Here is a 57,671-nt window from a genome sequence, read left to right on the forward strand (position 1 = left end):
GAACGTTTAGTACCAATTGATACAGATAATGATGGTCAAGATGATTGGTATGCAAGCGTCCTACAAACAGATGCTCCGATAAATCCAGGAAATAGTGGAGGAGCACTGATTAATCTCGATGGTAAATTAGTGGGAATTAATTCTATGAAAATAGCGGAAAGCAATGTTGAAGGCATTGGATTTTCTATTCCTTCTAATTTAGTGAGCAGAGTGATATCAGAATTAGAGGTAAATGGTGTAGTCAATCGTCCCACTCGGTTACTTGGAATAACCATTCAAGGTATTAATTATGAGAACCAATTTGCCTTACAAATAGTTGAAGTAACACCAAACTCATTAGCTTCTACTATAGATTTAGAAGTAGATGATATAATTTTAGAAATAAACACACAAGAGATAATGCAATACTTTGATCTAAAATATTACTTATCAACCACAAAAGTTAATGAAAAAGTATCATTAACGATTATACGTGATAATAAGACAATTATAAAAGATATACCAATTACATAATAAAGAAATAATCCTAGTAATCTATAATTAAATAAGGAGTTTATTTAACTTGTGCAATATAAAAGAGCGAATAGATAAAAATTCATTCGTTCTTTTATTATATTTATTTTTATTATGAACATTTTTATTGCTATTGCATATATTATGTATTATAATGAACGTATGAACAGTCATTCATATGAGGTGATAAAAGATGAAAAAAGATAAGACAATTTGTGAATGTAATGTGATTCATTTAGATATTATTAAAAAAGTGAATAATGAACTTTCTAGTATAACTGAAATAGAAAAAATGTCTGTATTATTTAAAGTGTTAGGTGATCAAACACGTTTAAAAATAATAAGTACTTTATTAAAAGCAGAGATGTGTGTTTGTGATATTTCCTATTTATTAAATATGAGTCAATCACTAATTTCCCATCAATTACGAGTATTACGAGAAGCTCGTCTTGTGAAGTTTCGTAGAGAAGGAAAAGTTGTCTACTATTCTTTAGATGATGAGCATATTGAAATGATTGTTCAATATGGACTAGAACATATTAATGAAAGTGGTGAAATAAGTGAAAGAGATTAAGGATACAAAGAATACTTATAATATTAAAAATCTAAATTGTCCAGGTTGTGCACTTAAAATAGAGAAAAAGATTAAAGAATTAGATTGTGTTTCATTTGCGAGTATTGATTTGGTTAACAATAAATTGTCGATTACATCTTCAAGTGAAACTATTGATATTTTAAAAACCATAAATCAAATAGTTGATAGAATAGAACCTGGCACGAAAATAACTGAAGTTGTAGAAGAAACTGAAGAAGGTAGAAAGGTAAATTTGATTAGTATCATTAGTGGATTTATTTTATTTCTATTGGCCTATTTTAATCTTTTTACTGAAAATATAACAACTGTTTTGTTTATTGTTTCCTATGCCTTTGTAGGTTATAAAGTTATTTATAAGGCTTTTAAAAATATATCACGAGGTAACTTATTTGATGAAAACTTTTTAATGGTTATGGCAACATTTGCGGCAGTATATGTAAAATCATATCCAGAAGCAGTTGCAGTAATGTTATTTTATGAAATAGGAGAATTTTTTCAAGATTTAGCTCTAAATAGGAGTCGAAAATCAATTAAAGAATTAATTGATATACAGCCTAAATTTGCTCACTTAAAACAAGATAATCAACTAAGTAAAGTAGAACCCAGTGAAGTAAAAGTTAATGATATTATTATTGTAAAACCAGGTGAGAAAATACCTCTAGATGGAATAATTATCGAAGGACAGTCTTCTGTTGATTCATCTCAATTAACCGGGGAATCGATTCCTAAAAATGTGGAAGTAGATGATGAAGTTTTAGCTGGATTTATCAATTATAATGGTTTGTTGACAATTAAAGTCACTAAAAAATATGAAGATACAGCAGTTAATAAAATACTTGAACTTGTACAAAATGCTCAGAGTAAAAAAGCAAAAGTTGAAAAGTTTATTACCAAATTTGCTAAGATTTATACACCTATTGTAATTTTACTAGCAGTGCTTACAGTTTTATTACCGATGTTTTTTGTACCAACTTATCAATTTGACGAGTATTTATATCGTGGAGCAATCTTTTTAGTTGTTTCATGTCCGTGTGCCTTAGTAATTTCAATTCCTCTATCTATTTTTGGGGGTATTGGGGCATCTAGTAAACAAGGAATATTAATCAAAGGTGGTAATTATTTAGACGTCATTAGAAATGTAGGAATTGTTGTATTTGATAAGACAGGGACACTTACAAAAGGAAATTTTGTTGTGACTAAAGTCATACCTTTAAAAAATAATTTAGAAAAAATGGTCGAAAGAACAATATATGCTGAAAGTCTATCTAATCATGCAATCAGTAAAGCAATTGTTAAATACCAATCATTAACAATAGATCAATCTAAAATTAAATCATTTGAAGAAATTTTTGGACGAGGTGTCCATGCAGTTATTGAAAATGATGATGTGCTTGCTGGTAATGCTAAATTAATGATTGATAACCACATTTCTTTTTCAGAAGTTAATGAAGTTGGAACGATTGTCTATGTAGCGATTAACCACACTTATGTTGGTTATTTCGTTATTGAAGATGAAATAAAACAAGAAGCAAAAAATACTATTCATCAATTAAAAAAATTAGGGGTATCTAAAACCTTAATGCTAACAGGTGATAGTCAAAAGGTAGCAGAGCATGTTGGAAATGCTTTATCAATCGATAGAATACATGCAAATTTATTACCTGAAGATAAATTACAAATTCTTGAATCATTAAAAGCAGAAAATTCAAATACATGTGTTATGTTTGTTGGAGATGGTGTAAATGACACACCTGTTATGACTTTATCAGATGTAGGTGTTGCCATGGGAGCCTTAGGTAGCGATGCTGCGATTGAAACTAGTGATGTTGTGATTATGAATGATGATTTAAGTAAGCTTATTGACGCTAAAAAATTGGCTCATATCACACACAAAAAAGTTTGGCAAAATATAACGTTTGCCTTAGGCGTTAAATTCTTCGTTTTGGCCCTAAGTGCATTTGGACTTGCGAATATGTGGGAAGCGGTATTTGCTGATGTTGGCGTTACTTTATTAGCTGTATTAAATTCAATTTTGATTTTAAAATATAAAACAAAATAAATTTTATTAGTATAAAAAAACAAAGTAATATTTTGTATATTACTTTGTTTTTGTCATAAAACAGGTCCAATTTGCCTATTGACTCTAAAATTATTTCCTAAATTTTGTAATTTTTTCTCGTTTTTTGTTGACTAAGTTAGAAATTCATAATATATTTTATAATGTGGTATTATGTAATTTTATCACTTAAAATTTTTTCAATATAATAATAAATAAATTGATAAGTAAAGAATCATAATGAATATAAGAAATAAATAATTTGCTATATCAAATTGAAGTGGTATAATTAATAATATTAAAAAAAGAAAAAAATTGAAATTATTAATATAATTTTGGAATTTATGGTCAATTTCTAATGAGAGATGATCCTTAAAAATAAATAGTGAAGATATAGTCATTGATTAAATCAAGTTGTACTTGTAAAATAAACTTTATTAGAAAGATTAATTTTTGGTTTTTTCAATGCTGCTGTGTGGCTACGGATTGGAGTTAAATATGAGAGATTTTATTAAAAAATACAAAAAGAATTTTTTCATTGTCTTTTTAATTGGATTTGGAATTTATTTTTATATATTATCTAAACATAATGCTAAGGAAATTTTTATTAAAATAAAAAATATTCATATCAATTATATAATAATTGTATTTATTTTGTTGTTAGCTTATGTTGCTTTAGAATCGCTTGTTATTTTTTTATTCGCAAAGAAAAAAGTTAAAGGTATAGGTTTTTTTACTGCTTTTCGTTTAAATTTATCTACACAATTTTTTAATTCTATTACTCCTTTTGCAGCAGGTGGGCAACCTTTTCAGGTGTTTTATTTAAATGCTAGAGGAATTAAAACAAAAGATTCAACAAGTATTATTTTAATGAATTTTATTACTTATAATATCGCGTTTGTGATTGTAGGTTTTACTTGTTTACTATATCGATTTAATTATTTTAATAACCTTTTAAAAGGAGAAGGCTATAAATATATTTTATTAATTGGATTTGGCGTCAATTTGTCTGTTACCTTATTGACATTTGTATTAGCTTTTTCTAAAAAAATATATCATATTTTAATAGAAGTAATTTGGTTAAAAATTATTCATTGGCCAATTCTTAGAAAATTTAAATTAGAAACAAAGACAGAAAAAATTGAGAAAACAATTGATGATTTTAACCGTGAAATAAAAGAACTAAATCACCATAAATTATTATGGGTTCAAGCGGTGTTTTATCATATTCTTAGAATCGTTCTATTCTATGCCATTCCATTATTTATTTTTATGGCTCTAGGAGAAAGTGTCCATGGAAATGAAGCGAATTTAGTCGTTGGTGCTATCTTTGTTGCAATGGTAATGAGTTATATTCCATCACCTGGTGCTAGTGGTGGAGCTGAAGGATTATTTTATGTAATTTTTAGTTTCTTCTTTCAAAAAGGAGCCCTTGCCCCAGCTTTACTATTATGGCGTTTTATTACCTATTATTTTTATTTGTTATTAGGTTTTATCGCTTTGTTAACTTTAAACTATACCAAAAATTTGAGAGAGATAAATTATCCGGAAGAAACACTTGCCACAAAAGAAAGTATATAATTGAAAATGAACTCAAGTATGAGTTCATTTTTTCTTGTTTATGAATGATAGTTTTTAAAATCATATTCTAGTTGGTCTAATACATCATTAGCAGCAATGATACCATTGGACGTATAATAAATTTCTGGATTTACTGGATAGATTTTTTCTAATGTCGTCCCAGTTAAATTGGTAATAATAGGATTACTAAACCAGTTCATTTGTTGTGCTTTACTTTGTTCATCATAAGTGAAGTATAGTATGATAATTGAAGTTTCTGCAATTGTGAGAAAATCATCTTTTGTAATGGATACAAAATCTTGCATATTACTTTGCTTATTAATTTCTGTATGCTTTAAACCCAGTTCATCTAAAATATTACCAATGAAACTACTTTGCAGAAAAAGATAGGTTTCATCCGGGAAAAAGCCGATTACTGCTATTTTTTTATCTGTAAGTTTCTCCTCAATGGCGATATTTTTAACTCTAGTTAAACGACTATTGAAGTTTATAATTACTTCACTTCCTTGAGCCTCTTTATTTACACTTTCAGCATATTTACTAAAGTTACCACGTATATCACCACTTACATTTTCGGTAAAAATTGTCGGTGCTATATAAGATAATTTATCATAAATATCTTTATGTAAGCTTTTTGTACCGATAATTAAATCAGGTTTCAGTGAAGAGATTTTATCTATATCCACTTGGTTTTCATATCCTACTTCGGAAACACCAGACATTTGATTTTTAATATGTGTAAACCACCAAGGATCACCTGTCCATGATTTAACTGAGCCAACAGGTTGAATGTCTAAAACTAACATAGCTTCAGTTGCTTCATTTGTTAAGGTAACAATACGTGTAGGATTAATTGGCACGTTTGTTTTTCCCATAGCATGCATAATAATGCGTGGATTTGCTTCTACTAAGTTATTATTAATTCCTTCATTACAACTTGTTAAGATTACAAGTGATATAGCAATCATTATATATAATAGATAAGATTTTTCTCGCATGATTTACCTCCAATATTTAATAACTATTATTACTATTTGCATTTTTTAGTAGTTAATTCGGTAAGAAAATGATAGTTAAATTTTTACATAGTTATAATTATATTAACTACAATAGATCTTAATTTTTATCAGAAAATAAAACTGTTATATTCCATAATATAAGCATTGTATCTTATAATAATTTTTATTTAAAATTGATTGGATGTGTCAATTATTTGCATAAACATGATATAATAAAAGAAACAAAAATTAGAAGGAGAAATATATGAGAAGAGTAAGAAAAGCTGTTATACCTGCAGCTGGTTTTGGTACTCGTTTTTTACCAGCTACTAAAGCCCAACCAAAAGAAATGCTTCCAATTGTTGATAAACCAACTATTCAATATATAATTGAAGAAGCAGTGGCATCAGGTATAGAAGAAATATTAATTATTACAAGTGGTCAAAAACGGTCAATTGAGGACCATTTTGATAAATCTTATGAGTTAGAAGATACATTACGTAAAAAAGGTAAAGATGATTTACTTAAGATGGTAGAAAAAGTTTCAAATATGGTTAATATTCATTATATTCGTCAGAAAGAAGCAAAAGGGTTAGGACATGCTATTTTATGTGCGAAAGTTTTTATTAAAGATGAACCATTTGCTGTTTTATTAGGTGATGATGTTGTTGTTAATAAACAAGGAGAACCTGCTTTGAAACAACTGATAACTCAATATGGTAAAGTTGGATCTAGTGTTGTTGGTGTTCAAACAGTACCACAAGAAGATGTAAATAAATATGGGATTGTTGAAGTATCAAAATCTCATGAGCCTAAAGAAAGACTTTATCAATTAGCCAATATGGTAGAAAAACCAAAGGTTCAAGAAGCACCAAGTCAACTCGCTGTATTAGGGAGATATGTTTTAACACCTGAGATTTTTGAAATGCTTGAAACACAAACACCAGGAAGTGGCAATGAGATACAGTTAACTGATGCGATAAAACGATTAATGACTCGTCAAACGGTTTATGCTTATGATTTTATTGGTGATCGTTATGACGTGGGAGATAAATTTGGATTTATTAAAGCAACCATTGATTTTGCCTTAGATAGAGAAGATTTACATGAACAAGTATTAAATTATATTAAAGAAAAGGTAAATTAATAAGTGATACCCTATCAAACAACATTTGATAGGGTATTTTTTTTTAAAAATATATATTTATTTTTCAATAAATGTTATAATAATAATGACATTTTAGGAGGTAATAAAGTGACTGAGAAACTAAGAATACTTATTATTACTGCACCATATGGAAATGGTCATTTTGCTGTAGCAAATGGGTTAATTGATGAATTTAAAAAGTATGATAATATAGAATACAGCCTATATGACTTATATACAGAAGATTATCCAGCAACAACAAAATTTGTTAAGAAGTTTTATTTTAGTACCTATAAGAAAGGACTACAACAACAAGCGTATCGTTTCTTTTATTATGGTTCAGATAAATTATTAGATTTAAAAATTGCGAAACCTTATTTAAGATTTGGGATTAAGAAATTGGTTAAAAAAATTGAAGAAACTAAACCACATATTATTTTAAATACTTTTCCTGTTAACTGTACTTACAATTTAATAGATGAAGGAATTAATATTCCTGTCTATACAGTTATAACAGATTATTTTGCTAATTCAAATTGGATTAGTAAACATACACGTCTCCATTTTTTAGCGGTTAATAGTGTTTCAATGCAACTTAAGCAGCGAGGAATTAAGGATCATCAATATTCTGTTACAGGTATTCCAATAAAACCAATATTTTATAAAGAATACAGTGATGAAGAAATCCGAAATTTAAAAAAGAAGTTTAATATAGATGAAAACAAAAAGGTGATTTTATTAGTCGCAGGTGCTCACGGGGTTGTACCGAATGTTAATAAAATTGTTAATGACATTACTAGTGAAGATAATGTTCAATTAATCGTAGTGTGTGGTAAAAATCTTAGATTATATTATCGATTAAATCGTAGATTTTTTAAACACAAAAATTTAGTACTCTTTCAATTTGTTGATAACATGCATGAATTAATGCGAATTTCTGATCTTATGATTACTAAACCAGGTGGTATTACTATGACAGAAGCAGCTAATATCGGGATTCCTGTCATTTTATATCGCCCTGTATATGGACAAGAATTAGAAAATGCGATTTTCTTTAGTAGTAAACGCGCAGCAACAATTGCTTTACAAGAAGATGAATTGATATATAAAGCATTAACGATATTAAACGATGATGAATTACTAAATGATATGAAAAATAATATTAAAAAGATCGCAATTAAAAATTCAGCATTACTGATTATTGATCGTTTGATTAAAGATTATCAATTATTTTTAGAGGAAGAAAATGATAATTAGTCAAATAAAAAAAAACAAAAATAATTCATATGAACTAACGATTTCAGATGAGGACAAAGAACATCATATTCAATTATCTGAAGATTTAATTATTAAACATCATTTATATTTTAATAAAGAAATTAATAAAGAAGAATTTAAGTTTATTAAAACGTTAACTAATTATTCAAAAATATATGCTAAAACGTTGAACTATATTGCGTTTAAAATGCGTACAGAAGAAGAAGTTGTGACATATTTAAAAAAGCATGATTGCAGTGAACCGTATTTGACAGAAATTATTCAAAAATTAAAAAGATTAAATTATATTAATGATCAATTATTTAGTGACCTATATGTTAAAAATCAATTTGAGATGAATAAAAAAGGTCCACAATTAATTAAAAATGAATTATTAAAGAAACAAATTAAAGAAGAATTAATTAAAAAGAGTTTACAATACATTTCAAAGGATATGATTAATGATAATATTATCCATCTCATCTGTTCTTATGATAAATTAAATAAAAGTAAATCTATAAATAAATTAAAAGCCTCTATTTTACGTAGTTTGCTTTTAAAAGGATATGATTATGATATTGTTTCTTTTCAATTAAATAAATATCCATTTACGGATAATAATAATGATGAACTATTACTAAAAAAAGAAACGATAAAAATGTTTAAGAAATATCAAAAAAAGTATGAAGGTTATGAACTTAAAAATCGAGTCATTAAAACATTACTTAGTAAAGGCTTTTTATACGAAGATATTTTAAATGTACTTGCTTCAATTAATACGGAGGAATAGGTTTATGATAAATCAACCCACTGATTTTGTATCGTATTTGTTTCATAAAGGTGAATTAAAAGAAGCCTTTAAACATTTTGGTAGTCATTTAGTTTTTGATGAAGAAAAAAATGTCATTGGTGCATCTTTTTGTGTGTATGCACCACATGCGAAAGAGGTTAGTGTCATTGGTGATTTTAATAATTGGGATTATTCTGTAAATCCAATGAAAAAAATTTCTGAGGGTGGTATTTGGTATAGTTATATATCAGGTATCATGGAATATACGAGTTATAAATATGAGATAGTGACCTGGGAAAATAATCATTTACAAAAAGCAGATCCGTTTGCCTATCATCATGAAACAAGACCAAAAACAGCCAGTAAAGTATATCCTATTGATGGTTATAAGTGGAATGATGAAGACTATTTAGAAAAACAAAAAAGTATTAATTTGTATGAAAGTCCTATTTCAATCTATGAGTTTCATTTTGGTACATGGAAGAAAAAAGATAATAATATAAATTACTCTTATGTAGAAATGGTTGATGAAGTAATTCCTTATATCTTAGAACAAGGGTTTACTCATATTGAACTATTACCTTTGGTTGAGCATCCTTATGATGGTTCTTGGGGATATCAAGGAACAGGATATTATGCAGCTACTAGTCGATATGGTACGCCTAAAGATTTAATGTATTTTATTGACCGTTGCCATCAAGCAGGAATAGGTGTTATTTTAGATTTTGTTCCAGGACATTTTTGTCGAGATGCTCATGGTTTATATATGTTTGATGGTGAACCCACCTATGAGTATCCATTTGATGATGTCAGAGAAAATGTTGTATGGGGAACTGCTAATTTTGACTTAGGGAAAAACGAAGTAAGAAGTTTTTTGATTTCAAGTGTATTATTTTGGATGAAGTATTATCATTTAGATGGATTTAGAATGGATGCTATCGCTAATATCATTTATTGGTTAGGCGATAAAAGCCGAGGTTATAATTATAAAGCACTTGAATTTATTCGCTTAATGAATACAGCTGTATTTGAATATTATCCAAATGCTCTGATGATTGCTGAAGATTCAACTGATTTTCCGATGGTAACAAAACCTGTTTATATGGGTGGGTTAGGGTTTAATTATAAATGGAATATGGGTTGGATGAATGATGTATTAGAATATTTTGAAGAAGATTCATTGTTTAGAAAATATTTGCATAATAATATTACCTTTGGGCTTGTTTATGCATTTTCAGAGAATTTTATTTTACCATTTTCACATGATGAGGTTGTTCATGGAAAACGATCTCTCCTTAATAAAATGCCCGGTGATTACTGGCAAAAATTTGCTAATTTCAGGTTAATCATTGGATTTTTGATGACTCATCCTGGAAAAAAATTAATGTTCATGGGTGGAGAATTTGCTCATATGACTGAATGGAAAGATAAGGAACAACTTGATTGGAATTTATATCAATTCCCATCCCATGATTCTGCTAACTATTTCGTACGTGATATGATCAATTTATATAAATCTGAAAAAGCACTTTATGAAACAGATCATTTAGAACAAAGTTTTTTATGGATAGATGCTAATAATTCGGATCAAAGTATTTTTTCTTATGTAAGAAAAAGTAAGGATAATGAAGAAGTATTAATCATTATTATGAACTGTACACCACTTGTCTATCATGAGTATAAATTAGGGGTTCCTTATGAAGGGGTTTATCAAGAAATTGTTAATAGTGATAGAGATTATTACGGTGGTTCTAACCAATATAATGGAGAATTAATTCATACTACCGCAGAAAAAATGCATGGATTTGAACAACAGATTAAATTATTAATTCCTCCATTAGGGATATCAATATTAAAATTAGTCAATAAATAGATAATGAATAAAAGGTGGGAAAACTTTATGGTTTGACCCACTTTTTTTTATGAAAGGATGATCACTTTTGCATAAAGAGGTTGTTGCTATTTTACTTGCTGGAGGAAAAGGGTCTAGGTTAAAAGAATTAACCGATACCCATCCTAAACCAGCACTTCATTTTGGTGGTAAATATCGCATCATTGATTTTGCTTTAAGTAACTGTACAAATAGTGGTATTGATACAATTGGGATCATTACGCAATACGAACCAATTGAATTAACCTCTTATATTGGGAGTGGTAGTGCTTGGGATTTAGATGTTTTAAATGGTGGGGTTACTGTATTACCACCTTATACCTCTAAACAGCAGGGTTTTTATTGGCAAAAAGGAACAGCTCACGCGGTATATCAACATTTAAACTATTTAGATTTATATCAACCTAAGTATGTACTTATCTTATCAAGTGACCATGTTTATAAAATGGATTATAGTGAAATAATCGCATATCATATCGAAAAAAAAGCTGATCTAACCATCTCATCAGTGAAGGTTAATCATGAAGATGCGAAGCGTTTTGGTATTTTAACAATCAATGAAAACAACAAAGTCACTTCTTTTGAAGAAAAACCAGACAATCCCACATCTTTCCTTGCTTCTCAAGGAATATATGTGTTCAATTATCAAATATTAAAATCATTATTATATGATATGAGTTACCAATCAACTGCTGAGATAGATTTTGCCAAACATATTATTCCACATATGATAAAGCATTTTAATGTATATACATATTTATTCAATGGATATTGGCAAGATATTGGAACAATTTATTCCTTATGGAAAGCAAATATGGATTTGATTGATGATCCCCACTTGATTGAACTTGGCGATAATAAATGGCGAATTTTTTCTAATACAATTCATCTGCCAGGACATCATGTATATAAAAATGCAAAAATAAAAAACTCTCTTATAAGTGAAGGAAGTATTATTTATGGGAATGTTTATCATTCTGTACTATCTCACTCTGTAATAATAGGCGAAAATAGTACGATTGACAATACAGTAATTATGCCAAGGGTCAGAATAGGAGAAAATTGTTTAATTAAAAATGCGATTGTGAAAATGAATGTAAAAATCCCTAATAAAACGCACTTAGTTTATGATTCAGTTAAGATAATCTCTGAAGAGGTGATATCATGATTCCAAAAATGTTAGGAGTTATTGATGCTACTGTTTTTTATAAAGATTTACATAAACTCTTTATTCATCGATTACCAAGTGCCATTCAATTTGGTGGTCGTTACCGACTGATAGATTTTAGTTTATCTAATTTTAAAAACTCTGGAATCCGTAATGTAGCTATCTATCCAAATGGAAATTATCGTTCTTTGACTGACCATGTTTCATCAGGTAAAGTTTGGGATTTAGACCGGAAAAGAGATGGACTTTTTATCTTACCTCCTAAACGAATTATTGACCAAAGTGAAGAGATGATTTCATTTGCTCGTATGAAGGAACATATGGAATACTTTTTGCGAAGTAAACAAGATTATGTCGTTTTAACTAGTGGCGTTCTTGTTTGGAATATAAATTTTACAATCCCATTAAAAAATCATATTGATACCCAAGCAGATATTACTGAAATAAAAGTAAAAAATCAAAGAGTGAATACTTTTATATTAAAAAAAGCTTATTTAATTCAATTAATATTACAACATGAATATTTAGGATTTAAAAATTTAATTGAAGTTATTCAGTTTGCCCATAACATAAAGGTAAACGATTATGAACATCAAGGTTACACAAAGATGATTAAAAGTATACAAGACTTGTATGAGAGTCATATGGATATGCTAAATTTTGATATTGGAAAATCAATATTTAAAGAAGAAGAACCGATGTTATCCAAAACAAAAGATTCACCCCCTACTTTTTATAAAGATAAAGCAAAAGTTAAGAATACGATTGTTGCAAATGGGGCAAACATTAATGGTTATATAGAAAACAGCATTATTTCTCGTGATGTATTCATTGAAGAAGGCGTTAGTATTAATCACTCTATTATCATGCAGCAATCTAAGATATTAGCTAACGCGATTTTAGATTACTGTATAATAGATAAAAATACGATTATTGGCGAAAATGTTGTATTAAAGGGATCTAAGGAAAATCCTGTGATAGTTGAAAAAGAAGAAAAAATCATAACCAAATCAAAAATGAAGATATTTCATGTGGCAACAGAATGTGCACCATTTATAAAAACAGGTGGGTTGGCTGATGTTTTAGCAGCACTCCCTAAAAGTCAACGTGATTTAGGGATTGAAATCAGTGTATGTATTCCACTTTATCAACAAATTAAAAACAATTATCAAAAACAACTCCATCTTGAATATACTATTTTAATTGATGATCAAAACTGTTTAGTTTATTCTCTTAATCGTGAAGGGGTACGATATTATTTTATTAAAATAGAAGATTATTTTGAACAAAAAAAAATATACGGAAATGATAATGATCTTGTAAGGTATTATTATCTGAATAAATGTGTCCTTCAGTTAATAGAAAAATTTGAATATCCGCCTGATATTATTCATATTCATGACTATCATGTCTGTTTAATTCCTATTTTGATAAGGCACATATATAAGCAATATAATAGACCTAAGACATGTTTAACAATTCATAATATAAAGTATCAAGGAATCTATTATAATGAAAAATTTATAAATAAATACTTGAAAGATATCACAAGTGACGATTCAATTAATTTCTTAAAACTTGGATTATCATATACAGATATCATTACAACCGTCTCACCTACTTATAGTAAAGAATTACAATATGAATTCTTTAGTGAAAATTTACAGGATATAATAATCAAAAGGAAAAATGATTTATACGGTATATTAAATGGTTTAGATGATAATGTATTTCACCCAAAAACAGATATTTCTATTGCTTTAAATTATGACATAAACTCGATTGATAAGAAAAAAGAAAACAAACGATACTTACAACAACATTCAAATCTGACAGTTGACGAACACATTCCGATAATTGGGATGGTAACTAGACTTGTTGAACAAAAAGGGATAGATTTAGTTTTATCGATATTTGATAAATTAATGGAAACTGAGAAGGTACAATTCGTTTTACTTGGGACAGGTAATACGGTCTATGAAACAGAATTTAAATATTTTGAGAAAAAATATCCGAAACGTGTTAAAGCAAATATTGGTTATGATGCTTTTAATCCAAATCAAATTTATGCAGGTGCTGATCTTTTTTTAATGCCATCTAAGTTTGAACCATGTGGAATTTCACAAATGATTGCACTTAAGTATGGAACTATTCCAATTGTTAGGGAAACAGGTGGATTAAAAGACACGGTGTTTGCCTATAATGAGTTCACTAAAAACGGAAATGGTTTTACATTTACAAATTATAATGCGCAAGATATGTTACATACTATAAAAAGAGCAATCACTTTTTATAATCAGAAAAATGATTGGAATGAAATTGTAAAAAGTGCTATGAATTATGATTTTAATTATCATAAAACAGCCATGAAGTATTATCGTTTATATGAAATATTATTAAAATAAAATATAGAGGTGAACCTATGCCAACAGGAATTTTTAGAACTAAAAAAGTATTTACAGAAACTTATATAAAACGTATTGAAAATATGTATGGAAAAAGATATAATGAAACATCGATTCATCAAAAATATTATGCCTTAGCTACATTAGTACGTGAGCATGTAAGTAAAAATTGGATAGAATCAAAAGAAACGGTTATTAAAAACAAACAAAAACAAGTTTATTATTTCTCAATGGAATTTTTAATGGGGCGATTATTAACCAATAATTTAATTAATTTAGGCGTTCGCAATATTATTAACTCTTCATTTGCTGATATGAATTTAGATTTAAAGGAAATTGAAGATGTTGAAAGTGATGCTGGATTAGGAAATGGTGGTTTAGGTCGACTAGCTGCTTGTTTTTTAGATTCACTGGCTTCATTAAGTTATCCTGGTCATGGAAATTGTATACGATATCGTTATGGCTTTTTTAATCAAAAGATAATCAATGGTTATCAAGTTGAAATACCTGATCAGTGGTTACAAAGAGGGTATGTCTGGGAAGTTAGAAAATCTAATGAAAGTACAAATGTTCCTTTTTATGGATATATTAGAATGGAAAATGTGGATGGAAAACTACAATTCATTCATGAAAACTCGATTTGTGTAAAAGCAGTTCCCTATGATGTACCAATTGCTGGATTCGATACTAAAACAGTAAATAATTTAACTCTATGGTCAGCTGAACCTTGTGAACAATATCCAGAAGGAATTAATCCTGCTGATTATGAACGAGAAGTACGACAAATCTCTGAATTTTTATATCCAGATGATTCAACTGATGAAGGAAAAATATTACGATTAAAGCAACAATATTTCTTTGTCGCTGCTGGGTTAAGAAGAATTATCACTCAACATAAATCACTCTATCATACAATGGATAATTTCCATGAGAAAATTACACTACACATTAATGATACGCATCCTGCGCTTATCGTTCCAGAATTAATGCGTATTTTAATTGATGAAGAAGGATTTGATTGGGATAGTGCATGGGATATTACAACACATACTTGTGCGTATACAAATCATACTATTTTATCTGAAGCATTAGAAAAATGGCCCGTTCGATTATTTCAACCATTATTACCTAGAATTTATATGATTGTTGAAGAAATGAATCGTCGTTTATGTTTAACATTAATCAATAGATATGGTGATAATCATCCTAAAATAACTGATTTAGCAATTATCAGTCATGATTTAGTTCATATGGCGCATATTGCGATTGTTGGTTCATTTAGTGTGAATGGAGTTGCTGAATTACATACTAAAATTTTGAAGGATATTGAAATGAAAGACTTCAATGAATTATATCCACATAAATTTAATAATAAAACTAATGGTATTACACACAGAAGATGGGTCTATCAAGCTAATCCTGAATTAACCGCATTTTTAAATAAATATTGTGGAAAAGAATGGGTCAAAGAACCTGAATTGTTAAAAAATTTACTCCCCTTTGTAAATGATGAAAAAGTAAAAAAAGCGTTATATAAAATAAAACAAGCGCGTAAAAAAGCTTTAGCAAGTAAAATAGAAAAAACACAAAACATTAAATTAGATGTGAATTCTATCTTTGATATCCAAGTCAAACGTCTTCATGAATATAAAAGACAATTAATGAATGTTCTACATATTATGTATTTATATAACCGTCTCAAAAATGATCAGTCGTTTTATGACAATTTTTACCCACAATCATATATCTTTGGTGCTAAAGCTGCAAGTAGTTACTATTTAGCTAAAAAGGTAATTAAATTAATTAACTCTGTTAGTGAAATTGTCAATAATGATGAACTTGTTAATGAAAAAATGAAAGTAGTTTTTGTTGAAAATTATAATGTTTCTTACGCAGAGGATATTATGCCAGCAGCTAATTTATCTGAACAAATATCGACAGCTTCTAAAGAAGCATCGGGGACTGGAAATATGAAATTTATGATGAATGGTGCTTTAACAATAGGAACACTAGACGGGGCTAATATTGAGATATCTGAACTAACAGGAATAGATAATGAGTTTATATTTGGACTGACTGCTGATGAAGTTAACGAATTATATGAAGCAAAAACATATGACCCATGGGATATTTATCATCAAGATTTACATCTACAAGAAGTTCTAGATCAATTAGTTAATGGTTTCTTTAATGATGTTCAAGAAGATGAATTCAAAGATATTTATGACAATTTATTGTATCGTGGTGATCAATACTTTGTTTTGAAAGATTTTGATAGTTATAGAAGAGCACAAGAAAAAGCAAATCAAACCTATAAGAATCAAGATAAATGGTTAGAGATGGCTTTAATTAATATTGCTAAATCAGGTTATTTTTCAAGTGACCGAACAATAGAACAGTACGTTAATGAGATTTGGCATCTTGAAAAAAATATGTTTGATCAATAATATAATAAAAACGGGGTTTCCCCGTTTTTTAAAGTGATGACTCGGAGGTTTACATGAATCATTTATTTAATGCATACTTAGACGATTTTAATAAAGTTACGATTATACTTCCTAAAAATTATTTTCAAGGTAGAAGTCGATCTTTTATATTAATACATGAGAATGAAGAAATTGATTTATTTATTGAACAAGTTATTGATATAGGTGATTATAATAAGTATATATGTTTATTACCTACATTTGTAGAATTAGGAGTTTTATACTTTGTTAAAGATGAGTATGGTAATCAAACTGTGTTACAATCTGGTGCAATTGTTAGAAGTAGTCGTTTTGATACTTTATACTATTATGAGAAGAAAGATTTGGGGGTTACCTATCGAAAAGAAGCATCTACTTTTAAATTATGGGCTCCTACTGCGACAAAAGTATCTTTAATTATAAAAAGTGATGAACAAGAATACTTATATCCAATGAGAAGATGTAAAAAAGGAATATATGAAGTAATCATTAAAGGTGATTTAGATGGAAAGTTATATCGTTATTTGGTTACGAATAATAATAGAGAAAGAGAAATTATTGATGTATATGGAATTAGCTCTAATGCGAATTTACAATATAGTGCCATCATAAATCCTGAAAAATTGATTGATATAAAACCACTCAGTCAACCAATTAAAGAACCAACCGATGCCATCATTTATGAAATGAATATTCGTGATTTTTCAATTGATAAAAATAACGGAGTTAAATATAAGGGTAAATATTTAGGGTTAACTGAAAAAAATACAAAATCAACTAATAATAATCCAACGGGATTAGATTATTTAATTAATTTAGGGATTACTCATGTTCAAATTCTTCCATTTTTTGATTTCGGTGGCGTTGATGAACTAGATCCTGATAAAATGTATAACTGGGGATATAATCCAGAACAGTATAATACACCTGAGGGAAGTTATAGTTTATATCCAAATGATGTTTATTCTCGGTTAAATGAATTACGACAGATGATTAACGTTTTACATGAATATAATATTGGCGTTATTATGGATGTTGTCTATAATCATGTACATAATATGAACACTTTTCCATTTGATCATATGATACCAGGGTACTTTTTTCGTTATAACCAATATGGCATGCCAACTAATGGATCAGGCTGTGGCAATGATTTAGCGACTGAACGAGAGATGGTAAGAAAATTTATTATTGATTCAGTTAAATATTGGGCAAAAACTTATCAATTAGATGGATTTCGCTTTGATTTAATGGGCTTAATTGATATTGAGACAATGAATCGAATAAGACGAGAATTGAATGATATTAATCCTGGTTTTTTACTTTATGGTGAAGGTTGGAATTTGAATACCGCTCTTCCAAATGAGCTTAAATCGACTTTAACCAATGCTTATAAACTCCCAGGAATTTATTTCTTTAATGATCAATATCGTGATTTCATTAAAGGAAATACATTTGTGATTAATGATTTAGGTTATCCATTTGGTCATTTCGAATACTTAGAATCTGTTAAACAAATGTTAGCTGGAAGTGTTGGTTATGAGAAACAAAAAACACATATGTTTTTTGAACCCTATCAAACCATTAACTATATAGAATGCCATGATAATTTCACAATGTATGATAAAATCAAACTAGCTAAAGCATTTGAACCAAAAGAAAAGAGAATCAAAAGACAAAGGTTAGCCACTAGTATGTTATTACTATCACAAGGTATTCCCATGATTCATAGTGGTCAAGAATTTTACCGTACAAAGTATGGAGTAGAAAATAGTTATAACTCGCCTGATAAAATAAATATGATTAATTGGAAACGAATGGATGACCATATTCAGGACGTACATTATATCCAAGAATTGATTAAGGTTAGAAAAAGTCATCAGGCTTTTCATTTTAATTCAGCAGCAAAAATAAAAAAGCATCTCACTTTTCTTGAAAGTGATCAAGGCGTTATTATTATATTACTTCATAATGTAAAACAATATGGTTGTTTTAATGATATTCAAATTATCTTTAATTGTACAGAAGAGGATTTTGCTTATAGATTTGATGATGATTATAAACTACTTTTTGATGAAAAAGCTTATCTATTAGGTAAAGATATTCCTAACTATTTAATTATAAAAGCATTAAGTGTTATGATAATAGGAAAATAAAAAAAATCTTTCGAACATTTTCGAAAGATTTTTTTATATTAATTAATATCCCAAGAAACTGTAAAAGTTCCTCCATGATTATCAGCATATACTTTTACTTTATAAGATCCTTTTTTATCGATTGTCACTTCTGAATCATCTTCTATCATAGTAATTACTTTATCATTTAAAAGAAGTTTTGCTTTAATCGTCCCTTTCTTAGTTGTTTCTCTAAAATGAAAATGAATGACATCTCCTTCTTCTAATTTAACCGTTTTAAAGTAATTACCATCAAATGTTTTATAAGAACCTTGAATAGAATTTGAAGTAGTATCAAGGTTTCCAACAGTTATTTTATAGCTCCCACCAGAACAACCACTAATAATAAGTAATGAGATCATTAACATAAATGTCATTACCAATTTTTTCATATGCATACCTCCAGTATTTATTGTTATTGTTTTTAGTTCAAACTCATGTTTAAATATTAAAAATTATTTAATTTCCCAAGATACCTTAAAACTTCCACTATGATTATCTGCGATTACTGTTACTTCATAAGTTCCTGTTGTGTCAATTGTTACTTCACATTTATCTTGAATAGTTGAAATCAATTGGTCTTGAAAATATATTTCAGAAAGTATTGTTCCTTTATTTGTAGTTGATTCAAAATGAAATTGAACAATATCTCCTTCTTCTAATTTAATATTTTTATGGTAATCACCATCAAATGTTTTATAAGACCCTTCAATGTAATGTGAAGTTGCGCTAACATTTCCTCTTTCTATATAGTAACTATTATTAGAGCAACCACTAATAAACAGTAAAAAGAAGATCATGATAAATGATAAAAATACTTTTTTCATATATACCTCCTAATCTATATAGTAATTATAAATTTTTTTGAAACAAATGTCTATAAAATAAAAAAAATAATGGAAAAATATGGATTATTTGATAACTAATATAAGAAAGAAAGATAAAAACATCATCTAATAGAGATTAGGTGATGTTTTTTTAAATGATTATTAATTATCTTCAGGATTATATGTTTTTTGAAGTGTATTGATATTTTCATAGATTGATTGAATTTCAGGATCATTAAAATGGATGTTATTTAAATCACGTAATTCAGCAAGTATTTTATTTTCATAATCAGCCTGTTGCTTCTCTTTTTTTATACTTTGTTTGAAAGTCTCTCTATATGTTTTATAACTTTCAAAATTAGTGATTTTTGATTGAGTATATCTTTCATTAATATTAATATCAACATCATCTAAATCAGCGATATATTGTTTATAAGTTGCTAGTTCAAATACTTTAGCATTACTACTAGTTACATAAATAACACGGAACCCATGCTTTATTCCACTATATCGTTTTATGCATGATTCGATAGGAACTAATGTGAAGGGGGTACCCCCTCAAGGGTACGATCAGCGATTTCTTTAGCTGCATTTTCAAATTCATCCATGATATGATTAGGACTAAAGAATCCTAAATCACCACTATTTTTTTCAGCACTTGGGTCTTGACTATACATTTTTGCTAATGCTTCGAAAGCACTCTTATATTGAGAAGCTTTAATTTCATCTAACCCTGCAAAAGGTAACTCATCGTTTGTAGGATCTTCAGGATCATAATAGATATAACAAGTATCCTCAGTTATTCCATCTCTGAATTCTCCATTATCTGTACAACCATTAATAACTTGTTTACCTTTTTCAAGCGCTAACGCTTTTGAGGCTTCATCCTCTGGTTCAAATGTGAATAAGATATGATTTGCTTTAACACTAAACCATTCTTGATAAGCTTCGTAGATTTCTTCTTCTGTTATAACGCTAACACCTTTATAATCGTTATACCCAAACATATAACGTTCGATTAATTCTGGTGCTGCCAAGATATCAGCTAATTGTTGATCACTGAATGCACCAAACTGAAGGGCAATAAAGTCAGACCAACTATAAGGTGATGGTTGTTGTAAAAATTGTGTTTTATAAACTTTAATTTGGCTCATAAACTCATCTTTTTCAGATTCAGATAACCGAATATCTTTAATTGATTTTAATGCTTCAGTATTAATGTTATCTAATAATAATTGTATCGCATATTTTGTTTTCATTAAATCATATATATCATCAGTATAAACATATTTAGTTTTACCATCAATAATATGTGATGCTAAGATATGTTCACCATTTTTGATTTTTAATAATTTTTCTTCTATTTTAAATTTATCATCAAAATTTTCTTTATATTGTTTAGCTAAATCTTTATCAAAAATTCTTAAACTAATTGTGTTATGTAAGTCTTCAATTTCATTTGTAATATAACTACTTGTTAATTTATTTTCAACCAATTTATCTAAAATGTATTGATTAAATTCTTCAGATTGTCTAAAGTTTTCAATATATTTTGGTTGACTTACTTTATATACAAAATAGTAAGTTCTGTCATTGTGAATATATTTTGGTGCTTTATTATAATCTCCAATACCAAACGATTCACCACTTATTGTATCATTAAAGATGAAATCCTGTAAGTCTGAAGTTTCTAAATAATCTGTATAAACCACTCGATCATATTCACAGATAAATGGTTCTGTGATAAATGGAGGTTCTTCTACAGTTGTCACTTTATCATTTTTGTGTTGTTTTGCATTTTCATCTTTAAAAAATTGTAGAATATTGTTTTCTTGAGTCAACTTGTCTTTAATCTCATCAGCTTCATAGATACTATCATATTTTAAGGTAATAATACATAAATCTTCATGATAAGCATCTTTAGTTTTTTGTATAGCGTGGGTCTTTGATTCTTCATCAATTATTTCATTTCTTGCTACTTCTTTTGCATAAGCTTTTTGTAAGAAACTGAGTAAATAGAAATCTTTTATTTTTTCTTCAGCATCAGGGTCATCTTTTGATGAAATAACACCTTGGTATACCATACCTTGATAGAAAGTTTCTTCACCTTTTATTTTTTTGTCTTCTGAAATTTTATCCTCAAGTGCTTCTGTATCTACTTTATCTTTATAATCAGCGAGTAGATCTCTATCAACCTTGTCCATTAAAACAAGTAAACCATAATTTTTTTTCATCATTTCATATAAATCACCTTTAGTAATATCCAGTTTATTAAAATCTAATACTGTATCACTAGAATGTGTTACTTTAGGTTGTGACTTAATGGAAAAAGAGATTTTTGGAAAACAGCCACTTATAAACAGTAGAAAGATGATCATGATGAATGGTAAAAATATTTTTTTCATAAATATACCTCCTAATTTGACTATAGGTTTATTATAATTCTTTTGTTATATTTTGTCTACAAAGTAATTTTTTTTGATTTAATTTATTTTTAAAAGTAATGAGATTTAGTATTTGATAATTTGTTTAGATTATACTATACTATATAGAGGTATTAGTAATCGGAGGTTTAAAATGGATAATAAAAAAAATATATTACATCGTTTAAGTATTATAGAAGGGCAAATCAGAGGTATAAAAAAGATGATTGAAGAAGATCAACAATGCAAAGCAATTGTGACACAAGTCACTGCTGCTAAGTCAGCCTTTGAAAATACTTTAGCGTTAATTTTGACACAAAATCTAGAATCTTGTTTAGCAGAACGATTGAAAAATAATAAGAATGTAGATTCAGCCATTAAAGAAGCAATCGTCATGATTACAAAAACAATTTAAGATGTGATTACATGAAATTTCATATTATTGGTGTTCCAGAAAAAAATATACGGATTGCTTTACTAAAATTACTGAAAGCTTTTGAACCTCATCATGAAATTGTGTCTGATAAGTTTGATTATATGGTATATATCGCTACAATTATTTATGAAAAAGAAGTGAAGGTTTTTCTAAAATGTGATAATGTAATTATAGAACGTACAACAGAAATCATAAGTAATGTAGCTTATGATAAGAAATATTTAATTTTGGTTGTATTTTATCAACTACTTGTTAAATTGACTAATAAAAAGTTAAGTTATGGTGTATTAACGGGAATTAGACCAACAAAACTAGTTCATCATTATAAAAAAAGTTTCTCTGATGAAATTGTTCTTTCGATTTTACAAAATAAATATCTTATATCTCATGAAAAGGCAAAATTACTTCTTACTGTTGTCAATAACCAATATCATATGATTAAAGATTTTGAGGCTTTAACTAAGGATGTTAGTGTTTATATTAATATTCCTTTTTGTTTATCAAGATGTAGCTATTGTTCTTTTACATCCTATCCAAGTGATTACAAAAAGGTAACACGACAAGAATATTTAAAAACATTATTTAAAGAAATTGAAGAAATTGGTCATTTTTTACGGATGAAGAAGATCAATATTACTACGATATATATTGGTGGAGGAACACCAACCGTTCTAAATGACGAGGAATTATATGATTTACTTTACAAAATAGAGTCATCTTTAGTAGATGATTTAGTTTTGGAATATACTTTAGAATGTGGTAGACCTGATACGATAACGAAGTCTAAATTAGAAATAATAAATCAATTTTCTGTTTCAAGGATTAGTATTAATCCACAAACATTTAATGAAAATACTTTATTTGCGATTAATAGAAAACATACTATAAAAGATATACTAGATAATTATAAACAAGCAAGAGCATTAGGAATGGAAAATATCAACATGGATTTAATTATTGGACTCCCAAATGAGAATTTAGATGATTATATAAATTCAATTGATCAAACCATTCAATTATTACCTGAATCAATTACCATTCATTATTTAGCAAGAAAAAAAGGGTCTAAATTATATAATGAAGAAATAAATAATCATACAGACGATTATTTTAAATTGTTTGCATATGCGTATGAGATACTTAAAAGAGAAAATTATAATCCATATTATTTATATCGTCAAAAAAATATTTCTGGTAATTTAGAAAATATAGGGTATTGTCAAAAAGGATATGAAAGTTTATATAATATTTTAATGATTGAAGAAGCCCAGACTATTATTGGCTTAGGATGTGCCTCATCAAGTAAATTTTTAAATCATAAAATAATATTAAATCCTAAAGATTTAATTAGTTATATAAAAAGTCATGAAATATACTTAAATAAAAAGATTAAAGGCTTAGAAGAAACATTATTGAAAGTGGAGGAAAATAATTATGAGTGATTTGTTTAATTTGGATGATAAAAAAAAGATATGTGACGTTAAGAATAATGAAAAGATTTCAATATATGCGAAAATTGAAAATCTTAACGTTCAACAAGCAGTTAATCAAACCCATTTCTTAAGTTTGATGTTAATAGATGAAACTGGATATATATACGCTAAAAAATGGAATATCAAAGAAGAAGAAAAGAAGCTATTTAAAACTGGACAACTTGTTTTTATTACAGGTATTGGCAATGAATACAATAACAAAACACAATTAATCATTGATGAAATGCGTTTAATTGATGAAAATGATAAGATTAATATAAATGAGTTTTATCTATCATCGCCTATTTCAAAAGAGAAATTAAGAATTAACATCACTTCCTATATTGAAATGATTAATAATAAAAATTTAAAGCCGATAACTTCAACGCTTTATTATAAATATGAAAACCAATATTTAGTTTTTCCTGCTGCTTCAAAAAACCATCATGCTTATATTTCGGGACTTGCTCATCATGTTTCAACCATGCTAGATCTCGCAAAATCAATTGCAATGTCCTATCCTAACATTAATTTAGATTTACTTTATTCAGGGATTATACTACATGATATTGGGAAAGTGATAGAATTATCTGACTACTTAGCACCAGAGTATACAACCGTAGGAAAATTGATTGGGCATATTAATATTTGTTTTGAAGAGATTCGAGTAATCGCAAATGATTTAAATATTAAGGGTGAGGAAGTTATGCTTTTACAACATATGATCTTATCCCATCATGGTTTATTAGAGTATGGTTCTCCTAAACGTCCACTAATTTTAGAAGCAGAAGTACTTCATCTAATTGATATGATTGATTCAAGAATGAACATGATAGATTCTGAATTAGAAGAGATAAACAATAGTGATTTTACTAAAAGAATTTATGCCCTTGATGGACGTTCATTTTATAAACATAATTTATCATAAAAACAATTAACGCAAGATAAATCATAATGATTTTCTTGCGTTTTTATGTAAAAAAACATCTTCCAAGTTAAATTGGGAGATGTTTTTAAAAGTATTTAATTATTGTTCATCTTCAGGATCAAAAGCTTTTTGAAGTGTATTGATATTTTCATAGATTGCTTGAATTTCAGGATCGTTAAATTGAATATTTTTTAAATCACGTAATTCAGCAAGGATTCTATTTTCATTCTCAGGCTTTTGCTTTTCTTCTTTTATTGATTGTTCTAAAGTCTCTCTAAATGCTTTATAAGCATTAAATTTAGTAATTTGTGATTGAGTATATTCCTCATTAATATTAACATCAACATCATCTAAATCAGCGATATATTTTTCATATGTTGCTTGTTCATCTTCATCTATAGAAGCTTTATCTTTACTTCCAGTTACATAAATAACATGGAATCCATGAGTATCTCCATCAGGTCGTTCAATGGTAGACTCAACAGGAATTAATGTGAATGGTACGCCACCCTCTTCGATGCGGTTAGCGATTTCTTTAGCAGCATTTTCAAACTCCTCAACCATTTGGCCTGGACCAAAGTATCCTAATTCACCACTGTTTTTTTCAGCACTTGGGTCTTGACTATATTCTTTCGCTAATGCTTTAAATGCACTCTTATATTGAGAAGCTTTAATTTCATCTAACCCTGCAAATGGTAACTCTTCGTTTGTAGGATCTTCAGGATCATAAAAGATATAACAAGTATCTTCAGTTATTCCATCTCTATATTCCCCATTATCTGTACAACCATTAATAACTTGTTTACCTTTTTCAAGCGCTAATGCTTTTGACTCTTCATCTTCTGGGTCAAATGTGAATAAGATATGACTTGCTTCAATACTAAACCATTCTTTGTAAGCTTCGTTAATTTCTTCTTCTGTTATAACGCTAACACCTTTATGATCTTTATATCCAAACATATAACGTTCGATTAATTCTGGTGCTGCCAAGATATCAGCTAATTGTTGTTCACTGAATGCACCAAACTGAAGGGCAATGAAGTCAGACCAACTATAAGGTGATGGTTGGCTTAAATATTTTGTTTTATAATCTTTAATTTGACTCATAAACTCATCTTTTTCAGATTTAGATAACCGAATATCTTTAATTGATTTTAATGCTTCATTATTAATTTTATCTAATAATAACTGTATTGAATATTTTGTTTTCATTAAATTATATAAATCATCAGCTTTAACATATTTAGTTTCACCATCTATTTTATAAGATGCTAAGATCTGTTCACCATTTTTGATTTTTAATAATTTTAAATCCGTTTTAAATTTATCATCAAAATTTGCTTTATATTGTTTAGCTATCTCTGTATCATAAATTTTTAAATTAATTGTATCACGTAAGTCTTTAATTTCATTTGAAATATAAGTACCAGTTAATTTATTTTCAACTAATTTATCTAAAATATATTGTTTAAATTCTTCAGATTCTCTAAAGTTTTCAATATATTTTGGTTGACTTACTTTATATACAAAATAGTAAGTTTTGTCATTAGGAATATATTTTGGTGCTCTATTATAATCTCCAATACCAAACGATTCACCGCTTATTGTATCATTAAAGACGAAATTACGGAAGGCTGAAGTATTAGAATAATTTGTATAAACAACACGATCATATTCACAGTTAAATGGTTCTGTGATAAATGGAGGTTCTTCTACAGTTGTTTCATCATCAGTATCTATATCATTTTCATGTTGTTTTGCATATTCATCTTTAAAAAATTGTAGTATATTGCTTTCTTGAGTCAATTTGTCTTTAATCGCATCTGCTTCATTTTTACTATCATATTTTAAGGTAATAATACATAAATCTTCATGATAAGCATCTTTAGCTTCTTTTATAGCGTGGGTCTTTGATTCTTCATCAATTATTTCATTTTCTGCTAATTCTTTTGCATAAGCTTTTTGTAAGAAACTAAGTATATAGAAATCTTTTATTTTTTCCTCAGCATCAGGGTCTTCTTTAGATGAAATAACACCTTGGTATACCATACCTTGATAAAAGTCTTCTTCACCTTTTGCTTTGTCTTCTGAAATTTTATCCTCAAGTGCTTCTGTATCTACTTTATCTTTATAATCAGCGAGTAGATCTCTATCAACCTTGTCCATTAAAACAAGTAAACCATAATTTTTTTTCATCATATCATATAATTCACCTTTAGTAATATCCAGTTTATTAAAATCTAATACTGTATCCTCTGAATCTGTTACTTTAGGTTGTGGTTTAGGTCTACTAACAATTGCGGCTACTATTACAACCACAGCTGCAATTAAAAATACAGGTAAACCTTTATAAAGAATTTGTTTCCAATTCATTTTTGACACTCCTTTTTCGTTTTGTATAACGTTTTTATAATATCATTTTTAGACAATTTAAACAATAGTTTTATAAAAAATATCATGACTTAATAAGCTATTATAACATAATTTTTAATAAATTATTCTTGAATAGTTGCTAGGAGGAGGAATTATTTTGGACTATTGTACTAGCTTATTAGAATAAAATAATATTGTTAGTCATAATTTGTTTCAGTTTTAACTAAAGATGATACTTTTAAAGCTTATACCTTATAGTGATGCTACAGGTGATGAAAGGTATTTTGACTCAACCTACAAATTATAGACGAATGAAATGAATCTTTTATTGCATTATTTTGTAAAAAAAATGTTTGTTTTATTCAATTAATTGCTTAAAATAATAAAAATCTTTAATATAGATATGTTTTCTGTCATAAAATAAACGATTATTTTTTTGTAAATTATTTAATTCTCTAATTAATGATTGTCTCTCAACACCAATTAATTCAGCTAAATGGGTTTTAGTGTCAATTTCATACGTGAAATTATTTTCTGTTATATGAGCATAATAGATAAGGTAATAAGCCAATTTACAAACAATTGTTTTTTTCGTGATTAATTTTATATACTTATTTAAATTCATATAACTGTTTGATATATGATATAAAAATTTTTCTAATATATTTATATCCTCTTTAAATATTTTAAGCAAAATTGGTTTTGTTATAAATAAAACTTCACAATTGCTTACTGCAATTATCTCATAAGGATATGTAGGTTCATTTGCAAATAGTAATATTTCTCCAAAGATATCATATTCATTTAAAGTGTTAATAATATTTCTTTTTCCATTTGCGTGTAATTGTTCTATTTTAATTTGACCTTTCAAGACAATACCAATAGAAGAACAACAATCATCACTAAATGCAATGACCTGTTGTTTGCTAAAGTTTCTTACTGAATAAGGATATTTTTTTTGAAGAATAATGGATAATAGGTCTTGATAGAAAAGTGCATGGAAGTTTTTTAAGTATTCTTTGTTCATTTTTTCACCTCTTTTATAAAAGTGTAACATATGTGACATTTGAAATAAAGATAAAATTGTAAAATATAGATACAATAATTAGGAGGAAATGTATTGATGAAAAAAAATATTTTTGTGTTAAGTTTTATTTTTGTTTTAGTAATCTTATCTGGTTGTGCAAAAGAATCAAATGAAAAAGTAAAAGTGTTGATTCCTGCAGGGGCACCTACGTTAGGATTTGTACAAATGATTCATGATGATAAAGAAATTTTAGATTATGATATGACTTATGAGTCAGTTAGTGGACCAGACCTATTAGTGAGTGCAATTACAAGTAAATCACATCAAATAGTCGTTGCACCAACCAATATTGGTGCAAAATTATATGGGAAAAGTCCAGATTATGTTTACGCTGGAACGTTAACTTTTGGAAACTTATATTTAGTTAGTAGTGAAGAGATGACAATAGATGATTTAGAAAATGAAACAATTTATGCATTTGGTCAAGGCGGAACACCTGAGATTTTATTAAGAAAAGTATTAGGTGATAAAAATGTGGATATTCAATTTTTAAGTAGTGTCAATGATGTGAATGGTGGATTTAATGCTGGAAACTATAAAGTCGTTTTATTAGCTGAACCTATATTATCCGTTGTAAAAGCAAAGAAAGATGTTTATACAGTACTTGATTTACAAGAGGAGTATCAAAAATTAAGTGGTTCATCTTCTTACCCACAATCAGGTGTTTTTATCAACAAGGATTTTGCTTCTAAAAATGAAAAATTTGTTGAGAAATTTTTAGAAAAGTTACAAAGTAGCGTACAATATGTTAATTCTGAAAAAGAAAGCGCAAGTGATTATTATATTGAAGAAGAATTATTACCTCAACTACCAAAACAAGTACTTATTAATTCTATCCCAGGGTCTCATATTGAATTTTTAAATAGTGATGATTCTAAACCACTACTTGAGGACTATTTCAACATGATATTAACTTTCAAGAAAGAATTGATCGGTGGAAAATTACCAAATGATGATTTTTATTTAGGATAATAAAATGAAAAAATTAAATTGGTATTATGGATTAGCAATAGTAATATTAACAGTGGTTTATGTTATTTTAAGTGAAAAAGTCGATAATGAAATGATTTTACCAAAATTAGGATTAATCTTTAACTATTTTAAAAACCTTGATTTTACAGTTTTCGTTACACATACAGGTGCTACGGTATTAAAAGTAGTTATTAGTTATCTTTTGAGTTTGACGTTAGCCTTGCTATTAGCGATTATCGCCTATTACCGAAAATTCTTTCGAATGATTAATCCCTACATAAGTATATTAAAGACATTACCCACGATATCAATTATATTAATCGCATTAATTTGGTTAGGAAATGAAAAATCAATCTATCTAATCGCTAATTTAGTAATTCTTCCCATCTTATATGAAACATTTTTTTATCATTTGAAAAATATAGATCCTAAATTAGTAGATGTGAGTAAAATATATCAATTTAATTTTAGAAAGAAACTAAGGTTTCTCTATTATTATCCTTTATTAGAAGGACTAATGGTATCGTTAAAACAAACTTTTGGATTATGTTTTAAAGTCATTGTGATGGCTGAAGTTATTGGACAATCTCAGAGTGGAATTGGTGCCCAAATTCAAAATGAAAAAGTGAATTTAGAAATGGTAGGGGTGTTTTCTTGGACCATTATATTGATAATATTTGTTTTAATGATAGATTTTGCTTTAGATTATATTGCGAAAAAAATCATAAGATGGAAGTGTTATAATGAAAATTAATATCTCAAAATCATACAAAGATATAATAATCTTCAAAAACTTTGAAATCGAATTAAAAGACAATTTAATAAATGTTATAATAGGTCCATCCGGAAGTGGTAAAACAACTTTATTACGTTGTATTGCTCGCTTATGTGAGTATGAGGGAAGGATTGAATCAAAGGTCCAATCAATTGGTTATGTGTTTCAAGAAGACAGGTTATTCCCATATCTTAAAGTAATAACAAATTTATTAATTGTTGATAAAGACATTGATAAAGTGGAAACATTATTGAAACAATTTAATGTCTATGATTTAAAAGATAAGTATCCTCATCAATTAAGTGGTGGTGAAAAGCAAAGAATTTCTATTATTAGAGCATTCTTAGGTGAGAAAGAACTCATATTGATGGATGAACCGTTTAAATCACTTGATTACCATTTGAAAATGAATTTAGTTGAGATGATATATAAGATCCAAAAATTAACGAATAAAACAATCGTTTTAGTGACACATGACTTAGATATCGCTCTTTATTTAGGAGATTATATTCATGTGCTATCTAAAAAAGTCACTCGTTTAAAAGAGACCATTTTTAACCCCTATGTACATCAAGAATTAGATTCCCAAAGTGTAGTATTACGTAATAAATTAAAACATTTGATACCATTTTCTAATAATGAACTCCAAGAATGAAAATTTAGGAGTTCTTTTTTTGTGTGCGAGCAAAAGTCACGATTTTTTAAAAAATTTATCGAAAATTGTTGAAATTTTCTTTAAATATAATATAATAAGGTAGTATAGATTAAGAAATTGTTATTTTTTTCACAAATTGTTGAGAAAATAGTTATTTTTAATCATAATCTACATATTATAAAGCGAAATTATGAAATTTTTCACAAGAAGTGATGGGATGAAAATAATAGATATTGTTCAATTAATAGAAGGAAAGTTACTTACCTTTCCTAATCAAAATATTAACGAAAAAGAATACTTAAAGGCTTTTGCTTGTGATTTAATGAGTGATTGTTTGGCCTATGTAAATGTTGACAATTGTTTGTTAATAACAGGCCTCGCAAATCAACAAGCATTAAGAACAGCTGAGATGTTAGATATTGATTGTATTATATTTGCACGAGGGAAGAAATTAAGTAAAGAGATGCTTGAATTAGCAAAAGAAAATAATATGACGTTAATTGCAACTCAATATACCTTATTTGAAGTGAGTGGTTTATTATATCAAGCAGGGATTCTTGCTTTAAAAATATAGGTGATATTATGAATATTAAGTTTGAATTTGATATTTATCATGATGATTATCAAAGAGCAGGAAGTGCTTCTAGTGAAATTAAGAAGTATTTAGCACAGATAGGACTTTCTCCTAAATTAATACGAAAAATTGTGATTAGTTCCTATGAAGCTGAAATGAATGTGGTTATTCACTCTTTTGGAGGGAAATTGAAAATAGAAATTGAGGATAATCATATTAGTTTAACATCAGTAGATACAGGTCCAGGAATTGAGAATATAGATTTAGCTTTAACAGAAGGTTATTCAACAGCTTCTCAAAAAGTGAGAGAAATGGGATTTGGGGCTGGAATGGGATTACCTAATATGAAAAAAAACAGTGATACTTTTGAGATTGAGTCAAGTCCCAAAGGATCAATTGTTAAATTATCTTGGGTGATAGTATGAAACATATTGTTGATATTCATGTTGATAGATGTATTGGATGTACTAGATGCATGAGAGCATGTCCAACAGAAGCGATACGAATTAAAAATGGAAAAGCACATCTTTTAAATGAAAGGTGCATTTTTTGTGGAAATTGTATTATAAATTGCCACAAAAGCGCTTACAAGGTATCCGGTGATAGTTTTGCGAATTTAAATAAACATAAGATAAGTATTGTAATTCTTCCAATATCAATTTTTGGTATGGTGACATCTATGGAAGAATTAGGTGGGATATATCAGATTTTATATAATTATGGATTTGATGAAGTATATGATTTATCACTTGTAACAGCACTTTTAAAAGAAAAAATTAACGAATTTCTAAAGCGAGATGATAAAACTTATATCTTGTCTCAGTGTCCATCCGTTATTAGATTAATCCAATTAAAATATCCATCGTTATTACCTAATCTATTGCCTTTTGATTTTCCATTTGAAATTGGTGCCAAATTGGTTCGGAAAATTGCGAGTGAAAAGTATCAAGTGAAAGAAGAAGATATTGGTATTAGTTATGTCAGTGAATGTTTATCTAATTTTATAGCGATTAAAGAACAATTAGGAAAAAGTCAATCAAGTATAGATAATGTTTTCTTGTTAAATGATTTATTTAGAAACAGTATTGAATCAAAAGATATGGAGATTCAAGTGGCTAAAAAAGGGGTTCAATTTGCTAAAGTAGGAACCTTTGATTGTATGACAAGTCTTCATAAAGTAATATCAGTTGATGGAATCAAACAGGTTGATGAAGTATTGGAAAAAGTCTATTTAAATAAACTAACGAATATTAAGTTGATTGAGGCTTATTCTTGTATTGGAGGCTGTGTTGGTGGTAACTTCACTTTAGAAAATACTTATGTCTCTAAATGGAAAATTAATCAATTTTGTGACAAGATTGATGATGGTTCAAGTGATAAATTGGTAAAGAGATATCGAGGATTATTAAAAGATCAAGAATGGTTTTTCGAAAATGCATTAAAACCTCAAGCACCATATAAATTAAGTGATGATTTAAATCAATCAATAATAAAAATGAATAAAATTAATGAAATATTAAAACAGTTACCAAATATTGATTGTTGCGCATGTGGTTCTCCATCTTGTCGTGCTTTGGCAGAAGATGTGGTGAATCAAGTGAAAACAATTAATGATTGTTGCATGTTAAAAAAGGAGGAATAATATGAAGGTTCTTCATTTACTTCAAGATAAGTCATTTCAACTTGTTACAGGAAAAGATTTGGATAACGAAATTAATGGGATTTATAGTGGAGATTTACTAAGTTGGGTGATGAGTCATGCAAAAGCACAAGATGCTTGGTGTACTGTATTGACACATGTTAATATTGTTGCTATCGCCTCATTAGTCCAATTATCATGCATTATCATTTGTGAAAATGCACAAATCGACGTGGATACAATTGAAAAAGCAAAACAAGAAAATATTATAATAATTAAAACAAAGTTAAATAGTGTTGAAGTGATGAAAAAGTTGATGACAACTCATGCATAATTGTTATTATGATTTACATATTCACTCAGCGCTATCTCCTTGTTCAAGCAATGATATGACATTAAATAATATTATTAATATGTCCTATTTAAAAGGTTTAGACATAATTGCGATCACTGACCATAATAGTGCTAAGAATATTGAAGTAGCAATTAATATTTCACAAAATAAAGATTTGATTATCATTCCTGGGATTGAAGTAGAAACTTATGAAGGGATTCATATGGTATGTTATTTCAAAACATTAGAAGATATAAAACTGTTTGATGAACTTCTCTATCAAAATATCCCAGAAATTCCTAACAAGGAAGACTTATGGGGACAACAACTTATTTTAGATATAAATGATAATACGATTGATAAAGAAGCTAAAATGCTCATTAATTCAACAAGACTTAAATTAAATGAATTAATTGATTTGGTACGATCATTTAATGGTCTTATTTTCACAGCTCATATTAATCGATATTCAAATAGTATATTAACTGTTTTAGGTTTTATTCCTGAAAATATTGATATAGATGGTATTGAAATTAACGCAAATGATAGTATAGATAATTTCAAAAATAAAGACCTCTTTAGTAAGTTTCGAGTGATTCAAAACTCTGATGCGCATTATTTAGGTGATATTTCTGAAAAAACAAATAGCATAAATTTACGAGAAAAGTCTATTGATGCTTTTTTCGATTATTTTCGAGGTGAAAAATGAGAGATATCTCGATGCATGTTTTAGATATTGTGATGAATTCCATTCATGCAAAAGCGTCGTTAATTGAGATAACAATTACAGAAAAAAAAGAAACACTAACATTAGTAATTAAAGACAATGGTTCTGGTATGACAAAAGGAATGTTAGAAAATGTTAAAGACCCGTTTTGTACGACTAGAAAAACAAGACATGTTGGGTTAGGGATTCCCTTATTATATCAAAATGTTAAAAATACAGGTGGTGTATTTAATATAACATCAAATATAAACGAGGGGACAATTATTGAAGCTATTTTTAATAAAAATCATATTGATTGTATACCACTAGGTAATATGAACGAAACGATTTTATCTTTAATAGCACTTGAACCCGATATTGATTTTATTTATACTCGTATAAAAAATCAGAATCAATATGTACTTAATACACAAGAGATTAAAGGTGTATTGAGAGGGGTTTCTATTAATGAACCCGAAGTAATTAATTGGTTAAAAGAGGACTTATTACAACAATAATAAGAACTTTTTAATAAGAACAACTCAAGGGAGGTTAAAATGTCTATGTTAGAATTAACTCAAGAAAAGTATGCAAAACTTAAAAAATTCATTGATGAAAATCAAAATGAGACAAGTGGATTAATGCCTATTTTACATGAAGCACAAGATATCTTTGGTTGTATTCCATTAGAGGTTCAAAAATTTATTTCCAAAGAAACAAACATTTCTGTGGCTGAAATATATGGGGTTGTCACATTTTATTCCCGTTTCTCAACAGAGCCTGTTGGAGATCATGTCATCAGTGTATGTTTAGGAACTGCATGTTATGTGAAAGGTGCACAAAATATTTTAGATGAATTGGTAAAAAAATTATCAATTCAACCAGAAAGTACGACAAAAGATGGAAGATATACTTTAACTGCAACACGTTGTGTAGGGGCTTGTGGATTAGCACCAGTTATGATGATTGATGATGAAGTGTATGGTCGAGTAACTCCAGACAATATTCCAGAAATCTTATCGAAATATGATGAGAAGGAGGGTAAATAATGAAAAAATCAATTGCTGATTTAGCTAGAATTCGTCAAGAAGCATTAAAGAATATTCAGTTAAGAGATCAAAATGAAGCAAGTTGCCGAATTGTTGTTGGAATGGGAACTTGTGGAATTTCAGCAGGTGCTAGACCTTGTTTAACAGCTATAGTAGATGAGGTACATAAAAGAGGTTTAACAAATGTTCAAATCGTTCAAACAGGATGTGTTGGAATGTGCCGTTTAGAACCTATGTTTGATGTTTATTTAGGAAATGAAAAAGTAACCTATGTAGATATGACACCAGAAAAATCAAGACAAGTTGTTGTTGAACATGTTGTGAATAAGAGAGTTATTCATGAATATACAATTGGTGCAGTTGAAAATAAGTAAGGAGGGATAATTATGCAATTTTATCGTGCACATGTGCTGATTTGTGGAGGTACAGGATGTACATCTAGTAAATCAGTTGAAATAAAAGCTGAAATGGAGAAAGAGCTAAAAGCATTAGGGATTGACAACGAAGTTCAAGTCGTTATGACAGGTTGTTTCGGTCTATGTGAAGCAGGACCTATAATGATTGTCTATCCTGAAGGAACATTTTACTCACATATTAAAATATCAGATGTGAAGAGAATAGCTTCCGAACATTTATTAAAAGGTCGAGTTGTTAAAGATTTATTATATTATGAAGCAATACAACAAGATAAAATAAAATCTGTTAATGATGTAGATTTTTATGCAAAACAAAAACGTATTGCACTTGCAAATTGTGGTTTAATTGACCCAGAAAATATTGATGAATACATCGCTTTAGATGGATATCAAGCCTTAGTTAAAGTATTAACACAAATGAAGCCTGAAGATGTTATAGAAGAAGTCAAAATATCAGGACTTCGTGGAAGAGGTGGGGCTGGTTTCCCTACTGGATTAAAATGGCAATTTGCAGCTAATTATGAAGATGATATGAAATACGTTTGCTGTAATGCTGATGAAGGTGACCCTGGAGCATTTATGGACCGTTCTATTTTAGAAGGAACACCTCATTCATTGTTAGAAGCAATGACAATTGCAGGATATGCAACAAACGCTAAAAAAGGTTATATTTATGTAAGAGCTGAATATCCTATTGCGGTAAAAAGATTAGAAATTGCGATTAAACAAGCAAAAGAATATGGCTTATTAGGTGAAAGTATATTTGATACTAATTTTAGTTTTGATATAGAAATAAGATTAGGTGCAGGAGCATTTGTTTGTGGTGAAGAGACAGCACTTATTGAATCTATTGAAGGTAAAAGAGGAATGCCAAGAACAAAACCTCCTTTCCCAGCTGAAAAAGGGATTTGGGGAAAACCAACATTGATTAATAATGTTGAAACATTTGCGAATATTCCTGCAATTATTTTAAAAGGCGGGGAATGGTTCTCAAAAATTGGTACAGAGGATTCAAAAGGAACAAAAGTATTTGCCTTAGGAGGAAAAATTACTAATACAGGACTAGTTGAAATCCCAATGGGAACAACACTCCGTGAAGTAATTTACGATATCGGAGGCGGATGTCCTAATGGTAAGAAATTTAAAGCAGTTCAAACCGGTGGACCTTCAGGTGGTTGTTTAACAAGCGAACATCTTGATACGCCAATTGGCTATGATAATTTAGTTAAACTAGGTTCTATGATGGGATCAGGTGGTATGATTGTCATGGATGAAGATAATTGTATGGTTGATATAGCCCGATACTTCTTAGATTTTACTTGTGATGAATCATGTGGTAAATGTACCCCATGTAGAGAAGGGACAAAACGTCTGAAAGAATTATTAGATAAAATTTGTACAGGTAAGGGATCATTAGAAGATTTAGATCGCTTAGAAGCATTGGCTTATTATATTCAAGATAATTCATTATGTAATTTAGGTCAATCAGCTCCAAACCCTGTCATTTCAACTTTAGTACATTTCCGTGATGAGTACTTAGCACATGTTATCGATAAAAAATGTCCTACTGGTGTATGTAAAGATTTACTTCACTATACGATTACTGATAAATGTATAGGATGCGGAAGTTGTTCAAAAGTATGTCCTCAAGGGTGCATTGAACCTGTTGGAAAAGTAATAAATGAAAAAACAAATAGACGAGCTTATGTAATAGATAGTTCAAAATGCATTAAATGTGGTGCTTGTATGGACGCATGTCCACCTAAAGTTAGTGCAATTATAAGACAATAGGGAGGTTACAAATGAAGGTTAAAATCAAAATTGACGGGATAAATTATGAAGTACCTAGCCATTATACCGTTTTAGATGCTTGTAAAGAAGCTAATTTACAAATACCTACATTATGTTTTTTGAAAGATTTAAATGAAACTGGCGCTTGTAGAATGTGTGTTGTGGAAGTAGATGGTGCTAGAAGTTTACAAGCTTCATGCGTGTTAAAAGTTCGAGATGGAATGAATATTAAAACAAATACTAAAAGAGTTCAAAAATCTCGCGTACAAACTTTAGAATTGTTACTAGCTAATCATAATAAAGATTGTTTGAAATGTAACCGAAATGGAAAGTGTGAATTACAAGATTTAGCAGAGCGTTTCCATATTAAAGATATTTATTTTGATTCATTTGAAAAAAGAACACCACACTTTGATGATTCTTCTGTTTCTATTGTTCGAGATCAATCTAAATGTATATTATGTGGACGCTGTATTGCAGCTTGTCAAAAAACGGCAGGTATGTCTGTTTTAACTTATATTAATCGTGGATTTGAGGCAGTTGTTGGAACTGGATTTAATTATGAATTAGAAGATGCAGGATGTATTTACTGTGGTCAATGTATAAATGTTTGTCCAGTAGGTGCTCTAAAAGAAAAAACACATATTGAGCGAGTTTGGGATGCGATTAATAATCCAGCAAAACACGTGGTTGTTCAAACTGCACCAGCAGTTCGTGCTGCAATTGGAGAAGAATTTGGTTTTGAAATTGGAACACGCTGTACTGGAAAGATGGTTTCTGCAATAAGAAGATTAGGTGTTGATAAAGTCTTTGATACTAACTTTGCCGCTGATTTAACTATTATGGAAGAAGGAACTGAATTATTAGATCGTATTCAAAACGGAGGCGTTCTACCAATGTTAACTTCATGTTCACCTGGTTGGATTCGTTTAGTTGAACAATATTATCCAGAATTCATTCCAAACTTATCAACATGTAAATCACCTCAACAAATGTTTGGGGCAATTATTAAATCATATTATGCTGAAAAAATGAACTTAGATCCTGCAGATATTTTTGTAGTATCAGCAATGCCATGTTCAGCGAAAAAATATGAAATGAATCGTGAAGAAATGCAAAGAAATGGTATTAAAGATGTTGATGCTATCTTGACGACAAGAGAATTAGGAAACATGATAAGAGAAGTTGGTATTGATTTCAAAGCATTACCTGATGAAGATTTTGATCATCCGTTAGGTGAATATACCGGTGCTGGTGTTATTTTCGGTGCTACTGGTGGTGTTATGGAAGCTGCTTTAAGAACTGTTGCGGATATTTTAGAAAAGAAAGATTTAGATGAAATTGAATATAAAGCTGTTCGTGGCGTTGAAGGAATTAAAGAAGCAGTAGTAGAAATTGCTGGTAAAACAATTAAGGTTGCTGTAGCACATGGTGGAGAAAATGCCAAAAAGATTATGGATTTAATTAAGAGTGGTAAAAAAGAATATCACTTTGTTGAAGTAATGGGATGTAATGGTGGATGTGTAAATGGTGGTGGACAGCCATATGTTGATGCAAATGTACGTAATACTGGTATTGATGTAAGAAAATTACGTGCACAAGTATTATATGAAGAAGATGAGTCAAAAGCAGTACGTAAAAGTCATCTAAATAAAGAAATTCAAACATTATATAAAGAATATTTAGAAAAACCAAATAGTCATAAGTCTCATGAATTACTCCATACACATTATAAAAAACATGATTTATTCCCAAAAAGATAATGATTAAAATGGGGTGAGGGAAACCTTACCCTTTTTTAACGCATTACTATATACTAAAATTTATATGATAAAATCTCATAATTTACTTTAACTAGTATAAAATAAATATATGAATATACCTAATTTTAATGATATTAGTATTATTTATAAACATAATTAGGTTAGGAAAATTTAAAACAATTCCAAGTACTAAATAATCTTATAATTATATTATGAAAAATGAATATGTCTTATTGTAAGTTATTGTCATTTGATGTATAATAAACTTTGGTAAAAATTATAATTTACAAGGAGGAAGCTAAATGACTAAAAAATTCCAATCTATGGATGGAAACCAAGCGGCAGCTTATGCAGCTTATGCGTTTACGGAAGTAGCAGGTATATACCCAATTACACCTTCATCTCCAATGGCAGAATATGTAGACTTATGGGCTTCTCAAGGTAAGAAAAATATATTTGGTATACCCGTAAAAGTCGTTGAAATGCAATCAGAAGCAGGTGCAGCTGGTACAGTTCACGGGTCATTGCAAGCAGGAGCATTAACAACTACATTTACAGCATCACAAGGACTTTTATTAAAAGTCCCAAATATGTATAAAATTGCAGGGGAATTATTACCTGGTGTTATTCATGTTGCAGCTAGAAGTCTTGCAACTCAAGCTTTATCAATTTATGGTGACCATCAAGATGTTATGGCAGCTCGTCAAACAGGATTTGCTTTCTTAGCAACATCATCTGTTCAACAAGTTATGGACTTAGCTGGAGTTGCTCATTTATCAGCTATTAAATCAAAAATTCCATTCTTACATTTCTTTGATGGATTCCGTACTTCACATGAAATTCAAAAAGTTGAAGTAATGGATTACAGTGTATATGATCGTTTAATTGATCGAGAAGCTGTACAAGCTTTCAGAGATAATGCATTAAATTCAAGCCATCCTGTAACACGTGGTTCTGCACAAAATGATGATGTTTACTTCCAAGGTCGTGAAGTTCAAAACAAATATTATGATGCAGTTCCAGATATCGTAGCAGAATATATGAAAGAAATATCTCAAGCTTGCGGTCGTGAGTATAAACCATTTGTATATTATGGTGCAAAAGATGCGACAAATATCATTGTTGCAATGGGTTCTGTCAATGAAACTATTGAAGAAACGGTTGATTATTTAAATGCGAAAGATGAAAAAGTAGGTTTAATTCGTGTTCATTTATATCGCCCATTCTCTACTAAATATTTCTTTGAAGTATTACCAAAAACAGTTCAAAATATCGCTGTTTTAGATAGAACAAAAGAACCTGGTTCAACAGGAGAACCATTATATCTAGATGTTAAATCTATCTTCTATGGAAGAGAAAATGCCCCTCGTATTATTGGTGGACGTTATGGTTTATCTTCTAAAGATACAACACCAGCACAAATTGTTGCTGTGTATAATCACTTAGCACAAAATGGGCATGATAACTTCACAGTCGGTATTAATGATGATGTGACTCATTTATCATTACCATTAGATAACACAATTAGTGTTGCAGATAAAGCTACAACTGAAGCTTTATTCTTCGGATTAGGATCTGATGGTACTGTTGGTGCTAATAAAAATACAATTAAAATTATTGGTGACAACACAGACCATTATGCACAAGCTTATTTTGCGTATGATTCTAAAAAATCTGGTGGTGTAACACGTTCTCATTTACGTTTTGGTAAAAACCCTATTCGTTCAACTTATTTAGTAACAAAACCTTCTTTTGTTTCTTGTTCATTAGATTCATATTTAGATAAATATGATATGTTATCTGGTCTTAAACAAAAAGGTACATTCTTACTAAATACGATTTATAGTACTGAACAAATTGTTGAGAGAATGCCAAATAATGTTAAGCGTATGTTAGCTGAAAAAGAAGCTAAATTCTATATTATAGATGCAATTACTTTAGCTCGTGAAATTGGTTTAGGAAATCGTACAAATACAATTTTACAATCTGCTTTCTTTAAATTAAATGAACAAATCTTACCATTCGCTAAAGCAGAAGAGTTAATGAAAAAATATGTTGAAAAAGCTTATTCACGTAAAGGTGAAGCAATTGTAAAAATGAACTGGCGTGCAGTTGAATTAGGATATGAAGGATTAACTGAAGTAAAAGTAGATCCAGCATGGAAAGATTTAAAAGACGAAGAAAAAGTTATCGAAAAAGATCGTCCTGATTTTGTTAAAGATATTGCTGACCCTATCAATCATATACATGGTAATGATTTACCTGTTTCAGCATTCTTAAACTATGATGATGGAACAATGGAAAATGGTTCTACTCAATATGAAAAACGTGCTGTAGCTAATTTTGTACCTAGATGGATTGAAGAAAATTGTATTCAATGTAACCAATGTTCATTTGTTTGTCCACATGCAGTCATTCGTCCATTCTTAATGACAGAAGAGGAAATGAATGATGCGCCTGAGGGATTAATTACTTTAAAACCAGTTGGAAAAGGATTAGATGGATTACGATATCGTATCCAAGTATCTGTGCTTGACTGTACTGGATGTGAAGTATGTGTTAATGCTTGTCCAGGTAAAAAAGGCGTTAAAGCACTTGAAATGGTACCAATTGGTGAAGAAATCGAAAGAAATGAAGCAGAAAATACTGATTATTTATTCAACAACGTAACTTATAAAGATAACTTGATGTCTAAAAGTAATGTAAAAGGTTCACAATTTGCACAACCATTATTTGAATTCCATGGTGCATGTGCGGGTTGTGGTGAAACTGCATACATTAAATTAGTAACACAATTATTTGGAGACAGAATGATGATCGCTAATGCGACTGGATGTTCATCAATCTATGGTGGAACATATACTGCTACTCCTTATACAAAAAATGCTGATGGACGCGGTCCTGCTTGGTCAAATTCATTATTTGAAGATAACGCTGAGTATGGTTTTGGTATGAGAATCGCATCTGAAACAATTCGTGATCGTATTCAAAATATTATGGCATTAAATATTGACAAAGTAGAAGACAACCTAAAAGCATTATTTACAAAATGGATGGAAAATAGAAGTTCAGGTGTTGTTACGCATGAGATTGAAAAAGATTTAATCAAAGCTATCGAAGCAAGTAACAATGAAGAGGTTAAAGCCATCTTAGATTTAAAAGATAATATTGTAAAACAATCTCAATGGATCTTTGGTGGAGATGGATGGGCTTATGACATCGGTTATGGTGGATTAGACCATGTTATCGCTAATAATGAAGATGTTAACATTTTAGTTGTCGATACTGAAGTATATTCAAATACTGGTGGACAATCTTCAAAATCTTCTCAAACAGGTTCAATTGCGAAATTTACAGCTGCAGGAAAACCTGGTAAGAAGAAAGATCTTGCTGCAATAGCAATGAGTTATGGTCATGTTTATGTCGCTACAATTTCTTCAGGATATTCAAAAGCACAAATGATAAAAGCAATCGCTGAAGCAGAGGCTTATCCTGGTCCATCACTAATTATTGCTTATGCACCATGTATTGCTCATGGTATTAAAGGTGGATTATCTAATTCTCAATTCCAATCAGCTCTAGCAACTGAATGTGGATATTGGCCAACATTTAGATTTAATCCAGTATTAGCTAATGATGGAAAAAATCCATTTGCTATAGATTGTAAAGAACCTAATTGGGATAAATATCATCAATTCTTAATGAATGAAGCACGATATGCTCAATTAAACCAAATTAATCCAGAATTAGCACAAGATTTACTTGCTGCTAACATAAAAGAAGCTAAACGTCGTTATGCAATGTACAGACGATATGAAGCAATGGATTATTCAGTTGAAGAATAATAAAAAATATATAGTGGGTTGTAACTAAAGTTAACGAGTTATTACCTCATAAAAACAAGAGTTTTCCAAAAAGGATAACTCTTGTTTTTTTTATTATAATTTAATTGAAAAACAATGAAAAATACTTGTATTCTAACTCTCCTATTTGATGTATTTTATTGCTTTATCCCACTATTATTTAATAAAGAATAAATTTTATTGAAATTTTGTCGAATAATATAATTATTTGTATAAATACGATGTATTTTATATTTTTTTAGATTAGTAAAATAAACTAAATTAATTTAAATGAATAATTCGATAATTTCCTACAGTTTTTGCACTATGGTTTAGTTATTATTTAACTAACTTTATATATTGAATAAGACACAGCCTATTTATATTAGTCATTATAAAACTACTTCTTTTTGTGGTTTTATTTTTATTTTATAGGAGGGTAGAATTACATGCTTAAATTTACGATTAGAAGATTCCTATCAGTTATAATTACATTACTTGTAATATCATTTCTAACATTTGTCTTAATGCATCTTGCCCCAGGTAATCCTTTTTTAAGTGAAAAAGGACTTGATCCAGATGTTTTAGAAGCATTAAATAAACGTTATGGTTTAGATGATCATCTTATAGTACAATATTTTAATTATTTAAAAGGTTTAGTTCAATGGGATTTTGGAGTCTCTTTTAAGCTAAAAGGTATGACGGTAGAACGTATGATAAAAGATGGTTTTAAGCCAACTGCTTTAGTTGGATTCTACGGTTGTATATTAATCGTGCTGTTAGGTATACCATTAGGGATAATATCAGCATTAAAACACAATAAATTTATTGACAGATTTTCGATGTTTATTTCTGTTATTGGTGTTACAATACCAGGGTTTGTATTTGCGACATTATATCTATATGTTTTTAGTGCTAAGTTAGGATGGGCACCTCCTTTTGGTGTAGGTACATTCAAGCACTATATTGGTCCAGCTTTATGTATATCATTCTTTTCTCTAGCATTTGTTACTAGACTCACAAGAACTAGTATGTTAGAAGTGTTACAGCAAGATTACATAAGAACAGCTAGAGCAAAAGGGCTTAGTAATTTTAAAGTTCTGTACAAACATGCTTTAAGAAATGCTGTTATTCCGGTGGTAACTTATATAGGACCGATGATTGCAGCTATTTTAACAGGATCGTTTGTAATAGAAAAAGTATTTGCGATTCCTGGAATTGGTAGTTATTATACTGAAAGTGTTAGTAACAGGGATTATACATTAATCATGGGAATGACTATGTTTTATGCAGTATTTTTAGTAATCGCAGTTTTTATAGTAGATATATTATATGCTGTTATTGACCCAAGAATCAAATATGAAAAGTAGGTGAGGAAATGGATCACGAGAGAATAGAAGATATTAATTTTCAAGATAAATGGGCAAAACTAGACAAAGATATTATCAAGTCAGAAGAAATAAAACGACCAAGTTTAACCTATTGGAGAGATGCTTTCAGAAGATTAAAACAAAATAAATTGTCAATGATATCATTAATTTTCTTAATAATATTAATAATTGTGGTAATCGTTTTACCTATGAGATGGAAGTATACTTATGAGGAACAACATTTGGACTATAAAATGATTAAGCCTTATATTGATGTTTATGATATTGGTGATGGTGATTATGTACATGTTACAAATGACCATAAAGTAATTTCAGTTTCAAAAGATGGTAAATTGCTTGGAGCACCAGATCTTATTAGGAATAATATGATGGGCAGAGAAGCAATCTATGAAGATATAAATGGTAAATCAATTGTAGTTGATTATGGAGTCCTTATTAGAGCAAAGAAAGCTTTAAGAATTGAAGCAAGGAATGATCCTACAATTGATTACGAAGCAGAAGAGAAAAAATTAGAAGAAACGATAAATCCTGTTAGATTACTTGTTAATGATGTCGAAATGAAAGATTATAAAACTGTAAAAAATACTTCTTACTTACTTGGAACCGATTCTTTAGGACGAGATTTATTTATTCGTACAATATATGGAGGAAGAATTTCACTACTAATCGCATTTTTTGCCGCAACCATTAATTTCGTAATTGGTGTGACTTATGGTGGTATATCAGGATTTTTTGGTGGAAAAGTTGATAATGTGATGATGAGAATTGTTGATACGATTAGTACAATACCATTAATCTTATATGTTATTGTCTTAATGGTTGTTTTAACACCAAGTTTATCAACAATTATCATTGCTTTGAGTTTGACCTATTGGGTTGGAATGGCCAGAATTGTTAGAGGGCAGGTTCTTAGTTTAAAAGAACAAGAATTTGTTCTTGCTGCCAAGACAATTGGGGCAAAAACACCTAGAGTTTTATTTAGACATATCATCCCAAATACAATGGGACCAATTATGGTGGCACTAACGATGCAAATTCCAGCAGCTATTTTTACTGAAGCATTTTTAAGTTTTATTGGGTTAGGAGTTCCTGAACCAATTCCTTCATGGGGAACTTTAGCTAATAATGCTTTAAGAGGATTTACTATCTATCCATACCTTCTACTATGGCCAGCTCTATTGTTAAGTGTGACATTATTAGCATTTAATCTTCTAGGTGATGGATTAAGAGATGCTCTAGATCCAAGACTTAGAAAATAGAGGAGGAGATAAGATGAAGAAAACGATATTGAAAGTAGAAAATTTAAAAACTTCTTTTTATACACACTTAGGAGAAGTTCAAGCGATAAGAGGCATCTCTTTCTCATTAGATGAAGGAGAAATATTAGGAATAGTAGGTGAATCTGGTTCTGGTAAAAGCGTAACGGCTTTATCAATAATGAAATTAGTACAATATCCAGGAAAAGTAAAAGAAGGAAATATCTATTTTAACATTGGACATTTTAATGAAAATGAATTAGAGGATTTAACAGGTCTTAGTGATTCAGCTATGCGACATATAAGAGGAAATGATATATCAATGATATTTCAAGACCCCATGACTTCATTAAATCCTGTGTATACAATTGGAAATCAAATAATTGAAGTATTAAAAATACATACTGATTTATCGCATAAAAAAGCAAAAAAACGAGCTGTAGGATTACTTAAGATGGTTGGGATTCCATCACCTGTTCAAAGATTAAAGAATTACCCCCATGAGTTTTCAGGTGGGATGAGACAGAGGGTAATGATTGCTATGGCTTTAGCTTGTGAACCAAAATTATTGATAGCTGATGAACCAACTACAGCTTTAGACGTTACCATACAAGCTCAGATTTTACGTATTATTAAAAAATTAAATAAAGAAAAAACACTAAATAAAGAAAATGCAGTTATCCTTATAACCCATGATTTGGGGGTGGTTGCTGAAACATGTGATAAAGTTATTGTTATGTATGGTGGATTAATAATGGAAAAAGGGACGGTTCAGCATATATTTACCAACCCATCCCATCCGTATACGATTGGTTTAATGAGATCACTTCCTAAGATAGATAGCTCAACAAAGCAAAAATTAAAACCAATTAAAGGAACACCACCAGATTTATTATATCCTCCTAAAGGTTGTCCATTTGCAGCAAGATGTGAAAGTGCAATGAATATTTGTGCAAATGAAGCACCAGAGATGTATGAAATAGAAGAAGGACATAGTGCTTTCTGTTGGCTTCATCATCCTGATTGTCATAATCATATGGAAGAGGTGTAATGAATGGAGAATATTGATAATAATAATATACTAGAAGTCAAAAATTTAAAGAAATATTTTGTCAAGAATAAGGGGTTGTTTGGACAAAGAAAACAATATGTTCAAGCAGTCGATGATATTAGTTTCTATATAAAAAAAGGTGAAACATTTGGGCTAGTTGGTGAATCAGGATGTGGAAAAACAACCGTCGGTCGGTCACTAATTAAACTTTATGAATCAACTGGTGGTGAAGTTTATTATAAAGGGGAACGAATATCAGTTGGTAAGTTAGATATCTTTAAAATGAAAAAAGAAAAATGGAATAAGTGTAAAGAATATAAAATTAAAAAAGTCAAAATTAAAAAGAAGTTTGTATTAGATATACAAAAAATAAAAGGTATAAATCAAGATAAAATTGAAATCAAAAAGAAAATTAAATTAGCTAAGCAAGATTATAAAGTTGAAGTTAAATTACTTAAAGAAGATAAAACTAAAAAATTAAACATAATCAGAGAGAAAATTAAAGAAGCTAAACAAGATAATAAAGTAAAACCACAATTACGTAAATCAATGCAAATGATTTTTCAGGATCCTTATGCTTCTTTGAATTCAAGAATGACAGTTGCTGATATTATAAGTGAACCCATGAAAATTCATCAATTAATGCCATATCATATGCAAAAGCAAAAAATATATGAATTGTTAAATATGGTTGGTTTAAGTAAAGAACATGCTAGTCGTTATCCTCATGAATTCTCAGGAGGACAAAGACAAAGAATTGGAATTGCAAGGTCTCTTGCAGTTAATCCAGAATTTATTATTTGTGATGAGCCGATTTCAGCATTAGATGTTTCAATTCAAGCACAAATTATTAATTTACTTGAAGAATTACAAGAAAAATTAGGTTTAACCTATATGTTTGTCGCTCATGATTTGTCTATGGTAAAGCATATTTCAAATAGAATTGCCGTAATGTATTTAGGAAAGATAGTAGAAGTGACTACAAGCAACGAATTGTTTAAAAATCCATTGCATCCTTATACAAAAGCATTACTATCAGCGGTTCCGATTCCAAACGTAAATAACGATTTAAAGAGTGAGAAAATTGAACTTGAGGGAGATATCCCAAGTCCAATAAATCCTCCTTCTGGTTGTCGTTTTAGAACTAGATGTGAATTTGCTTCTGAACGCTGTAAGAAAGAAGAACCTGTTTTACAACAAATAGATGATGGGCATATTGTCGCTTGTCATTTAGTTGATTAAGCCCCCACTTACCTAAGTGGTAATTTAAATAAAAAAGAATAGGAGAGTGTTAAGATGAAAAAAATCTTATTTCTTGCATTACTGATTGTTGGGTTAACATTAGTAACTGGTTGTAAAGAAAAAGAAACGACAACAACCGAATCTGAAACAACAACAACTGAACAAACAACAACAACTACAGAAGAAACAACAACAACAACTACAGAAGCTATAGGTGACCCAAATAAGCAATATTTGGCTTATAACCTAGGAACAGATTCAGAAACTTGGGACCCTGGATTTAATTCCGCAAGTGATGGTGGACATATTGTAAATCATCTGTTTGAAGGTTTGTATAGAGCAACACCAACTGGTCAAGAACTAGCAGGAGCGGAATCAGTAACGATTAGTCCTGATAATCTTACCTATACTTATACATTACATGATGATCACTATTGGTCAAATGGTGAGCCAGTTACAGCTCATGATTATGTGTATGGTTGGTTAAGAGTAATAGACCATGATAATCCTTCAGATTATGCATATATTATGTATCCATTCATAGTAGGGGGAACAGAATATTTTGAAGGAACTGGAAGTGCTGAAGATGTTGGTATCAAAGCAATCGATGATACTACTCTACAAATTACGTTAGCTCAACCGATACCATTCTTTGAAGAATTATTATCATTCTATACATATATGCCAATTTATGACACTGGCTCAGAATTAGAAGATGGTTGGGAAAAAGATGGTTCAGCGATTTCTAATGGTCCATTCAAAATGGTTGAATATGTGATTGGTTCTCATGTATTAGTAGAGAAGAATGAACATTATTGGAACAAAGATAATATTAATATTGATGGAATTAAATTCTTAATCATTGATGATGCAACAACTGCATTAAATGCTTATGATGCTGGTGAAGTTCAAGTATTAGATGCAGTACCTATGGACAGAATTGCTGATTTATTAGAAAATGATTTAAACTATGAAATACAACCAGACATCGCAACTTATTTTTATGTAATTAATATGGATGATTTATATATTGGTACGCCTGCTGGAGAGAATGGGCATAAAATTCGTCTAGCTTTATCAAAGGCGATTGACCGTCAATCAATTGTTGAAAACGTAACAAGAGGTGGTCAAATACCAGCTGTTTCATTCGTTCCACCAACCTTAAGTTATTCTGATGGTAGCCCATGTGGAGAAGATATTTATGGAATCGAAGCAACTGCTACACAAGCATTAATTGATGAAGCTAATCAATTACTAGATGAGGCTGGCTATGATACTCCTGAAAAAAGAGCTATATTGGGTTCACGCATTACTTTAGGATTTAACCAAACAGCAACTGATGGCCATAGAGATGTTGCTTCTGCTGTCCAACAAATGTGGAAAGAAAATCTTGGAATTGAAGTTAAGTTAGAACAACAAGAGTGGGCTGTATTCCAAGAATCAAGAAGATTAGGTCAATTTCAAATGGCTAGACATGGTTGGGGAGGAGATTATCCAGATCCTAATACAATGTTAGACCTATTCACTTCATATTCAGGAACTAATGACGCACAATGGCGTCATGAAAATGGTAGTGCTTGGGATTTTGATACTGTATTAAACCCTGGTCAAGAAGCATATGATATTGCCATTCAAAATGCGATGAATTCTACAGGTGCACAACGTGATGAATATCTAAGAGAAGCTGAAAGAATCTTATTAGTAGATGAAACAGCAATTATTCCAGTTTATCACTACACTAGAGAATTATACATTAATGCTGACGTAGTTTCAGGTGTTGAAAGAACACTTATGGGTACTTGGTACTTTGGTAATGCAGAATTTTTAGACTAACAAATTTAAAAGTTCCTAGGAGCAATCTTAGGAACTTTTTTTATGGTTTGGAATGACTATCTCTAATTAGTTTTGATGTTTTTTGTATTAAAATAAATTAAGAATTATTTATTCATCAATAGGATTGATATTTAATAAAAGTATATTAGTTGTATTTTCATTTAGAATATGAAAAAATATAAATGTCTTTAATTTCGTTAATTTAAAATATTAACGCTTTTTTTGATTAAAATAATAATAATTAAAAAAATTATAATTTATTATTATATTATTGGAAATAAGTCACAATTTTTTGTATAATTAATATTAGTGAAATTTATGTAGTAGGAGGAAAAAATGAAACCTGTATTAAATATAAAAAATCTACATGTTAACGTTGAGGATAAAGAAATATTAAAGGGTGTTGATTTAAAAATGCAAGGTGGAGAAATCCACGTAATTATGGGTCCTAATGGAACGGGAAAATCAACCTTATCTTCTGCGATTATGGGGAACCCAAAGTATCATGTAACTGAAGGAGAAATTAGTTTAAATAATGAAAATGTAGTGGATATGCCAGTTGATGAACGAGCACGAAAAGGCTTGTTTTTAGCGATGCAATATCCATCAGAAGTCCCTGGTGTGACAAACTCTGATTTTATTAGAACAGCAATGCAATCAAAAACGGGAAAATCTATTCCATTATATAAATTTATTATGGATTATGATAAGGCAATTGAAAAACTTCAAATGCGTAGTGATTTACCACATCGTTATTTAAATGATGGTTTTTCCGGTGGAGAAAAGAAACGTAATGAAATCCTACAAATGTTAATGCTTAAGCCAAACTTTGCCATATTAGATGAAATAGATTCTGGTCTAGATGTAGATGCCTTAAGAATTGTTGGTGAAGCAGTTAATTCAATGCGTAGTGATTCATTTGGCTGTTTATTAATAACGCATTATCAAAGAATTCTTGATTACATTAAACCAGATATTATCCATGTTATGATGAAAGGTAAAATCGTTAAAACTGGTGGATTAGAGTTAATGGAAAGAATTGATAAAGAGGGTTATGACTGGATTAAAGAAGAACTTGGAATTGTTGATGAAAAAGTCATCCCTGAAGAAACGAATCAAAGACCAGTAATGATTGGGGAATGCGCAACTAAAAAATCATTGGATTTATAAACATCATAACAGATTGGAGGTATAATTATGTCAGAAGAAGTAATGCGTGAAGATTTAAAAATGCATTTCGATTATGATGATGATCAAATTATTGAGTTAAGACATAAAATAATTGAAGATATTGCTCATAAAAGTTACCCTAAAATAGGGAAAATAAAACTTGAAAATTTTCATTTTGATCAATTAAATGTTAAGTATATTAAAGAAGAAAAAGTTTCGGTATTACCAGATGAAATTAAACTTAAAATAGATGAAGAAGAAAATACCTTAGTTTTAAAAGACGGAAACATAATTTTTTCTAATTTAGATGATGAGTTTAAAAAAGTTAAAATTGTTAGTTATTATGATGCAGTTAACAATAATGATGAGGAAGCTTTAAGGATATTTAAGGAAAATTTTATTAAAGTAGATGATGATAAATTAAAGAGACTTAATAGTGCTTACCAAAATAGTGCTTTACTTATTCATATTCCTAAAAATGTTGTGGTAAATGAAGCACTTAAATTACACATTATTGGACAATATAGTGATTTAGTACATCATACAACCATAATAAGTGAAGCAAGTAGTGAATTTACTATTGTAGAAAAAATACATAATTTTAATTCAATTAAGGTAAATTATGTTAGTGAAGTTAGAGTTGATGAAAATGCTAAGTTAAATTATATCGGAATCGACCGATTAACAGAAGATACAGTTGCTTTTATTGATAGAAGTGGACTTGTAAAAGATGATGGGTCTTTAATTTATGCGTTGGGTCAATTAAATGATGGAAATACTGTATCAAATAATGTAATTAAATTAATTGGAAAAAATGCTTATTGTGAATCACGTAATGTATTATTTACTGATAAAGAAAGTATTCATGCAATTACCGTTAATGTTGAACACTTATCTCCATATAGTGTTGGGACAATTACTAATCATGGAATTGTAAAAGATAACGGTGTTTTACATGTTGATGGAATTGGAAAAATCCATCAAGGAATGAATAATTCTAATTCTCAACAGCAGACAAGTATTATTACTTTATCTGATAGCGCCAAAGTAAATGCAAATCCTTATTTATTGATTGATGAATATGATGTGCAAGCAGGACATGGTGCTGGGATTGGTAAAGTAGATGAGGAACAATTATATTACTTAATGAGTCGAGGGTTATCAAAGAAAGAAGCTGAAAAACTTATTATATTAGGTTTCTTATACCCAATCATTGAAATGATTTCATCAGATAAAATTAAAACAAATTTTATTCAAACAATAGAAAAAAAACTATCAATATAAATTGAAAGTGACTGATATTATGGATGTGAATAAGATAAGACAAGACTTTTATGTTCTTGCCAATAGTAATTTATCCTATTTAGATAATGCTGCTTCTACACTTAAGCCTAAATCAGTGATAGATATGTTAAACTATTATAATGAAAGATTAGGTGTTAATATTCACCGTGGAGTATATCGTATTAGTTATGAAGCAACAGAATTATATGAGAAATCTCGAAAAAAGACTGCCGATTTGCTAAACTGTCAATTTGAAGAGGTTGTTTTTACACGTGGTACTTCAAGTGCATTAAATTTAGTCGCATCTAGTTATGGAATGAATATGATTCAAGAAGGTGATGAAATCATTACCTCTGAACTAGAACATCATTCATCAATGTTACCATGGCAAAATGTCGCTAAAATCAAAAAAGCTAAATTAGTTTATGTCCCATTAGATGATGATAAGAGAATAACAATTGAAAATTTCAAAAAAGTCTTAAGTGATAAAACAAAGATTGTCGCATTAAACTATGTTTCAAATGCGATGGGATATATGACACCAATTGAAGAAATTATTGAACTCACCCATCAGAAAAACGCCTTAGTGATTGTTGATGCAGCGCAAGCTGTTCCACATATGAAAGTAGATGTAAAAGCACTTGATTGTGATTTTTTAGCTTTCTCAGGACATAAAATGTGTGGACCTACAGGAATTGGTGTCCTCTATGGAAAGTATCATTTACTTCAAGAAATGGAACCAATTGAATTTGGTGGCGATATGATTGATCACGTAGGACTTAACGAAGTAACTTATAAAGATGCACCTTATAAGTTTGAGACAGGAACACCATTAATTGCCTCTGCGATTGGATTAGGTGCAGCGATTGATTATATTCAATCAATTGGTTTTGATTTTATTGTTAAGCATGAACAAATGTTAAGAGATTATATGCTTAGTCAAATGAATAAATTAGATGGTGTTACAATTTATAATTTAAAAACAGATACTGGTATTGTTTCATTTAATATTGATGGTGTCCATCCTCATGACGCTGCAAGTGTTTTTGATGAAGAGAATGTGGCGATTCGTGCAGGACATCATTGTGCTCAGCCACTAATGCATTGTTTGAATCAAATCGCAACCGTCCGTGCATCTGTTTATTTTTACAATACAAAGGAAGATATTGATCAATTAATTGAAGTAATCAAAAAAGCTAAAGCCTTTTTTGATAACTTTATGTAGAGGGGAAAAAAAGATGTCAAATGGTAATTTAGAAACCTTATATCGTCAAGTAATTATGGATCATTATAAAAATCCACGAAATAAAGGATTAAAAGAGAATGAGTTATATTATACTGTCCATTTAAAAAATCCAACTTGTGGTGATGATTTAACTATTCAAATTAAAGTTGAAGATAATATAATAACGGAAGTTTTCCATGATGGGTCGGGTTGTTCTATATCGATGTCAGCTGCTTCTGTCATGAGCGAAACGATTAAAGGATTAAGTTTAGATGAAGCCCAAAAAATCATTGAAAATTATGTTCATATGGTTAAAGGTGAAACTTTCGATAGCGAAATGTTTATGGGTGATGCAATTGTTTATCAGGGTGTGTCTAAGTTTCCAGCTCGATTTAAATGTGCTACAATTGCATGGAAGGCTTTAGATAAAGCCATAAATAATCACAAAGATGGTACCCATGAAAAAAAATAGTATAAAGTAGGTGAAAAAAGTGGCAGAAAAAAAACATAACCAAGATTTAGAAAACATTGTTGGTGATTATAAATATGGTTTTAAGACAGAAACAAAAAATGTTTTTAATACAGGTAAAGGGTTGAATGAAAATGTCGTTCGACTCATTTCAGAAAGAAAACAAGAGCCAGAATGGATGTTAAATATACGTTTAAAAGCTTATAAACATTTTATTAAAACCCCTAATCCTGAATTTGGACCTGATTTATCTGACATTGATTTTGATGAATATACTTATTATATTAAATCAACAGAAAAATCAGAGAACAAATGGGAAGATGTCCCATCAGAAATTAAGGAAACTTTTGAGAAATTAGGGATACCAGAGGCTGAACAAAAATTTCTTGCAGGTGTATCAACCCAATTTGAATCAGAAGTTGTTTATCATAATACAATAAAAGAATTAGAAGACCAAGGGGTTATTTTCCTTGATACAGATAGCGCTTTACGTGAATATCCTGATATATTTAAAGAATACTTTGCAAAATGTGTACCAGCTACAGATAATAAGTTTGCCGCATTAAATACAGCAGTTTGGAGTGGCGGTTCTTTTATTTATATTCCTAAAGGGGTTAAAGTTGATAAACCACTTCAATCTTACTTCCGAATTAATTCAGAACAAATGGGTCAATTTGAAAGAACGTTGATTATTGTTGATGAAGGGGCATCTGTTCATTATGTGGAAGGGTGTACAGCACCTATTTATTCTAAAGAATCACTTCATGCAGCAGTCGTTGAGATATTTGTTCGTGAGGGTGGTTATTGTCGTTATTCAACTGTGCAAAATTGGGCGAACAATATCATTAACTTAGTTACTAAACGTACGATGGTTGATAAAAACGGTCATATGGAATGGATTGATGGTAATATTGGTTCAGGTATTAATATGAAATATCCGGCTTGTGTTCTTCGAGGAGAAGGGGCAAAGGGAACAACTGTATCAATTGCTTTTGCTGGAAGTGAACAATTTCAAGATACAGGAGCAAAGATGATTCATCTAGCACCTAACACCTCTTCGACAATCATTTCTAAATCGATTTCTCGAGGTGGTGGACGTGTGAATTATCGTGGACTAGTAAACATTGGTAAAAACGCTGAACATGCCAAATCACATGTTGAATGTGATACAATTATTTTAGATGGATTATCAAAATCAGATACTATTCCAACTAATATTATGAATAATGATAGTGCCTCACTTGAACATGAAGCTACTGTTTCTAAAGTATCTGAAGATCAATTATTTTATTTAATGAGTCGTGGACTCACAGTAGAACAAGCAACAGAAATGATTATTATGGGATTTATTGAACCATTCGCTAAAGAATTACCAATGGAATATGCAGTTGAACTAAATCAATTACTTAAATTAAACATGGAAGGTTCGATTGGCTAATAACTTATTCGCACATTGTAAAATGTGCGATTTAATCTATAAATGATTTGGAGAACTATCATGAATAATAAAGTTATAACGATTATCCTTCTCATGACAATGACAGTGTTTATCAATAATTTTGCTCATCCTGTTACGCCAGAATTAGTTAGTAATATTGGATATAATTCGGTTTTACTTGGAACTCTATTTGCTGCAATGGCATTATCAAATTTTTTGATGTCACCCGTTTGGGGTAGATTATCTGATAAATATGGACGTAAACCTTTTATGGTTATGGCACCAATCGGATATGGTTTAGCACAATTAGGTTTTGGTTATTCAACTAATCCTAATAGTATCATTATGTTTAGACTATTGGCTGGTGGGGTTACTTGTGCCTCGTTTGTTGCTGGTATGGCTTATTTAATTGATGTATCCGACATAAATAAGCGAACTAAAATTATGGCCTTATATACAGCGGTAATAGGATTTGCAGGGAAATTTGGAAATTTATTGGGTGGTTACATTGGTGATTCAGATTATCATCAAGCCTTTCTAGCACAAGGAGAGTTAAGTATTTTATCTAGTTTTGTGATTTTTATTTTTCTTAAAGAAAGTCATCAACAAAAGCAGCTTGTTTTGAAGAGTAATATCATGAAGGATTTTTATAAATATCGAAATACAATTGTTCCCTTTTTATTGATTATTACAGTAATTACAAGTTTTTTTGCGATTGGATTTAATAGTAGTTTTAATTCTTATATGAAATTTGAGATGGATTTAAGCCCTAAAGAAATTGGGCAAATCATGGCATTAACTGGTTTGATAGGAATCGTTATGAATATAATTATCTTACCAATTATTAAAAGAAAATTTAACGATTATTTTTTATTAATTCTTAGTCTTTTCTTTATGTTTACCACTTTGCCACTCGCTATGTTTTTTGAATCGATTAATTTTAATCTATTTATCGTGATGTTAATTCTCTTTTTTGCCTTTTTAGCTTTATATCGACCATTACTACAAAGTATATTATCTAAAGTGGGAAATGCTAATGGTGAAATTATGGGCTTAAATAACGCCTCTAATGCTTTGGGGATGATGGGAGGTTCATTTTATGCTGGTGTAATATTCATGCTAAATGTAAACCTTACATTTTATTCATTATCAGTAATTGGAATGTTAACTTTTGGATTATTAGTCTCAATGAGAAAGAAATTTGAACAATTTAGGTGATATTATGAAAGAATATTTAAGAAAAAAAGGATTGGCTTTAAGAAAACAAATGCATCAAGATGAAGTAAATGATTTATCAAAAAAAATTATAAAACAAATTAAAAAACAAATAGACCTTATGCCTTATCAAGTATTTGGGTTTTATATGCCATTAGGAAATGAAGTGGATTTAAGACCCTTAATGAGAGAATTAATCGATTTAAGGAAAACAATTGTAATTCCTAAAGTACATGATCAATATACAATGGATTTTTATCCTATTGAAACAATTAATGATGTTCATAAAGGTCATTTTGGTGTATTAGAACCAAATTGTAATAGAAAAATGCCAAAAAATAAGATTGATATTATCTTTATTCCTGGCATTTACTTTTCTTTTCAAAATTATCGTTTAGGATTTGGTGCAGGATATTATGATCGTTATTTAAAAGACTATTATCAAGAGAAAGTTGGAATTTGCTATTCCTTTCAGCATATTAATAATATCCCTTCACAAGATTATGATATCCCAATGGATTTTATTATAACGGAAAATCCATCACATCAACCCCATAATTAGGGTTAGATTTTATATCGGTTGATTTTAATGATATTTTTGATAATGCAACCCCTGCTTTTGTATCGTTTTCGGCAGTTGTTGAAATATCAGCCATTGCTAAAAAGCCAACTAATTTATCAAATTCATCTACAACCAGTAAACGACGGATTTGACGCTGACCCATAATATGAGTCGCTATACCCACTTCATCCTCTGGATTTACAGTAATTAAATTGGTTGTCATGATATCTTCTAAACGTGTATTCCCATCATTATTTTGAGCTAATCCTCGAATAATCATATCTCTATCTGTGATAATACCAACAGGATGATTATCATCATCGATGATAGGTATACAACCGATATTATGCTCTAACATTAAGATAGATGCATCTTTCATTGAATTATAAGGTTTTAAACTTATAACGCTTTTAGTCATTATTTCTTTTATTTT

At 29.4% G+C, this 57,671-nt stretch carries 48 protein-coding genes (2 of these 48 running past the window's edge); 41 read left to right on the forward strand and 7 right to left on the reverse strand.

Going from position 1 to position 57,671, the window contains the following annotated elements:
* The 4 genes from KHQ81_03040 to KHQ81_03055 all read left to right on the forward strand — a co-directional run.
* On the forward strand, positions 1–513 hold the 3' end of the coding sequence (locus tag KHQ81_03040) for a trypsin-like peptidase domain-containing protein (protein QVK18702.1). Its footprint begins 540 nt before the window's first position; the window shows 513 of its 1,053 coding nt (coding positions 541–1,053); its start codon lies off the left edge, out of view; it ends in the stop codon at positions 511–513.
* A gap of 193 nt (positions 514–706) precedes the next feature.
* Positions 707–1,087, forward strand: a complete 381-nt coding sequence (locus KHQ81_03045) for a winged helix-turn-helix transcriptional regulator (protein ID QVK18703.1) — start codon at positions 707–709, stop codon at positions 1,085–1,087.
* A complete protein-coding gene (gene cadA, locus KHQ81_03050) occupies positions 1,083–3,167 on the forward strand; it encodes a cadmium-translocating P-type ATPase (protein ID QVK19536.1) in 2,085 nt (694 codons plus the stop codon). Before KHQ81_03045 ends, cadA begins: the two co-directional genes overlap by 5 nt.
* 495 nt (positions 3,168–3,662) lie before the next feature.
* A complete protein-coding gene (locus KHQ81_03055; GenBank protein QVK18704.1) occupies positions 3,663–4,745 on the forward strand; it encodes a flippase-like domain-containing protein in 1,083 nt (360 codons plus the stop codon).
* Positions 4,746–4,783: 38 nt separating this feature from the next.
* On the opposite strand, the gene KHQ81_03060 is transcribed toward KHQ81_03055, so the two are convergent.
* Positions 4,784–5,743 (reverse strand): iron-siderophore ABC transporter substrate-binding protein, encoded by a 960-nt coding sequence (locus KHQ81_03060; protein QVK18705.1) that lies wholly within the window; start codon positions 5,741–5,743, stop codon positions 4,784–4,786.
* 265 nt (positions 5,744–6,008) lie between these two features.
* On the opposite strand from KHQ81_03060, the gene galU reads away from it, so the two are divergent.
* The 8 genes from galU (at position 6,009) to pulA (ending at position 19,022) form a co-directional block, all read left to right on the forward strand.
* Positions 6,009–6,890, forward strand: a complete 882-nt coding sequence (galU, locus tag KHQ81_03065; protein ID QVK18706.1) for a UTP--glucose-1-phosphate uridylyltransferase GalU — start codon at positions 6,009–6,011, stop codon at positions 6,888–6,890.
* A gap of 108 nt (positions 6,891–6,998) precedes the next feature.
* Positions 6,999–8,147 carry a UDP-N-acetylglucosamine 2-epimerase gene (locus tag KHQ81_03070; GenBank protein ID QVK18707.1) on the forward strand — a complete coding sequence of 383 codons (1,149 nt, stop codon included), beginning with the start codon at positions 6,999–7,001 and terminating at the stop codon, positions 8,145–8,147.
* Positions 8,137–8,937: a RecX family transcriptional regulator gene (locus KHQ81_03075; protein ID QVK18708.1), complete on the forward strand. Its 801-nt coding sequence runs from the start codon at positions 8,137–8,139 to the stop codon at positions 8,935–8,937. Before KHQ81_03070 ends, KHQ81_03075 begins: the two co-directional genes overlap by 11 nt.
* 4 nt (positions 8,938–8,941) lie before the next feature.
* Positions 8,942–10,810, forward strand: coding sequence for a 1,4-alpha-glucan branching protein GlgB (glgB, locus tag KHQ81_03080; protein QVK18709.1), 1,869 nt, complete (start codon positions 8,942–8,944; stop codon positions 10,808–10,810).
* Positions 10,811–10,877: 67 nt separating this feature from the next.
* Complete coding sequence (locus tag KHQ81_03085; GenBank protein ID QVK18710.1) at positions 10,878–11,996, forward strand: glucose-1-phosphate adenylyltransferase; 1,119 nt, start codon at positions 10,878–10,880, stop codon at positions 11,994–11,996.
* Entirely contained in the window at positions 11,993–14,401 is a 2,409-nt protein-coding gene (locus KHQ81_03090) for a glycogen/starch synthase (protein QVK18711.1), read from the forward strand. The genes KHQ81_03085 and KHQ81_03090 overlap by 4 nt, the downstream gene beginning before the upstream one ends.
* A gap of 17 nt (positions 14,402–14,418) precedes the next feature.
* Entirely contained in the window at positions 14,419–16,848 is a 2,430-nt protein-coding gene (locus KHQ81_03095) for a glycogen/starch/alpha-glucan phosphorylase (protein ID QVK18712.1), read from the forward strand.
* 53 nt (positions 16,849–16,901) lie between these two features.
* The gene (gene pulA / locus KHQ81_03100) at positions 16,902–19,022 is read left to right on the forward strand and encodes a type I pullulanase (protein ID QVK18713.1); all 2,121 of its coding nucleotides are present in this window, start codon (positions 16,902–16,904) and stop codon (positions 19,020–19,022) included.
* Positions 19,023–19,060: 38 nt separating this feature from the next.
* Here pulA and KHQ81_03105 read toward each other — a convergent pair whose 3' ends face one another.
* From KHQ81_03105 to KHQ81_03115, 3 genes are all read right to left on the reverse strand, one after another.
* Entirely contained in the window at positions 19,061–19,432 is a 372-nt protein-coding gene (locus KHQ81_03105) for a hypothetical protein (protein QVK18714.1), read from the reverse strand.
* Positions 19,433–19,495: 63 nt separating this feature from the next.
* Positions 19,496–19,867 carry a hypothetical protein gene (locus KHQ81_03110; GenBank protein QVK18715.1) on the reverse strand — a complete coding sequence of 124 codons (372 nt, stop codon included), beginning with the start codon at positions 19,865–19,867 and terminating at the stop codon, positions 19,496–19,498.
* Positions 19,868–20,403: 536 nt separating this feature from the next.
* Positions 20,404–22,272, reverse strand: coding sequence for a peptidylprolyl isomerase (locus tag KHQ81_03115; GenBank protein QVK18716.1), 1,869 nt, complete (start codon positions 22,270–22,272; stop codon positions 20,404–20,406).
* Positions 22,273–22,444: 172 nt separating this feature from the next.
* On the opposite strand from KHQ81_03115, the gene KHQ81_03120 reads away from it, so the two are divergent.
* The 3 genes from KHQ81_03120 to KHQ81_03130 are packed head-to-tail and all read left to right on the forward strand — an operon-like array spanning position 22,445 to position 25,126.
* A complete protein-coding gene (locus KHQ81_03120; GenBank protein ID QVK18717.1) occupies positions 22,445–22,705 on the forward strand; it encodes a metal-sensitive transcriptional regulator in 261 nt (86 codons plus the stop codon).
* 11 nt (positions 22,706–22,716) lie between these two features.
* Positions 22,717–24,168, forward strand: a complete 1,452-nt coding sequence (gene hemZ, locus KHQ81_03125) for a coproporphyrinogen dehydrogenase HemZ (protein QVK18718.1) — start codon at positions 22,717–22,719, stop codon at positions 24,166–24,168.
* Complete coding sequence (locus KHQ81_03130) at positions 24,161–25,126, forward strand: HD domain-containing protein (protein ID QVK18719.1); 966 nt, start codon at positions 24,161–24,163, stop codon at positions 25,124–25,126. The genes hemZ and KHQ81_03130 overlap by 8 nt, the downstream gene beginning before the upstream one ends.
* 99 nt (positions 25,127–25,225) lie before the next feature.
* Here the strand turns inward: KHQ81_03130 and KHQ81_03135 are convergent, their stop codons facing one another.
* Together KHQ81_03135 and KHQ81_03140 are read right to left on the reverse strand one after the other, a co-directional pair.
* Positions 25,226–27,499, reverse strand: coding sequence for a peptidylprolyl isomerase (locus KHQ81_03135; GenBank protein QVK18720.1), 2,274 nt, complete (start codon positions 27,497–27,499; stop codon positions 25,226–25,228).
* Positions 27,500–27,857: 358 nt separating this feature from the next.
* Positions 27,858–28,526 (reverse strand): Crp/Fnr family transcriptional regulator, encoded by a 669-nt coding sequence (locus tag KHQ81_03140; protein QVK18721.1) that lies wholly within the window; start codon positions 28,524–28,526, stop codon positions 27,858–27,860.
* Between the two features lie 96 nt (positions 28,527–28,622).
* On the opposite strand from KHQ81_03140, the gene KHQ81_03145 reads away from it, so the two are divergent.
* From KHQ81_03145 to KHQ81_03270, 26 genes are all read left to right on the forward strand, one after another.
* Entirely contained in the window at positions 28,623–29,558 is a 936-nt protein-coding gene (locus KHQ81_03145; GenBank protein QVK18722.1) for an ABC transporter substrate-binding protein, read from the forward strand.
* Positions 29,559–29,562: 4 nt separating this feature from the next.
* Positions 29,563–30,312, forward strand: a complete 750-nt coding sequence (locus KHQ81_03150) for an ABC transporter permease subunit (protein QVK18723.1) — start codon at positions 29,563–29,565, stop codon at positions 30,310–30,312.
* A complete protein-coding gene (locus tag KHQ81_03155) occupies positions 30,302–30,988 on the forward strand; it encodes an ABC transporter ATP-binding protein (protein QVK18724.1) in 687 nt (228 codons plus the stop codon). The genes KHQ81_03150 and KHQ81_03155 overlap by 11 nt, the downstream gene beginning before the upstream one ends.
* A 217-nt stretch (positions 30,989–31,205) precedes the next feature.
* Positions 31,206–31,562 carry a transcriptional regulator gene (locus tag KHQ81_03160; GenBank protein QVK18725.1) on the forward strand — a complete coding sequence of 119 codons (357 nt, stop codon included), beginning with the start codon at positions 31,206–31,208 and terminating at the stop codon, positions 31,560–31,562.
* An 8-nt stretch (positions 31,563–31,570) separates the two neighbouring features.
* Positions 31,571–31,987: an ATP-binding protein gene (locus KHQ81_03165; protein QVK18726.1), complete on the forward strand. Its 417-nt coding sequence runs from the start codon at positions 31,571–31,573 to the stop codon at positions 31,985–31,987.
* Positions 31,984–33,204 carry a 4Fe-4S dicluster domain-containing protein gene (locus tag KHQ81_03170; protein ID QVK18727.1) on the forward strand — a complete coding sequence of 407 codons (1,221 nt, stop codon included), beginning with the start codon at positions 31,984–31,986 and terminating at the stop codon, positions 33,202–33,204. The genes KHQ81_03165 and KHQ81_03170 overlap by 4 nt, the downstream gene beginning before the upstream one ends.
* Position 33,205: 1 nt before the next feature.
* Complete coding sequence (locus KHQ81_03175; GenBank protein ID QVK18728.1) at positions 33,206–33,535, forward strand: AraC family transcriptional regulator; 330 nt, start codon at positions 33,206–33,208, stop codon at positions 33,533–33,535.
* The gene (locus KHQ81_03180) at positions 33,528–34,244 is read left to right on the forward strand and encodes a PHP domain-containing protein (protein QVK18729.1); all 717 of its coding nucleotides are present in this window, start codon (positions 33,528–33,530) and stop codon (positions 34,242–34,244) included. The genes KHQ81_03175 and KHQ81_03180 overlap by 8 nt, the downstream gene beginning before the upstream one ends.
* Positions 34,241–34,759 (forward strand): sensor histidine kinase, encoded by a 519-nt coding sequence (locus KHQ81_03185; GenBank protein QVK18730.1) that lies wholly within the window; start codon positions 34,241–34,243, stop codon positions 34,757–34,759. The genes KHQ81_03180 and KHQ81_03185 overlap by 4 nt, the downstream gene beginning before the upstream one ends.
* A 39-nt stretch (positions 34,760–34,798) precedes the next feature.
* Positions 34,799–35,290: an NADH-quinone oxidoreductase subunit NuoE gene (nuoE, locus tag KHQ81_03190; GenBank protein ID QVK18731.1), complete on the forward strand. Its 492-nt coding sequence runs from the start codon at positions 34,799–34,801 to the stop codon at positions 35,288–35,290.
* Complete coding sequence (locus KHQ81_03195; GenBank protein ID QVK18732.1) at positions 35,290–35,664, forward strand: (2Fe-2S) ferredoxin domain-containing protein; 375 nt, start codon at positions 35,290–35,292, stop codon at positions 35,662–35,664. The genes nuoE and KHQ81_03195 overlap by 1 nt, the downstream gene beginning before the upstream one ends.
* 12 nt (positions 35,665–35,676) lie before the next feature.
* Positions 35,677–37,497: an NADH-quinone oxidoreductase subunit NuoF gene (gene nuoF, locus KHQ81_03200; GenBank protein QVK18733.1), complete on the forward strand. Its 1,821-nt coding sequence runs from the start codon at positions 35,677–35,679 to the stop codon at positions 37,495–37,497.
* Positions 37,498–37,508: 11 nt separating this feature from the next.
* A complete protein-coding gene (locus KHQ81_03205) occupies positions 37,509–39,260 on the forward strand; it encodes a [FeFe] hydrogenase, group A (GenBank protein QVK18734.1) in 1,752 nt (583 codons plus the stop codon).
* A 302-nt stretch (positions 39,261–39,562) separates the two neighbouring features.
* On the forward strand, positions 39,563–43,105 hold the full coding sequence (gene nifJ / locus KHQ81_03210; protein QVK18735.1) for a pyruvate:ferredoxin (flavodoxin) oxidoreductase: 3,543 nt from the start codon (positions 39,563–39,565) through the stop codon (positions 43,103–43,105).
* Between the two features lie 446 nt (positions 43,106–43,551).
* Positions 43,552–44,472 carry an ABC transporter permease gene (locus KHQ81_03215; GenBank protein ID QVK18736.1) on the forward strand — a complete coding sequence of 307 codons (921 nt, stop codon included), beginning with the start codon at positions 43,552–43,554 and terminating at the stop codon, positions 44,470–44,472.
* 8 nt (positions 44,473–44,480) lie between these two features.
* Entirely contained in the window at positions 44,481–45,752 is a 1,272-nt protein-coding gene (locus KHQ81_03220) for an ABC transporter permease (protein QVK18737.1), read from the forward strand.
* Positions 45,753–45,765: 13 nt separating this feature from the next.
* Complete coding sequence (locus KHQ81_03225) at positions 45,766–46,800, forward strand: ABC transporter ATP-binding protein (GenBank protein QVK18738.1); 1,035 nt, start codon at positions 45,766–45,768, stop codon at positions 46,798–46,800.
* A 3-nt stretch (positions 46,801–46,803) separates the two neighbouring features.
* Positions 46,804–48,042: an ATP-binding cassette domain-containing protein gene (locus tag KHQ81_03230; GenBank protein QVK18739.1), complete on the forward strand. Its 1,239-nt coding sequence runs from the start codon at positions 46,804–46,806 to the stop codon at positions 48,040–48,042.
* A 54-nt stretch (positions 48,043–48,096) separates the two neighbouring features.
* On the forward strand, positions 48,097–49,875 hold the full coding sequence (locus KHQ81_03235) for a peptide ABC transporter substrate-binding protein (protein ID QVK18740.1): 1,779 nt from the start codon (positions 48,097–48,099) through the stop codon (positions 49,873–49,875).
* A gap of 336 nt (positions 49,876–50,211) precedes the next feature.
* Positions 50,212–51,045, forward strand: a complete 834-nt coding sequence (gene sufC / locus KHQ81_03240) for a Fe-S cluster assembly ATPase SufC (GenBank protein ID QVK18741.1) — start codon at positions 50,212–50,214, stop codon at positions 51,043–51,045.
* Positions 51,046–51,072: 27 nt separating this feature from the next.
* On the forward strand, positions 51,073–52,329 hold the full coding sequence (locus KHQ81_03245; GenBank protein ID QVK18742.1) for a SufD family Fe-S cluster assembly protein: 1,257 nt from the start codon (positions 51,073–51,075) through the stop codon (positions 52,327–52,329).
* A 19-nt stretch (positions 52,330–52,348) separates the two neighbouring features.
* Complete coding sequence (locus tag KHQ81_03250; GenBank protein ID QVK18743.1) at positions 52,349–53,554, forward strand: cysteine desulfurase; 1,206 nt, start codon at positions 52,349–52,351, stop codon at positions 53,552–53,554.
* A gap of 13 nt (positions 53,555–53,567) precedes the next feature.
* On the forward strand, positions 53,568–54,026 hold the full coding sequence (locus KHQ81_03255) for an SUF system NifU family Fe-S cluster assembly protein (protein QVK18744.1): 459 nt from the start codon (positions 53,568–53,570) through the stop codon (positions 54,024–54,026).
* 19 nt (positions 54,027–54,045) lie between these two features.
* Complete coding sequence (gene sufB / locus KHQ81_03260; protein QVK18745.1) at positions 54,046–55,461, forward strand: Fe-S cluster assembly protein SufB; 1,416 nt, start codon at positions 54,046–54,048, stop codon at positions 55,459–55,461.
* Positions 55,462–55,521: 60 nt separating this feature from the next.
* Positions 55,522–56,679, forward strand: coding sequence for an MFS transporter (locus KHQ81_03265; GenBank protein QVK18746.1), 1,158 nt, complete (start codon positions 55,522–55,524; stop codon positions 56,677–56,679).
* A 4-nt stretch (positions 56,680–56,683) separates the two neighbouring features.
* A complete protein-coding gene (locus KHQ81_03270) occupies positions 56,684–57,238 on the forward strand; it encodes a 5-formyltetrahydrofolate cyclo-ligase (protein ID QVK18747.1) in 555 nt (184 codons plus the stop codon).
* Here KHQ81_03270 and KHQ81_03275 read toward each other — a convergent pair.
* Positions 57,201–57,671 carry the 3' portion of a CBS domain-containing protein gene (locus tag KHQ81_03275; protein ID QVK18748.1) on the reverse strand. Its footprint extends 3 nt past the window's final position, so only the last 471 of its 474 coding nucleotides appear in the window; the start codon falls outside the window, past its right edge; it ends in the stop codon at positions 57,201–57,203. The two genes, KHQ81_03270 and KHQ81_03275, sit on opposite strands and share 38 nt — an antisense overlap.

It is taken from the genome of Mycoplasmatota bacterium (genome assembly GCA_018394295.1).
Lineage (GTDB): Bacteria > Bacillota_I > Bacilli_A > Haloplasmatales > Haloplasmataceae > JAENYC01.

Coding starts and splice junctions, on each gene's coding strand:
- nuoF (QVK18733.1), top strand. CDS start 35,677: ATGCAATTTTATCGTGCACATGTGCTGATTTGTGGAGGTACAGGATGT.
- galU (QVK18706.1), top strand. CDS start 6,009: ATGAGAAGAGTAAGAAAAGCTGTTATACCTGCAGCTGGTTTTGGTACT.
- KHQ81_03220 (QVK18737.1), top strand. CDS start 44,481: ATGGATCACGAGAGAATAGAAGATATTAATTTTCAAGATAAATGGGCA.
- KHQ81_03075 (QVK18708.1), top strand. CDS start 8,137: ATGATAATTAGTCAAATAAAAAAAAACAAAAATAATTCATATGAACTA.
- KHQ81_03095 (QVK18712.1), top strand. CDS start 14,419: ATGCCAACAGGAATTTTTAGAACTAAAAAAGTATTTACAGAAACTTAT.
- KHQ81_03155 (QVK18724.1), top strand. CDS start 30,302: ATGAAAATTAATATCTCAAAATCATACAAAGATATAATAATCTTCAAA.
- KHQ81_03185 (QVK18730.1), top strand. CDS start 34,241: ATGAGAGATATCTCGATGCATGTTTTAGATATTGTGATGAATTCCATT.
- pulA (QVK18713.1), top strand. CDS start 16,902: ATGAATCATTTATTTAATGCATACTTAGACGATTTTAATAAAGTTACG.
- KHQ81_03180 (QVK18729.1), top strand. CDS start 33,528: ATGCATAATTGTTATTATGATTTACATATTCACTCAGCGCTATCTCCT.
- KHQ81_03205 (QVK18734.1), top strand. CDS start 37,509: ATGAAGGTTAAAATCAAAATTGACGGGATAAATTATGAAGTACCTAGC.
- KHQ81_03060 (QVK18705.1), bottom strand. CDS start 5,743: ATGCGAGAAAAATCTTATCTATTATATATAATGATTGCTATATCACTT.
- KHQ81_03195 (QVK18732.1), top strand. CDS start 35,290: ATGAAAAAATCAATTGCTGATTTAGCTAGAATTCGTCAAGAAGCATTA.
- KHQ81_03055 (QVK18704.1), top strand. CDS start 3,663: ATGAGAGATTTTATTAAAAAATACAAAAAGAATTTTTTCATTGTCTTT.
- KHQ81_03140 (QVK18721.1), bottom strand. CDS start 28,526: ATGAACAAAGAATACTTAAAAAACTTCCATGCACTTTTCTATCAAGAC.
- KHQ81_03160 (QVK18725.1), top strand. CDS start 31,206: ATGAAAATAATAGATATTGTTCAATTAATAGAAGGAAAGTTACTTACC.
- KHQ81_03165 (QVK18726.1), top strand. CDS start 31,571: ATGAATATTAAGTTTGAATTTGATATTTATCATGATGATTATCAAAGA.
- KHQ81_03120 (QVK18717.1), top strand. CDS start 22,445: ATGGATAATAAAAAAAATATATTACATCGTTTAAGTATTATAGAAGGG.
- KHQ81_03145 (QVK18722.1), top strand. CDS start 28,623: ATGAAAAAAAATATTTTTGTGTTAAGTTTTATTTTTGTTTTAGTAATC.
- KHQ81_03230 (QVK18739.1), top strand. CDS start 46,804: ATGGAGAATATTGATAATAATAATATACTAGAAGTCAAAAATTTAAAG.
- KHQ81_03265 (QVK18746.1), top strand. CDS start 55,522: ATGAATAATAAAGTTATAACGATTATCCTTCTCATGACAATGACAGTG.
- KHQ81_03130 (QVK18719.1), top strand. CDS start 24,161: ATGAGTGATTTGTTTAATTTGGATGATAAAAAAAAGATATGTGACGTT.
- nifJ (QVK18735.1), top strand. CDS start 39,563: ATGACTAAAAAATTCCAATCTATGGATGGAAACCAAGCGGCAGCTTAT.
- KHQ81_03150 (QVK18723.1), top strand. CDS start 29,563: ATGAAAAAATTAAATTGGTATTATGGATTAGCAATAGTAATATTAACA.
- KHQ81_03135 (QVK18720.1), bottom strand. CDS start 27,499: ATGAATTGGAAACAAATTCTTTATAAAGGTTTACCTGTATTTTTAATT.
- KHQ81_03090 (QVK18711.1), top strand. CDS start 11,993: ATGATTCCAAAAATGTTAGGAGTTATTGATGCTACTGTTTTTTATAAA.
- hemZ (QVK18718.1), top strand. CDS start 22,717: ATGAAATTTCATATTATTGGTGTTCCAGAAAAAAATATACGGATTGCT.
- KHQ81_03105 (QVK18714.1), bottom strand. CDS start 19,432: ATGAAAAAATTGGTAATGACATTTATGTTAATGATCTCATTACTTATT.
- sufC (QVK18741.1), top strand. CDS start 50,212: ATGAAACCTGTATTAAATATAAAAAATCTACATGTTAACGTTGAGGAT.
- glgB (QVK18709.1), top strand. CDS start 8,942: ATGATAAATCAACCCACTGATTTTGTATCGTATTTGTTTCATAAAGGT.
- KHQ81_03170 (QVK18727.1), top strand. CDS start 31,984: ATGAAACATATTGTTGATATTCATGTTGATAGATGTATTGGATGTACT.
- KHQ81_03250 (QVK18743.1), top strand. CDS start 52,349: ATGGATGTGAATAAGATAAGACAAGACTTTTATGTTCTTGCCAATAGT.
- nuoE (QVK18731.1), top strand. CDS start 34,799: ATGTCTATGTTAGAATTAACTCAAGAAAAGTATGCAAAACTTAAAAAA.
- KHQ81_03245 (QVK18742.1), top strand. CDS start 51,073: ATGTCAGAAGAAGTAATGCGTGAAGATTTAAAAATGCATTTCGATTAT.
- KHQ81_03115 (QVK18716.1), bottom strand. CDS start 22,272: ATGAAAAAAATATTTTTACCATTCATCATGATCATCTTTCTACTGTTT.
- KHQ81_03235 (QVK18740.1), top strand. CDS start 48,097: ATGAAAAAAATCTTATTTCTTGCATTACTGATTGTTGGGTTAACATTA.
- KHQ81_03270 (QVK18747.1), top strand. CDS start 56,684: ATGAAAGAATATTTAAGAAAAAAAGGATTGGCTTTAAGAAAACAAATG.
- KHQ81_03175 (QVK18728.1), top strand. CDS start 33,206: ATGAAGGTTCTTCATTTACTTCAAGATAAGTCATTTCAACTTGTTACA.
- KHQ81_03110 (QVK18715.1), bottom strand. CDS start 19,867: ATGAAAAAAGTATTTTTATCATTTATCATGATCTTCTTTTTACTGTTT.
- KHQ81_03045 (QVK18703.1), top strand. CDS start 707: ATGAAAAAAGATAAGACAATTTGTGAATGTAATGTGATTCATTTAGAT.
- KHQ81_03225 (QVK18738.1), top strand. CDS start 45,766: ATGAAGAAAACGATATTGAAAGTAGAAAATTTAAAAACTTCTTTTTAT.
- KHQ81_03255 (QVK18744.1), top strand. CDS start 53,568: ATGTCAAATGGTAATTTAGAAACCTTATATCGTCAAGTAATTATGGAT.
- KHQ81_03215 (QVK18736.1), top strand. CDS start 43,552: ATGCTTAAATTTACGATTAGAAGATTCCTATCAGTTATAATTACATTA.